This window comes from Pantoea sp. OVA07A (assembly GCF_019969975.1).
Lineage (GTDB): Bacteria > Pseudomonadota > Gammaproteobacteria > Enterobacterales > Enterobacteriaceae > Pantoea > Pantoea agglomerans.
The window spans coordinates 973035-1030705 of sequence record NZ_JAHXYM010000001.1; the positions used below are offsets into that span (position 1 = coordinate 973035).

A 57671-nucleotide genomic window follows, 5' to 3' on the forward strand; every position below is an offset into this window, starting at 1 on the left:
TCCGCACGATCGTAAGTCGTACAACCAGACAGTGCAGCCAGCGTCAGCGCCGCAGCGATACATCCCATCACTTTATTCATCTTGTTGTTCCTCATTTATTGTCCATGTGGAAACAAGCCTGGAACATAAATGCTGATTTATCAAGTTTATGACGAACAATTAGTGGCCTGTCAAATGTCAGGATTTCGTAAAGAAGGCTGTTTTGCTGTCAACGCAGACGTATACTGCCCGGCAAAACAGGTACCCGATAGCACCCCGTTTTCAGAGACCGCACCGTCATCCGCGCAGACGCAGATCGGCGTGAATGTCGCGTTACCGGACGCTGTTTTTCGCAGCCTTACCCGCTTTCTGTTTACCCCATCGCTGACAATCCCGAGGATAAATGACCCCTGTACACTCCAATCGCCTGGTTTATGCCATTACGCTGGGCCTGCTGGCCGCGCTGGGCCCGCTCTGCATCGACCTCTATCTGCCTGCACTACCACAAATGGCCCAGGACCTGCACACCGAAACCGCTACCGCGCAGCTGAGTCTGACCGCTGGCCTGTTAGGTCTCGGCTTTGGCCAGCTGCTCTTTGGCCCGATGAGCGATAAGTTCGGCCGCCTGCGCCCGCTGACCCTGTCACTGGTGTTGCTGTTTATCGCCTCGATGGGCTGTGCGCTGGCGCAGGATATTAACCAGCTGCTGCTGGCGCGGCTGTTCGAAGGGTTAGCAGGTGCGGGCGGTGCGGTGCTGTCACGGGCAATTGCACGCGATATGTACAGCGGCCACGAGCTGACGCGATTCTTCGCTCTGCTGATGCTGGTCAACGGTCTGGCACCGATCGGCGCACCGGTATTAGGCGGCGTGCTGATGACGATTTTAAACTGGCGCGGCATCTTCATGGTGCTGGGCGGCATTGCCATTCTGCTGATCCTGCTGGCGCGCTGGAAGCTGCATGAAACCCTGCCTGAGGCACGCCGCAGTAAAGGATCAATATTCTCCGCCTACGCGGCATTGGGTCAGGTGATTACCCATCGCCCCTTTATGGGCTTCTGCCTGACCCAGGGATTTATGATGTCCGGCATGTTCGCCTACATCGGTGCCTCGCCGTTCGTGCTGCAGCAACTCTATGGTCTTTCGCCCCAGGCCTTTAGCTTCTGCTTTGCGGCCAACGGGTTTGGCCTGGTGATTGCTTCACAGACCAGTGCCCGCCTCTGTCCATTGTGGGGCGAATATCGGGTGCTGAAAGGCGGACTGACGCTGGCCTTTGTCGCCTCCAGTCTGCTGCTGCTGGCCGCGTTGCTGCATGCTCCCTTAGCGCTGCTGCTGGTGGCACTGTTCTTTACCATTGCCAGCAACGGCGTTATCGCTACCACCGCCTCGTCCCTGGCGATGCAGAGTCAGGGCCATCGCGCTGGCAGCGCCTCCGCGGTGATAGGCGTTACGATGTTCACGCTGGGTGCGATTACCGTGCCGATTACCGGCATCGGCGGCACCTCGGTGCTGAGCATGTGCGCCACCATTTTTGGCTGTTTTATGACGGCGATTCTGATGTTTAGCGTGCTGGCGAAAAAACCGCTGCCGCAGGTAAAAACTCACTGATTTCGCAACGTTTCATGGTAATGAGTTACCGCTTTGGCTTGTTGTTTTCGCTAAGGCACGTTAGCTTTAATAAAACGTTCGCATCGAGCCGACAGGCCACTGACCTGAGGAGAAGTTCATGTCACTGCAGCAGGAAATTATTGAAGCCCTGGGTGTGAAGCCCACTATCGACGCCGACCAGGAAGTGCGCGTCAGCATCGATTTTCTCAAAGCCTACCTGAAACGCCACAGCGGCCTGAAAACGCTGGTGCTGGGGATCAGCGGCGGTCAGGATTCAACCCTGGCGGGCGCGCTGGCGCAGCGGGCGATCACCGAACTGCGTCAGGAGAGCGGTGATAACGACTACACCTTTATTGCCGTGCGTCTGCCTTATGGTGTGCAGGCGGATGAGCAGGATTGTCAGGACGCGCTGGCCTTTATCAAACCCGACCGTTCGCTGGTGGTAAACATCAAAGAGTCGGTGCTGGCCAGTGAGCGCGCGCTGAAAGAGGCGGGTATTACGCTTTCCGATTTTGTCCGCGGCAATGAAAAAGCCCGTGAGCGGATGAAAGCGCAATACAGCATCGCCGGCATGACCAAAGGCGTAGTGGTCGGCACCGATCACGCGGCTGAAGCCGTGACCGGTTTCTTCACCAAGTATGGCGATGGCGGCACTGACATCAATCCCCTGTTCCGCCTGAACAAGCGTCAGGGCAAGCAGTTGCTGAAACACCTTGGCTGCCCGGAGCATCTCTATCTGAAAAAACCGACTGCCGATCTGGAAGATGATCGTCCAGGCCTGCAGGATGAAGTGGCGCTGGGCGTCACCTATGAGATGATTGATGATTACCTGGAAGGCAAAAGCATCAATCCTGACAGCGCCCGCATCATCGAAGGCTGGTATCAGAAAACCGAGCACAAACGTCGTCCGCCGATCACGGTATTCGACGACTTCTGGAAGTAATCCTGCCCCTCCCTTGCCGCGGCAAGGGAGGCTTCTCTCACTGACTTTGTTGATCGCTGCATGCCTGCCACCGTTTCACGCGCGACCCTCATCGGGCTTGTCGCCATTCTGCTCTGGAGTACGACCGTTGGCCTGCTGCGCAGCGTCAGTGAAGCCTTTGGCGCCACCGGTGGTGCGGCGCTGATCTACACTACTACGGCGTGTCTCCTTTGCCTGAGCCGGGGCCTGCCCAGACCTGGCGCAATGCCCGCCATCTACCTGTGGCTGGGGGGCGTACTCTTTGTCGGCTATGAAATCTGTCTGGCGCTGGCCATCGGGCTGGCCAGCGATCGCAGCCAGTCGCTGGAACTGGGAATGATTAACTATCTCTGGCCCTGCCTGACCATCGTGCTGGCGATCCCGTTTAATCAGCAGCGTTTCCGTGTCTGGCTGTGGCCAGGACTGCTGCTGTCGCTGCTGGGGATCGTCTGGGTAATGAAAGGCAGCGGCAGCGGATCGCCGACGCTGTTGTGGCAGAATATGCTGCGCAACCCGGTCGCCTATGCATTGGCCTTTATCGCCGCCCTGACCTGGGCGCTCTACAATAATCTCACCCGCCGCTTTGCCCGTGGTTCTAATGGCGTCACGCTGTTTTTTATCCTGACTGCACTGGCGCTGTGGCTGAAATATGCCTTCAGCGATCACACTGTGCCGATGGCCTTTACGCTGGTGCCGCTGCTGGAGGTGCTGTTTGTCGGGCTCTCCACCGCCATCGCCTATTCCGCCTGGAATCACGGGATTCAGCAGGGCAATCTGACGCTGCTGGCCACCGCCTCCTACTTTACGCCGGTGCTGTCGGCCCTGATGGGATCACTGTGGCTCGGCCTGACGCCGCCGCTGGCCTTCTGGCAGGGCGTGGCGATGATCACGCTCGGCTCGCTGATCTGCTGGCGGGCAACACGGTCTCTGTAACCAGACGGCTGGCGATCATTTCACCTGCCTGTTATGCTGTATGGACAACCAGTAAATGGAGTCCATCTTGGTCAGACGTTCTGCCATACTTCGCCCCGAACCCGACGCGAATGCAATTTATCAATATCCCGAACACCTGCGTGAGTGGCTGGAAGGCCTGCCAAATCATCCTGGCGTCTATACCTTTCATGGCGAAAGTGAGTCGCTGCCGCTCTATATCGGTAAAAGTGTGAATCTGCGTTCGCGGGTGATGTCCCATTTCCGCACCCCGGATGAGGCGAAAATGCTGCGCCAGTCGCGGCGTGTAAGCTGGATCCCTACCGCGGGTGACCTTGGCGCGCTGCTGCTGGAAGCGCAGATGATCAAAACCCAGCAGCCGCTGTTCAATAAGCGATTGCGCAAAAACCGGCAGCTCTGTTCATTGCAGATTACCGACGGCAAACCGAATGTGGTCTATGCAAAAGACCTCGATTTCAGCCAGTCCCCCAACCTGTTTGGGCTCTATCGCAGTCGCTTCGCCGCGCTGGAACGGCTCAAGCAGCTCGCGGATGAGTATCAGCTCTGTCATGGCCTGCTGGGTCTGGAAGCGCTGAGTGCGGGGCGAGGCTGCTTCCGCTCGGCACTGCGCCGTTGCGCCGGGGCCTGCTGTGGAAAAGAGCCGGTCAGCGATCATCAGGATCGACTGCTGGAGGCGCTGGAAAACGTGCGGGTGTTCTGCTGGCCATGGCAGGGTGCCGTGGGGCTGGTGGAGGAAGGCAAAGAGATGACGCAGATCCACGTTATCGACCACTGGTTCTATCTCGGTTCGGTCAGCAGCATGGATGAGGCCAGAAAACTGCAGCGGCCCAAAGGCGGTTTTGATCACGACGGCTACAAAATCCTCTGCCGCCCGATTCTGTCAGGTGCCTACCCTATTCTGCCGCTATAAAAAAACCGCCGACGCTGCCCACTCACCTTCAGTGGACAGCGCCGGCGGTCTCAGACCGTTCGCTTAACGAGTCTTATTCAGCCGGTTCTGCTGGCGGTGCCATTTTGCCCTCGTGCGGGCCTTTCTCAGTCAGACGCTTTTCAAAGTTAGCGTTGTACTGTTTTTTCTGCTCCGGCGTCAGCACGTTATAGAGCTTGTTCTGGGTTTCCAGCATCTTCAGCGCATGCTCTTTGGCATTGGCGGACATCTTCTCTGCCTGTGCTTCTGCTTTGCTCTGGTCGAAGCTGTCAGAGGCAATAATGCTGTGGGCCGCACGACGCTCGTCCAGTGACGGGCGTTTCATATCTTTGTGGCTCTCTTTCATGATGTCGCGCATCTGAGTTTTCTGCGCGTCGGTCAGGTTCAGACCTTTAAACATCATCTCCATGCCGTGGCGCATTGGCGGCTTGTGCATCGCTTTTTCGCTGCCTGCTGGCGGTGGAGTCAGGTTGTCAGCGGCTGCATGGACGGCGCTGGCTGCACCAAACGCCAGCGAGGAAGCCAGTAAAAGGGAAGTCAGTTTGCGCATAATAGTGTCCTTATAATTCATGATAATGACGACAGCACTCTGTCGCGTCTTCGGAAACAAGCATACGACGCTGAACGTCAACTACTCAGAGCCTGAGTAAAGCCGTGAAAGCATAAAAGATAAAAATCGGGCAATCATGAAGAGAATAAGAAGAAAGGCGTGAGGAATTGAAAATGTTTATGAATTTAAAGCGAATTTGGCAGAAATCATGGAGGAGTGTAAGGGTTACGACAGGAAAGCGGAAGCCGATCTTCCACTTTTCCTGTCGGTTTTTTAGCGCCGATGGTCTGCGCTGTTAACAACCGCTATCAGACCGGCAGCGCCTGGGTCTGTTCGCTCTCTTCAATCAGCATCAGTCCGGCACGCAGCCCGGCGGCCACGTTGGGGTTAGGGAACAGCACATATTCCCGCGCCTGCTGCACGTAATAGCGGGTGCTACCATCTTCCGCCAGCAACGTCCCCTGAGGAAACGCGGTAAAGTTCAGCGTTTCCGGCGACATATGCAGCGTAAAGTGCTCACTCAGTCGGGTGATCTGCTGCGCGACCCGATAGTGACGCGGTCTAACCGCCGCCGCAGGCAGCGCTTCGCCATAGAGTAAAGACGCCAGCGCCTGCTGTGCCGCACTGAACTGACTGAGATCGTTTTCACCAAACGGCAGCGCTTTACCCAGCTCCAGGGTACAGCTGGCCGCACCGAAGTGCTCGCAGCTGAAGTGGGTAAAGGTGCCGCCCGGCGAGCGATGGAACACCAGCGCTTCCAGCCCGGCAGCGGCGAGCCAGTCAAGAAACGCGGGCGGCCAGGGGCGTTCATTGTGCGGCATTACGCCGAACTGAGGATGATAAGAGCCACGAATAGCCGTGTGCATGTCGAGATGCCAGCGCGTCTCATCGCACTCGCCCAGCTGCCAGAAGGTCTCCAGCGCCTGCTCCAGCCGCAGCACGCGGCGGGCCTCATCACCATCATCAATCTGCTGCCAGCGTCCGCCAAACAGCCGGTTAATGTCATAACGCACATAGCGCTTACCGGCGCGTAGCGCTGAGGGATTACCCAGAATCACCAGCATGCGCTGCTGTAACGGCTTTTCGCCCCGCAGCAGCGGATTAACCAGCTGGTTCACCATTTCTACCGGGGCTGTTTCATTGCCGTGGATCCCGGCAGAGAGCACCAGCGCCTGTTTAACCGGCACCGTCGGCTCCATCAACAGTATGCCGTGATACAACCATTGCCAGCGAAGATGCGCCGTTTCACCACTACGCTTACGCGGCACCTCGCCGGAGAGCGTTTGCTGTAAAAAGTCCTGCATCGTTCCTCCTTTTCGCCCTGAGCAGGCGGCAGCCTGTGCTGCCCCCTCCTTCACTGCTGAAATGCATATACATTTCCTAAGTCTAGCAGCTTCGTCAGTTCATCCAGCGCGTCGCGTCCCTCACGCAGCAATTGCGGGTCGACCAGATCGGCCTGGGTCAGGCGATCGCGGTAATGACGGTCAACCCAGTTATTCAGCGTGCTGAAGAGCCGATCGTTCATCAGCACCGCCGGATTCACTGCCTGCTGCTCCTGTGGTGTCAGCACCACCCGCAAACGCAGGCAGGCTGGACCACCCCCGTTATACATGCTTTCGCGCAGATCAAACACCTTCAGGGCTTTGAGTGGCGTGTCAGCCTCAACCTGTTCACACAGGTAGCGCCAGACACCCGCATGCTGACGTGACTCCTCCGGCAGCACCAGCATCATGGTGCCGTCGGGACGGCTCAGCAACTGACTGTTAAACAGATAGGTCTCTACCGCATCTTTCACTGACACCCGATTTTCCGGCACTTCCAGCGCAACAAAACCGGGAACGCGCGACCGAAGCTGCGCCAGCAGTTCAGGCTGATTAACAAAGGCGTGCTGGTGACAGAAGAGCATCTGCTGGTTACTCACCGCAATCACATCGTTATGGAACACGCCCTGATCGATCACCGCAGGATTCTGCTGCGCATACAGCACGCTTTCCGGTGAGAGCTGATGCAGACGGGCGACCGCCTCGCTGGCTTCCCGGGTCTGACGTGCCGGATAACGCTGCGGGGTTTTGCCCTCATGGCTGCTGTCGCGGCCATAGACAAACAGCTGCACGCCGCGCTCACCATAAGCGCCGCCCAGCCGGTTATGGTTCGCCGCACCTTCATCGCCAAACATCGCCACCTGCGGCAAAGCATCATGCACCGCAAAATGGCGATCGTCGCGGAAGATGGAACGCAGCAGCCAGGCCGTTTCCGGCACTTCTATCGCACGGTGGAATTTGTTGTTAAGGTTCGCCACCGTCAGGTGAACCCGGCCATCAAGGCTGTCCGCTGACGGCGAGACCGTGGCAGCATTGGCGACCCACATCGCCGAGGCTGAACTGACGGCGGAGAGTAATCCCGGCGCAGTTTTGCCGGCCGCAGCCAGCACCTGCTCATCGCTGCCACCAAAGCCGAGCTGGCGCAGCGCCGCAATATTGGGCCGCTCATGCGGCGGGATCACCCCCTGAACGTAGCCCATATCGGCCAGCGCTTTCATCTTGAGCAACCCCTGCTTTGCCGCCAGACGGGGATTCGACGGCTGCATCTGATTGCGGGTCGAGGCTTCGTTGCCAAACGATAGCCCGGCATAGTGGTGTGTTAACCCCACCAGCCCATCAAAGTTGGCCTCGGTTGCCTTCATGACGTCGTCTCCTGGGTGGAGAAATCGAGGCCCGGCGACAGCGTGGCGGGCAGCGTCAGGTCAGGCGTCTCCAGCGAGGCCATTGGCCAGGCGCAGTAATCCGCCGCATACCAGGCGCTGGCGCGATGGTTGCCCGAGGCACCAATGCCGCCAAACGGTGCGGTACTGGCTGCGCCGGTCAGCGGTTTGTTCCAGTTGACGATACCGGCACGCGCTTCAAGCAGCAACTGATCAAACTGCTGGCGTGAAGGCGAGATCAATCCGCACGACAGGCCATAACGGGTCTGGTTCGCCAGCGCTATCGCCTCTTCAAATGTCTCATAGCGGACTATGCCTAACAGCGGACCAAAGACCTCTTCATCCGGAATGCCCTGCACGCCGGTTAAATCGATAATACCTGGCGTCAGGATGGCACTGTGGCGATCCGGCCAGCGCATTGCCAGCAGCACCTCGCCGCCCGCCTCAACCCGCCGTTGCCACTCACCCATAATCTTCTCTGCTGCGCCGGTGGAGATCACGCTGCCCATAAACGGCTGCGGTTCAGTATTCCAGGCGGCGGGTTGCAGTCGCCCCGCCACCTCCACCAGCCTCTGCAGAAACGCATCCCCTGCATCGCCGCGTTTGACCAGCAGACGCCGCGCGCAGGTGCAGCGCTGACCGGCGGTTATAAAGGCTGACTGCAACGTGATGTTGACAGCCGCATCAGTGTCCGCCGGATCTTCAACAATCAGGGCATTGTTACCGCCCATCTCCAGCGCCAGCATCTTTTCAGGCTGACCGGCAAACTGGCGATGCAGCTGATAGCCGGTATGGGCGCTGCCGGTAAACAGCAGGCCATCAATCTGCTGACAGTTGGCCAGCGCCTGACCAGTCTCACGTCCGCCCTGTAACAGTGCCAGCACGCCGGCAGGCAGGCCCGCAGCCAGCCAGAGCTCAACGGTTTTTTCGGCGGTCAGCGGCGTCAGTTCGCTGGGTTTAAATACCACACAGTTGCCCGCCAGCAGCGCCGGAACAATATGGCCGTTTGGCAGATGTCCCGGGAAGTTATAGGGACCAAACACGGCCAGCACCCCATGCGGGCGGTGGCGCAGGGAGCTTTCGCCTTCATGCTGTTCACCGGTGCGGCTATGGTATGCCTTCACCGAAAAGCCGATTTTGTTGATCATCGCGCCCACTTCGGTCAGCGCTTCCCAGCGCGGCTTGCCGGTTTCACGGGCGATGGTTTCCGCCAGCGCCGTTTTATGCGCCTCAAGCCCGGCGGCAAATTTCTCAACGATCGCCTGCCGTTCCGCCAGCGGGCGTCTGGCCCAGGCTGGAAATGCGTCGCGCGCCGCCTCACAGGCTGCGGTGACCTGAGCGGCTGAGGCCGCGTGGCCCTGCCATAACGTCTCGCCGCTGACCGGATCCGCTTTCGTCAGAATCTCAGCGTCACCGTCCAGCCATTGTCCATTTATCAGATGTGTCATGCTGTTTTCTCCTCTTTGCAGAGCGTCACCACGCGCAGGCTGTCGCCCGGCTGGCAATGGAGCGCCTGCATCTGTTCATCCGTGAGTTGCACGCTGTCGCTGTCAGCCTTTGCCGGAATCAGCGCCACACGGAACTGGCGATAATCGCTATTGGCAACCAGACAGAGCGGGCCATCAGCCGGGTTTTCGCCCCGTTCTGCGCTGCGCAGACGGCTTTTACGCACCGCACGGATATGATCGATATCGCACTCCAGGGTCGGGCCGCCATCAAAAATGTCGACATAATTGAGGTAGCGGAAGCCCTCTGCTTCCAGTACCGCCCGCGCAGGCGCGGTTTGCGGATGGACCTGTCCAATCACCGCCTGCGCTTCCGGTGTCAGGTAGTCGATGTAGAGCGGATGTTTCGGCATCAGTTCAGCGATAAATGATTTCTGTCCGGTGCCACTAAGGAAGTCCGCTTTGCTGAATTCCATAGAGAAGAAGCGGCTGCCAACGCTCTCCCAGAACGGCGAATGGCCCTGCTCATCGCTGACGCCACGCATCTCGGCCACCACCCGGTTGGTGAAGCGTTCACGGAAACTGGCCATAAACAGGAAGCGTGACTTCGACAGCAGATAGCCGTTTTTGCCATCACGGTAATCGGGATCGAGAAACAGCGTGCAGAGCTCACTGCTGCCGGTATGGTCGTTACTCAGCGACAGGGTAGGCAGCGCGGCATAAACATTCAGCTCTTTTGAGGCGTGCACCTGGGTACCGACGCGAAAGTTGTACCAGGGATCCTGCAGACCCACCGCCACCTCAATGGCGCAGATACCGACGGCGCGGTTATCTTCACTGTCGGCCAGCACAAAGACATAGCCCTGTTCGGCACGTGGCAGGGAATCCTCCCAGGTCTGCAGCGATCGATCGATACGCGCCTGAAGCGTCGCGCTATCAACCGGCAACGAGGTCAGCCCGCCACCGGTTTTGCCCGCCAGCGCCATCAGCTGGCTTAAGTCATCGCGTTCAACCGGACGGATTACCATCATGATGTTGACCCTCGCACCAGGCTTTCACACACTTCGGCAAAGCGGGCCATGCCCAGCTTCACTTCCTGCTCGCTGATATTCAGCGCCGGGGCAAAACGCACCACATTGGCACCCGCAATCAGCACCATGACGCCCATTTCCGCGGCGGCAAGGTTGATCGCTTTGGCTTTACCAGCAAAATCGTCGCTGAGCACCGCGCCAATCAGCAGGCCAAGACCGCGCACTTCTTTGAACAGGTGCAGACGCTGGTTGATCTCATCCAGTGCCGCCACAATCCACTGGTGACGTTCTGTTACACCCGCCATCAGTTCAGGCTGATTGATCAGCTCCATGACTTTACCTGCCACTGCGCCCGCCAGCGGATTGCCGCCATAGGTGGTGCCGTGGGTGCCAACGCCCATCACCAGCGCCAGATCTTCGCGCGTCAGCATCGCACCAATCGGGAAGCCGCCGCCCAGCGCTTTGGCGCTGGTGAGCACATCCGGCGTGACGCCATAATGCATGTAGGCATAAAGCGAACCGGTACGGCCAACGCCACTCTGCACTTCATCAAAAATCAGCAAAGCCTGATGCTTATCACAGAGCTCACGCAATCCACGCAGAAACGCCGGATCGGCAGGCAGCACGCCACCTTCACCCTGAATCGGTTCAACAATGACTGCGCAGGTATGGTCATTAATCAGTTCAGCCGCCGCCGCCAGATCGTTAAACGGGGCATGCTGGATCTCTGGCGGCAGCGGCGCAAAATCTTTTGAGTAAGCGGGCTGACCACCGGCTGTTACCGTAAACAGGGTGCGGCCATGAAATGCATTCTTAAACGCCACGATGCCACTTTTATGCGGACCCACACGATCATGTGCCACCTTGCGCGCCAGTTTCAGCGCCGCTTCGTTCGCCTCCGCCCCGGAGTTACAGAAGAACACCCGGTCAGCGAAGGTGGCATCGATCAACTGCTTCGCCAGCCGCAGGATCGGTTCGTTGGTGTAGCCATTACCGGTATGCCATAAACGTGCGGCCTGTTCCTGCAGCGCCTGTTGTAATGCCGGATGCGCATGCCCTAACGCATTGACGGCGATGCCACCGGCGAAGTCGATATAATCTTTGCCGTTTTGATCCCAGACGGTGGAGCCTTCCGCGCGAACCGGTATAAAAGTCGCAGGCGCATAAACCGGCATCATCCATTGATCGAAATCGTGACGTGAAACGTGCAGTGCCATAACCCACTCTCCTGCTTTACTTTACCAGCCGGGTAAAGCTTATGTTTTAAAATTGTTAAAAGATGTTGTAGTGCAGCCCTACTGTAGAGTGCAGTTAACGTGCCAGCCAGAGAATTAATGCATAAAATGGTCTTCACGACGTAATATCAATGAGTTAGATGCTGACAATATTCACTTAATTTGCATATATAGTGAATAGTTGTCTGATTGCAGCGCCAGAACCGGGTTTTAAACAGCAGAATTATGCATTCACGGGATGAAATATCGCTTTTGTGATCGCTGATAAATTATCTCTCCAGAAAAGCCCCTCCACTGCCCTGTTTTAGCGCAGTTTGCCTCGCGCTGGTGCAGCGATTACGCGGGGAACTCGCCCGGAAATGTCAGAACACCCTGGCTTTATTTAACAAAAGTTTTTCATTTCCCCCTGCAGACACATTAATCCGCGTATCTTTCCAGGCTATTTTATAAACAGGCTGATCAATATTTAATCAGCAACTCTGACTATTATTCCGGAGGTGATTATCGGGCCAGAAAGAATATTCTATAAAGATGAACAAATATTAATACACAGACTAATGGTTAGGATAAAAGCCTTATAAGGCTATTCTTAGCGGATAATCACCCATAATTAAATCAGGGGTTATATTGATTTAAAAATGTACAAAAAAAACCATTCAAGACCACTATATATAAACATAAACCATTGATAAATAAAGATATAAAATCAGATAACTCATGATTACTTATTAGAAGAAAATCTTATTACTTTACAATTTAATCTTCTGTTCCTCGCTGTTATCCATCAGCTGAATATAGACATCACATTTTGTTACTTTTATTGCACTTTGTAGTTTTACCTTTTTGTGTCATTTTCTTTTCACCCCATACCAGGGGAATAATAATTAATGAATACAGGGTAATAATTAAATGATGAAGCGCACTTTACTGGCGGCTGTCATGCCGTTACTGATCGGTCTCTCCTCCGCGCAGGCCGCAGAAGTTTATAACAAGGATGGCAATAAGCTGGATCTGGTCGGCAAGATTAACGTGTCACACCTCTTTTCTGACGATAACAACAACGATGGTGATACCTCCTCTTATGCCCGCTTTGGCTTTAAAGGCGAGACAAAGATTACTGACCAGCTTACCGGCTACGGTTTCTGGCAGTATCAGTACAGTCTGCATAACTCCGAGGGCAGTGATGCCCAGGCCACCAATCGTACCCGTCTGGGCTATGCTGGCCTGAAGTTTGGCGAGGCGGGTTCGCTGGATTACGGACGTAACTACGGCCTGGTCTATGACGTGCTGAGTTATACCGATATGCTGCCGTTCTTCGGCGGCGACTCCGGTTATACCGACGCCTTTCTCTCTGGCCGCTCAACCGGTGTGCTGACCTGGCGTAACAGCAATTTCTTTGGTCTGGTCGACGGCTTAAACCTTGCCGCGCAGTATCAGGGCAAAAACGATCGCAGCAGTAACATTGACGGCGTGCGTCGTTCCAACGGCGACGGCTTCGCCCTCTCCGCTTCCTATGACTTCGATTTCGGCCTGAGCTTTGCCGGCGCGTTTGCCAGCCTGGATCGCACCACGGCGCAGAATGCTGCCGCACGCGGAGAAGGCGAAAAAGCCCAGCACTGGGCGACCTCGGTGAAATATGATGCGAACCAGGTCTATCTGGCTGCCATGTACGGTGAAACGCTGAACGCCACGCCAATTACTGGCGGTTTCGCTAACAAAGCGCAGAACTTTGAAGCCGTGGCGCAGTATCAGTTCCTGAACGGCTTCCGTCCGTCCGTGGGTTACGTCTCATCCAAAGGCAAGGAAATTGAGAATATCGGCGATGCCGACATCATTAAATACACCGCCGTGGGTGCCACTTACTACTTCAACAAGAACATGTCGGTCTATGGTGAATACCGCATCAACCTGTTGAAAGATAACAATCCGCTTCGCCTGCCGACCGACGACATCACAGCCCTCGGTCTGATTTACCAGTTCTGATGTGACAGCGGGCCCGGCTCTGACCGCCGGGCCCGTTTTTTGTTTTAAACACGACCACAGAGAGTGTTACGCGCTTTCAGCCCAGCGACCTGACTAAGCTAACGGCCATCGCCTCTTCCTGCATCAATTCCTCCACGTTAGCGGACGCCAGCAACGTGGTGGCCTGCCCGGCAGGAACCGGACGGCTGAAGAGATATCCCTGACCGTAATCACAGCCGCGCTTTCTCAGCCACCTCAGCGTGGCGACATCCTCAATGCCCTCTGCAGTAATGATCACATTAAGCCCCTGACAGAGTGCCAGCAGCGTTTCCACCACTTTTCGCTGCTCAGATCCGGTCACGATTCCGGCGATAAACGTCTGGTCAATTTTGATTTTGGTAATACCCAGCCCCAGCAAAACCGACAGGTTGGAGTAGCCGGTGCCAAAATCATCCAGCACCACTCCGATACCGGCCTCTTTCAGCAGACGGATCGCCTGGCGGGCATCGTCAGAAATGGCCATGACATTCTGTTCGGTGATTTCAAGTTCCAGCATTACCGGCCCGGCATGCTGCATAATGCTGGACAAACAGCTGGTCAGCGACGGTCTCAGCAACTGCTCCGGGGTAATGTTCAGCGACAGGCAGAGCCCGGCTGGCCATGCCCGGGTTGCACTGACAGCATCCTGCAGCAGCGCCACGGTCATGCTGTCCATCAACCCCAGCCGCTCCACCACTGGCAGAAACTCTGCAGGTGAAACCGTCTGACCGGACGCAGTGATCCAGCGCGCCAGTATCTCAAAGCCGGTAATGTTACCGGTGCGCAGTGAAACCAGCGGCTGCAGAAAGGGAACGATGGCGTGACCGCTTACAGCGGCAACAACCTCCTGCTCCAGCCTTTCCCGCTGGCGAAAGCGCAGCTCCATGTCCGGGGAGAATCGAGCCAGACAGGCGCACTTATCCTGCTTGGCCTCGTACAACGCCAGATCCGCCGCCCGCACGACATCAGCCTGACCCGTGCAGGCTGAGCTGGCAATGCCTGCTGAAAGGCTGAGGAAGGTGTGCGGACCGGTCCGGATGGATGCCGCATGCTGGCAGAAGCTTTCGGCGGCGGCCAGTGCCTGCTCTGCCTGTGAAGCCTGGGCAACAATGGCAAATTCATCCCCGCCGATGCGAAACACCTGACTCCCGGTACCCGCCGAGGTGGTCAACAGATTGGCCAGCGCGACCAGCGTGGCGTCGCCCTGACGATGACCGTTCAGGTCATTGATATTCTTAAAGTCATTGATGTCGAGCAGCGTCAGGGTGTAGGGCGTCCCGTCGGCATCAAGCGCAGCAATGTGTGCAGTGAACGATCGGCGGTTCATGACTCCCGTCAGCGCATCAGTTCCGGCCAGCCTGAGCGCATTTTTTTCCGCACGCAGCGTGTTGCGGATCAGACCCGCGATAAGCAGCGCCGGAATAATCATTGCCAGTCCGGCAAACGAGGTGGAGGTCAGGATAAACCGCAGCCGCTCGCTGGTTTCAAAATCGGGATAATAGCTCAGGCCCAGCAGGCTGGAGATCCACGCCTCGAGCCCGAATTCCCACAGCGTGGAGAGTAAAATGATGGTCGCAATATTCAGCATTGCGAGCCAGAAAAGTTTCAGGCGCATGCGTTAGTTCCCGGTGATGGAAAGTGTCAGAGTTTTGTTTTAATTTTCAGTAAAAAACCGGGGCGTACTTCTCATACAATGTCTGCTAAGCTGCCGACAATTATCACCCCTCCGCTATTTTTACTCATCGCATTCGCACGTTCTCACCCGCCTTACGGCAGTGAGGCAGACGTTCTGTGGAGCCCGATGCGTGTCGGTTACGTCATCAATGTCGAATAGTGTTCTATCGGCAGCAGCAGCCAGATTAACAGGCCCGTCCGGTTAAATTTGTGCACTCCGGTGTTTTTGACGGGTTATGACGCTGGCGTATCGCGCGGCTGCACCGCGCGAAAAGGCGCACACTCGCAAGGCGATAAAAAGCGATTTATCAGGATATTGGCCGGAATTTCGTTATCACTCCCATTACGATTTTTGCGGCATAACGGGGTGGGTATACGTGCAATTTTTAATTTCGTTAAATTAAATAGCGGACAATTTAGTTAAACGTAACTCTCCAGAAGTGCTCTCGCCTGCCGATACCGGTTTACCCAATGAACTCTTTCGGAACGAGAGATGAAAATTTCAACGCGCCTTAGCACAGGTTTTGGCTTGCTTATTCTGCTGTTTATTATCTGTACCGGCACCGCGATTCACGCGCTGGATAGCGCTCGCGATGGTATGGATGAGGTGGTTAATGTCCGTTTGAAAAAGTACCAGACGGTGCTGGATATGCGCGGTGGCGTGCGGGATATGGCAATCGCGGTGCGTAACCTTGCTCTGCTGACCGATCCTGTTGCTATGAAGCCAGAATGGGAACGTCTGCAAAAACAGCGCGCGCTTTATATCAGCAACCGCGAAGCACTCTCAGGCATGATGCAGACCGACCCCGGACAGGCAGGACGGGAGGCGATGAGCAGAATCGAGTCCACTGAAGAGGCCGCCCTCTCCACGCTGATGACCGCCGGAAAACTGGGGATGGAAAATCGTCAGCAGGAGGTCACCGACTATCTGTTAAAGGTGGCGCGTCCGGCTCAGCAGAGCCTGCTGAAGGCGATAAACGATCTGACCGAGCTTGAGATGCGCAGCAGCCGGGATGCGGTAGTGGATAACGGCATCGCTATCGCCCGCACCACCTGGATACTGATCATCCTGGCGGTGCTCTCCGTGCTGGCTGCCGTCGTCACCTGCGCGTTTATTGTGCGGATACTGATGCGCCAGCTGGGCGGCGAACCGGTGCAGGCTCAGACGCTGGCTGCTGCGATTGCCGCCGGTGATCTCACCTCGCCGGTCACGCTGCGACGTGGCGACAGCACCAGCCTGCTTGCGTCGCTCAGCGGCATGCAGACCAACCTGCGCGAACTGGTTACGCAGATCAAAGGGGCATCCGCCTCGGTGGCGCTGGCGGCCGATGAGATTTCGCAGGGCAATACCGAGCTTTCATCCCGTACCGAGCAGCAGGCTGCTGCGCTGCAGGAAACGGCCGCCAGCATGGAGCAGCTCACCGCCACGGTAAAAAGCAACGCCGCGGGCGCGCAGCAGACTGCCGGTTCAGCGCGCGAGGCCGCCACCCTGGCCCAGGCGGGCGAAGCAGATGTCCAGCGCCTGTCAGAAACCATGCATGACATTTCGCTGAGTGCCGTTCGGGTACGCGATATTACGTCGGTGATTGAAGGCATCGCTTTCCAGACCAATATTCTGGCGCTCAACGCCGCCGTAGAAGCCGCGCGCGCGGGTGAAGAGGGCCGCGGATTTGCCGTGGTTGCGGGTGAAGTCCGCTCACTGGCCCAGCGCAGCGCCACCGCAGCACGCGACATTAAGCAGCTGATTGAGCAGGCCGTGACGCAGGTCGAGGATGGCGTAACCGTAGCGGCCGGAACGGGTGAGCGCATCCTGAAGATTGTCAGCCGCGTCGGTGAACTGGCCGATGCTATGGACAACCTCTCCCTCTCCTCCGGTGAACAGATGCAGGGCATCTCCCAGGTCAGTATTGCGGTGAGTCAGATGGATGGCGTCACGCAGAATAACGCCGCGCTGGTGGAAGAGTCCTCTTCTGCATCGCAGTCACTGCTGGCCCAGGCGCGCGACCTGCGCGGCATGGTAGAGACCTTCACCGTATAAGCCGTATCGGCGGGCGGCTTCAGCCTGGGTTAAATGCTGAAATTGTCCTGCCGATCTTAGCTGCGTTGCACCCGGCGCACGTTGTGCGCAAGGGTTGCGACCGGTTATGTTGACTTCAATTTAATTTGACTCAATACTGTGCCGACTTTCAATCGGTGGCGCAGCTAAAGGCTTTTTCTCCCGCTGCGATAGCGCTTAAAAGTCTGGTGTCTTACACCAGAAAGAGATGCTGCCGAAATCAACATCTCCCCGAGATACTATTCGCGAGACTTCACGGCTGACCAACAGCCTGGGGTCTGGCTGTCCCACCCCGGACTCAGAATGAGTAAAGATATGAATGACGAACCCGCGGGGATCTCCGATACGCCTCCCGCCAGTGCAGCGCCTGAAACCATCGACCAGTTTCTCTGCTTTGCGCTCTATTCCGCCTCACTTGCCATGACAAAGCTCTATCAGTCGCGGTTAAAACCGCTGGGTCTGACCTATCCGCAATATCTGGTGCTGCTGGTGCTGTGGGAAAAAGATCGCCTGACCGTCTCTGATATTGGTGCACGCGTCCGGCTTGATTCCGGCACGCTCAGCCAGCTTCTGAAGCGGCTTGAAAGCGCGGGCATTATCTGCCGCCAGCGTGACACAGGCAATGATGAGCGCCGGGTGCTGATCTCTCTGACAGAACAGGGCCACCAGCTTAAAGTCGCGGCGGCTGACGTCCCGGCTGATATGATCTCGGTGATGGATACCGCCTGTAGTGAACTTGGTGAGCTGACAACCCAGGTGGCAACGCTGCGTGAAAAGCTGCTTAAGGCCCTGCCATGATGCTGGCTTATAAAAAACCTGTGACCAGGCTGATAAAGCTGAATCGCCTGAGTGTTGCCTCTTCAGGTGCTATTCAACAGAACGGTTGCGCTGGAGTTTCTATTGAGTACCGATAAACCGGCAGATATGGCTGACGTCCATGCCGTTGTAGGGCAGGCCGTGTCGAGCCTGCTGAAGTCAGGCAAGACGGCAGGCTTACAGGACATAATTGCATTCCTGCAGCATCAGCAGGCACGGTCGGTAAACGGTCAGCGAGAAGTCTATGCCAGAGCGGTGCGTATTGTGATGAGCATGGTTAACTGATAACCGGGCCGCTGCGCTAAACGGCGGCGCTGCCCGCGCCTTCTTAATATCAATACCCTGCCCGCAGCGCAGCGTCGTTCCTGCTTTCACCCAGTGGTTCCCGCTCTCATTTCAGGATCAATCGTGATGTCACTCTGCCGCGCCTTCGTCAACCCGACAACTTATCTCTGCCAGTAACCGCTGTCGGGCCTGCAGACGTTAACAACAGCGTCTGCACACCACCACCGCTATTCACTCCCCCCTATCCTTTCTGTGCAGTAAAGCATCCCAACTAAAGTGTGGTGCCGCCGGGTGCCATCAAATCATAACGATCGTTCTGCGGGGCCTCGTCCACGGTCATCGGTGGCTGAATTTTCAGGGTGATCCAGTTAGAGGTCACACGCTGCTGCTTGCTGTCCTCCAGCGTTACCGACAGGCGATATTCGTTGCTGGCGTCTGGCGACGGATCCCACTGCGGTAAGATCACACTCCAGCCCTGCGGATCGGCGTTATTGGCCGGAGGTGTCAGGCTCAGCGCCTGCGTATCACCCTGCCAGCTTACCGCCTTGATAGCATTGCTGGCGCGCACCTGCAGCTTCAGCGGCAGACTCTCGCCACTGCTTAACTGCCAGGGCGGGGTTGCCAGAAACACGGACAGCGTTTTGCGCTGACGGAAAGCGAGCACCGGCGTATCACTGCGGGTGACGGTATCGTAACGGCTGCCGCGCAGGGAGTGCGCCTCAGCGACGTTAGCGGCATCGAGCTGACGTCGTAGCGCCACGCCAAAGCGATAGTTGAGTTTCAGCCCCAGCTGATCCTGACTCTCACCGGCGCTGCTGGTTTTATGGGTAGCGGACAGCGTCACCAGCGGCACGGGAGTGTAAGAGAGGCCAAACGACATGGCGGAGGGATTGTGATAGCGGTTGCCGCTGTTAAACAGATCGACATTCTCACCCAGATATTGCTGATAGCTCACCGAAACGCCCAGCTGACGATAAAAGGGCAGATAGCTCTGGCTGGTAATATCGTAGCCGCGCGCCATGCGCTGCTGCTGCGAATCGCCCAGATTTTTCCAGCCGGAAAGCGGCTGATAGTAGTTGGCCGAGAAGCGCATTGAATCGCTCCACGCTTCCGTGCCCACAGAGGCGCGTTGCAGGCCGCTGCTGAACACGCGGTCAACAAAGCCGTTGTAACCCAGCAGCCAGTCACCGGCATCCCAGCGTTGCCCCAGTCCCGCATTGCCAACCAGGCCATCGCCGGTATCGTGCAGACCAAGCTGGCTGAAGGTGAGCCGGCTGTTTTCGTCGGCCAGTGCGCTGAAGAGATCGCCGCCGGTGCCGGTAAAGTTTCCGTTCATGTCGACTTTCAGATCCAGCTGCGCGGTGCCGTAAGGGGAAAGCAGTGACTGCCCTTCGCTCTCAACCCGATCGGCCACTTCATCGCGCAGATGATTGAACGCCCAGACGCCCGCCTGCTGACCAAACGTGACATTGCTGTCGCTGTTGTTACTCGCTTCACCGATACTTTTGGCCACGGCCGCCAGCTTTTTGCTCCACTCTTCATCCTGATCGCTGGCACCGCCGAGCGTCGGCAGCGACTGACTGTAGCGCGCAGGATCGTCGAATGGCGTCTCTGACACCGCTGTTTCAGTCTGGAAGGCGCGGGCGCTCTGCGTGGCAGTCAGCGACAGCGCAATCAAAGAGAGAACCCCTGTTTTCCGTATCATGTCACCCGGCACATTGATTAGTTTGTAGCTGCAATTAAACAAAAATCATCAGCTATTACCTTAACATATTGTGACGGCGATGCAGGACAGCAGCGGCGAATTGTGCATATAACAGAAAAGTCCGGGTCAGAAAAAGGCCTGCGTTTACAGCAGGCCTGCGATCTGTCACCGCATCAGGAGAAGATCAACCCGCCATCCACATTGATGGTCTGCCCGGTGATGTAGCGCGCATCCTCTGATGCCAGAAACGCCACCAGTCCGGCGACATCTTCCGGCTGACCGGCACGCTTCAGCGGAATGTTTTTCACCCACTCCGCCATCAGCTCCCCTTTACCGTAGGTTTTGTCCTCGCTGCTGAGGATCTCGCCCCAGACGCGATCGTTGTAATCCCACATCTCACTCTCAATGATGCCAGGACAAAAAGCGTTAACCGTAATGTTCCACGGCGCCAGCTCCAGCGCCAGACTCTGGGTAATGCCTATCACCCCCATTTTGCTGGCGGCGTAGTGCGGTGTGTAGATAAAGCCCTGTCGTCCCTGCCCCGATGAAGTGTTGATCAGGCTGCCACTGCGCTGCTGCACCATATATTTCGCCGCTTCACGACAGCAAAGCCAGACGCCGGTGGTGTTAACCGCCAGAATCCGCTCAAAGTCACTTTTCGGCATGGTGTCGAAGCGATCAATGGTGATCACGCCCGCATTCTGTATCGAGACGTCTATCTGACCAAAGCGTTCAAAGGCCTGCTGATAGAGCTGCTGCACCGCAGCTTCATCCGTGATATCGACCTGCAGCGCCAGAATCTCACTGCCATACTGCTGCTGAAGCTGTTCGGCTGTAGCGAACACCCGGTCAGCATTCGACACCATCACCAGCCTGGCTCCGTCGCGGGCGAAACGCGCCGCGATCCCGGCCCCGATGCCACGACAGGCACCGGTTATCACCACTGTTTTTCCACGTTGTTCGCGGCTCATAATCGCTCCTGTTAACTGTGACGAACATCAGTAAGGGGGGCTGCCTGCTGCTTTTTTTCATGGCGACGCAGCAGCACCACTTTGCTTTGCAGACGTTGCTGGAACTGGTCGATGACTACCGCAGTCACAATCACCAGACCTTTAATTACCATCTGCCAGAAATCGCTGACGCCCATCATCACCATGCCATCCGCCAGGAAGACGATAACGAAAGCGCCAATAATCGAGCCGGAAACCCGGCCACGTCCACCTGCCAGCGCCGTGCCGCCCAGCACGGTGGCACCAATCGCATCCATCTCAAACATGTTGCCGGTCATCGGGTGAGCAGTCTGCAACTGAGAGGCCACCACCAGCCCGACAAGCCCCGCGCAGAGGCCGGAAAAGGCGTAGACAAAGACTTTCACCTTGATAATCGGCACGCCCGCCAGTCGCGCGGCGGACTCATTGCCGCCAATGGCGTAGATGTAACGACCCAGCGGGGTTTTGCGCGTCAGGTAGAGGCCGAGCAGTAAAAAGCCGAGCATCAGCCAGATTGGCAGATAAACGCCCAGTACGGTGCCGGAGCCGAGCAGCGAAAAGCCGGTGTTGCCCAGCGCGGGCACTCCCACCAGGTTAGCGTAGGTGCCGCCGTCGTTGAACAGCAACGCCGCACCGCGCGCCACATACATCATGCCCAGGGTGCAGATAAAGGGTGCGACGCCCAGTCGGGTGATCACCGTGCCGTTAATCAACCCCACCAGCACGCCAAAGATGGCCACCACCAGAATCACTTCAGGCACGTTGAGAAACAGCGTATTGCCGCCCCACAACGGGATGCCATTGGTGAGCAGTGCGCCCGCCACCATACCGCAGATCCCGGCGACCGCGCCCACCGAGAGATCGATACCGCCGGTCAGGATCACCAGCGTCATACCAATGGCCAGCAGGCCGGTAATCGCCACGTGCTGCGTCATGATCAGCAGGTTAGAGGGGGTAAGAAAGTTCGGCACCATCACGCTGAAAAAGCCGACCACAATCAGCAACGCAATAAAGGTGCGGGCCTTGAGCAGGTACATATAGAGCAGATATTTTTGGTTCATGAAATTCTCCGGCCAGCTTAGAGCCTGGCCCGCCAGGCGTAATGGTTTCAGGCAGTCTGGACACGGACAGCGCGGAACAACCGGCACGTACACGCAGTACGTCAGGATTACTCGCTGTGCTCGCCCCTTCAGGGCCGCCCTGACGGGCGTTCAGGTTGCTAAAGCAGCCTGTGTGACCACTGCCCAGGTTCAGACGGACAAATAAAATAGCCTGATGGGTCAGGCTCTTAATCCTGCGGGGTTGATGCCGCAATCAGATGTTCTCGCGTCGCCGCTGCGCGCGGCAGATCGGCAGTAATCCGGCCATCGGCCATCACTAAAATGCGGTCCGCCAGCGCCATCACCTCATCCAGTTCAGACGAGGAGAACATCACTGCCAGCCCCTGCTGTGCCAGATTGCCAATCAGGTGATAGACGTCGGTTTTGGCACCCACGTCGATACCGCGCGTTGGCTCATCCAGCAGCACCACCTGCGGCCCGGTCATCAGCGCTTTACCCAGCACCACCTTCTGCTGATTACCGCCGCTCAGCGCCGTAACCGGCAGGTCGGGATCGCTGACTTTAATCGCCAGATGGCCGATCATCTCACTGACCCGCTGCTGCTCCCTGGCAGGATTTAACAGCCCCAGCGCACGTCGAAAACCGCGCAGGCTGAAGTCAGAGAGCGTCATGTTGGCGGTGACCGACATCAGTTCAATCACCCCTTCGCCTTTGCGATCTTCGGGCACCAGCGCTATGCCACTTTTCAGCCGCTGCTGGAAGCTGCGTTTCGCCAGATCCCTGCCCGCTAAACGTACCCGGCCCGACTGACAGGGCATCAGGCCAATCAGCCCCTTGAACAGCTCGGTGCGTCCGGCACCCAGCAGACCATAAATGCCGATCACCTCGCCTTTGCGCAGCGTAAAACTGACGTCATTCAGCTTGTAACCGCCGTTCTGATGCAGCGCAGTCAGGCCCTCTACCTCCAGCACCGTTTCCCCCTGTGGCGCAGGCTGATAGTCGAACTGCTTTTTCTTGTCACCCACCATCTGGGCGATAATCCACGGCACGCTGGCGTCCCGTACCTCGCGCTCACTGATAAAACGGCCATCGCGGAAAATGGTGATGTGATCGCCAATCTCCATCAGCTCTTCCAGCCGGTGAGAGATGTAGATAATGGTGACCCCACGCCGCTTAAGCTGATCGATGACGTTAAACAGCACTTTCACTTCAGACTGGCTCAGGGCGCTGGTCGGTTCATCCATGATCAGCACCCGGGTATCCTTCGACAGCGCCCGGGCAATCTCCACCAGCTGCTGATGACCAATACCCAACTCACCCAGCGGCGCGTAAGGATCGACATCCAGCTGCAGCCGCTCCAGCAGCGACTTTGCCAGCGCGTACTGATACTTTTCATTGATCACCCCGCGCTGGAAATACTCATTGGCGATAAAGATGTTGTCCATCACGTTCATGTTGGGAAACAGATTCAGCTCCTGAAAAATGATGCTGATCCCCTGCTTCTCCGCCTGATGCGTGGAGTTCAGAGACACCACCTTGCCATCCAGCAGAATCTCGCCCGACGACGGCGTCTCTACACCCGCCAGCATCTTCATCATGGTGGACTTACCGGCGCCGTTCTCACCGATCAGCACGTTAACTTTATTGCGGTAGACCCGATAACTGACCTGATCGAGCGCGGTCACGCCGGGATAAAGACGCGACACGTTGCGCGTTTCGATAATCACGTCGCCGGACTGTTGCGGTTGAGGATTTTGCATCTGCCGCTCCTTATTGCCGGGTGATCGCAGCCGGAGTGATATCCGGCAGCTGCTGCGGAATGTCCCAGCTGCTGAACACGCCGGAAACCCTCACTTTATCGCCCACCTTCGGCGCAAACTGCTGCATCAGAGTGGAGGCGTGCTGGTTAATCGCCTTGCCGTAATCACCAAACAGCACCTGGTCATTGAAGTCCTGATAGCTCACGCCTTTGTAGACATCCCGCAAAGCGGTGCCACGAATGATTGGCCCCACCTGAATTGTGACGCTGTCACCTGATTCATCTTTCACGGTCATCTTCCCGCTGCGTGACGTGGTATTTACGGCGGTCACCTCGCCGCTAACCGAGACGCTGAAGACACAGGGATTCTCAGCCTGACTGCGATAGCCGTAGCTCTGACAGGCACTGTCGAAGTCTTTAGCAGACTGCAGCGACTTCATCAGCGTCGCCAGCGGTTTAGCCTCTGCCTGAACCTGCGGCACCAGTTTCTGCTGCCAGAGCTGGTCGATGTTCGCCATTTTCGGATTGGGGGGATTTTTCAGGGCAGCCAGCTCCTGCTGCGACACAATTTTGCAGCCGCTTAACAGCAAGACCACCAGCGTCAGCCAGACTCTTCGGGACATCATCTTCTCCCTGGCGCCCGCTTTCGCAGGCGCGACAGCGTTTAATTACGACTTGTAGTTAAAGTCCTGTACACCTTTAGCGTTTTCCGGGGTAATCAGAATGCCGCGGAACATCACCCGCTGTTTTTCCGGCTTCACGCCCTTCTGAATGAAGTTATCGAGATCGGTCACCCCTTCAGCGGCAATCGCCTGCGCCTGCAACATGACCGTGGCTTTCAGCGTGCCCGCTTTCACTGCATCGCGTTCGTCGTTGCTGCCATCAATCCCCACCACGATGACATCGTTGCGACCGGCCGCCTTCAGCGCGGCAATGGCGCCCAGCGCCACCGGGCCGTTACCGCAGATCACCCCTTTCACATCCGGATGCGCCTGCAGGATGCTGTCCATAATGCGCTTGCCGTCGATCAGCGTGCCTTTGGCATCCTGACGCGCCACGCTCTGCATATCAGGATACTGATCCAGCACCTGATGGAACGATTTCGAGCGTGTCACGCAGTTGTTATCCGCCAGGTTACAGGCGAGTTCGGCGTATTTGCCCTTTTCGCCCATCTTTTCAACAAAGACGTTGGCAACGTCTGAACCCGCCTGGAAGTTGTTGTGGGTGATCTGCGCCAGCGCCACGTCATCCACCGGGATTTCGCGGTTGATCAGCACCACCGGGATCCCGGCATCTTTGGCTTTTTTAATCGCCGCCACGCTGGCGGTGGAGTCGGCGTTATCCAGCACGATACCCTGTACTTTTTTACCGATAGCGGCGTCGATCAGTTCGCTCTGCTTTTTCACATCTTCGCCGTGCGACAGTACCGTTGTTTTGTAACCCAGTTCCTGCGCTTTGAGATTGGCGCCTTTGGCTTCGGAGGCGTAGTAGGGATTATCGAGTGAGTTAACCAGAATCATAATGGTGCCCTTTTCGGCGGCAAACGCCGCCTGCGAAACCAGACAGGCAGCCACGGCAGTGCACAGCAAAGTACGGTTTTTCATGATGTTCTCTCTTATCGTTATGGCAGGGTATGAATTCCCGGGTGCTGGATTGGCCTTACCAGATGGTAAAACCCCCATCGATCATCAAATCGGCGCCGGTGATCATGTCGCTGCCGTTGCTGGCGAAAAACAGCACCGCAGCGGCGATCTCATCGGTATAGGCAAAGCGACCGAGCGGAATCAGCTTCTTCATCTGCTCGCCCTTCTCGCCGCGCCAGGCCTTTTCGCCCATCGGCGTCAGCACCACGGTGGGCGACAGGGTGTTAACGTTGATGCGATGCGGGGCAAACTCTTTGGCCATCACTTTGGTCATGCCCAGCAGGCCCGCTTTGGCTGAGGTGTAGGCGACATGGTTGTCGATAGCGATGGATGCCGCCTGGGAGGCGATATTAATAATTTTGCCGCCCGCACCGGCACGGATCATCAGCCGTGCGGCGGCCTGTGAGCAGAGAAAAGGCCCGGTGAGATTCACCGCAATTTGCTTCTGCCACTCGGCAAAATCGGTCTCGATCACCGGCTGCAGCATCACGTAGCCTGCGCAGTTCACCAGGATATCGATCCGGCCATAGTGGGAAACCACATCGTCAAAAGCCTGTTCAACCGACGCGGGATCGGTAACGTCACAGCAGACAAACTGCACCCGCTCGACGGGGAAATCTGCCCTCAGGCTGGCCACCTTCTCTGCTTCAAACGGCGGATAGAGTAGTGCCAGACTCGCGCCCTTCTCCAGCAACATGCCATTGGTCGCCATCGCGATACCGCCCAGCCCGCCGGTCACGACGGCCACTTTGCCGGCCAGATTCATTGCGGTATCCACGCCGTAGCGCAGGTTTACGTCATATTCACCACTCATCCCACTCTTCCCCTCAGATTTTTGCCGATGCCGTTGACTCACTCATTTTCGAACAAAAATATAAGCTATCGAAAAGAAATGTTGTGTGGAGCAGATCAAATTTCGACCATCTGCCCTGCAAAGCGGCTTATCTGATTGAAAAGACGTGATCTGGCTTCCAGTCCCGAAATAAAGGCAGCTGGTTGCAATCCGGAAAGCGTGAGAGATTCAATAACCTGCACATTTTATATTTTCGTTCGAAAACCAAAGGCAGATCAGGCTATCTCGCATTCATAAAAATGGCGCGTTAAACTCAGCCACAAAGACCTTGTTCGCCCGACTTCTCAGGTTATTGGAAAAGGGAGCATTTCGATTGAAAAGCAAAAGTGAGCAGTTCGCTGACATGCAGCAACGCCGCGAGAAAATTCTGGAGATGATCCGTGAGGATGGCACGGTCACGGTGAAAGCTTTGACGGAGACCTTTGGACTGACCGAAGCCACCTTACGCAGCGACCTTCGCATGCTGCAAAAACAGGGCTTTGTGCAGCGCTACCATGGTGGCGCGACGCTGATGACGGGCAAACAGAATACCGGGGCGATGCTGCTGGAGCGGCAGACGCATCTGGAAGAGAAAGAGGCGATTGGCCGGCTGGCGGCGCAGCATATCGAAAATGGCGACACGGTGATTTTCGATTCCGGCACCACAACCACTGCGATTACCGATGCCATCAGCCACATCCGCCGCCTGTCGGTCGTGACAACCGCGGTGAATATCGCCCTGAAACTGGGCGGCGAGCCGGGGATCAACATCCTGCTGACCGGCGGTACCTTTAAATTTCCGACGCTCTCTACCTCCGGCGAAAAGGCGGCCAGCTTCTTCGAAAACGTGCTGGCCGGTAAACTCTTCCTGGCGACCGCCTGCATCTCGCCGCGTCTGGGCCTGAGCTTCCCCAGTGAAACTGACATCAAGGTAAAGCTGGCGATGATCAAATCTGCCAGCACGGTTTACGTGGTCGCTGACTCCAGCAAAATCGACAAGGTTTCGATGTTCGCGCTGCCCTGTGACTGGAGCAATATTCACTACCTGATCACCGACAGCGGCATCAGCACTGCGCAGGTCAAAGCGTTTGAAGCGCTAGGCGTGAAAGTGCTGGTGGCCCCGCTGCCGCTGAAGCGGGCGATGTAATGCTTGTTGAAACAACATCGATTCAGCCACTCGCTGTCATCAGACAGCCACAGGATTAAGTTACGCTCCAGAGCGAATGCTAAGCAGGGATGTAACGGATGATAAAACGATGAAAAACGAGATTTTCGAGCGCAGGAAAGCGCGGGCTTTAGCCCTGATGGCAGCGAAGAAAATATGGCCGAGTAACTCTGCTCCGCCATTACATCGTTTGTTATGGAAAATGAATATCCATCTTCCACCCCCGAGTTTCACTCCTTTCTGGCTCAATCTTGTGGTGTTTGCCAGCATGTACACGCTTATGATGCCACTGCTGCTCTTATTGCCTTCTCTTCCGGGCGTGTCTGACGACAACTATTCGCTGATACCCAATCTGATCGCAGGTCTGTTCTTCGGTACGACAATGGCACTGTTTCACGCATATCGAAAAAAGGTTCACAACCTGCCTATGTGGGAGGAGCTTTAAAGCCAGCTAAAGCTCCATCGTCTTTTATACAGTGCACCTGCACGATGGTGCCTCCACTGTAAGCACGCACTATCGCTAATCGTGCAGGTAAGGCCTGCCTGAAGAGCAAAGTGTGCGAGCCAGGGATGGCGAGCCCAGTCCGCAGGGATGCGGGATCCCTTTGCGATCAGGCAGGCCTTTCCTGCACGACGCACCGTCTTACCAACCCTCACCTGCCTTCCCACACTGGACTGCTCTTTTCGTCCTGCTCGGGCACTTCCACTCTCATCAACCGCACTCAATCCAGATCTGATCCCAAAAAAAACCGCACCGCCGCCAGCCGTGCAGGAAGGGCCTGCCTGAAGAGCAAAGTGTGCGAGCCAGGGATGGCGAGCCCAGTCTGCAGGGATGCGTGATCCCTTTGCGATCAGGCAGGCCTTTCCTGCACGCCGCACCGTCTTGCCGCACCGTTCCGGCCTTACCACCAAGACATACGCCCACTCAATCCAGACCTGATCCCGCAAAACCCCGCACCAATGCCAACAGTGCAGGTAAGCCCTGCCTGAAGAGCAAAGTGTGCGAGCCAGGGATGGCGAGCCCAGTCCGCAGGGATGCGGGATCCCTTTGCGATCAGGCAGGTCTTTCCTGCACGACGCACCGGCTCACCGTCTCCCCACCCCGCACCTGCAAATCCGCCCGATAAAACCGCACCACCTCACCCACCATCAGCAACGACGGAGACACCGGCTTATCCCGCGCCACCGTCTCTGCTAATCCCCCCAGCGTGGTAATCAACACCCGCTGATCGGGCCGGGTTCCATTCTCAATAATCGCCACCGGCGTCTCCGCATCACGTCCCTGCGCCTGCAACTGCGCACTGATCGACGCACTCCAGCTCAACCCCATATAAAACACCAGCGTCTGATTCACCGCCGTCAGCGCAGCCGCCTCCAGCTGCGGCTCGCCGTTCCGCCCATGCCCGGTAATCAACCGCAAAGACTGCGCGCAATCCCGATGCGTCAACGGAATTCCGCTGGCTGCCGCACAGCCCACAGCCGCCGTAATCCCTGGCACGACCTCACAGCGAATCCCGGCCTGCTGCACGCTCACCATCTCCTCGCCTCCGCGACCAAAAACAAACGGATCGCCCCCCTTCAGCCGGATTACATTGCGTCCACTGCGCGCCAGTTCCACCAGCAACTTATTAATCTGCGCCTGCTTCAGACCATGCTGCCTCGGCTGCTTACCCACATCAATACACAACGCCTGCTCCGGCACCTCCGCCATCACCGCGTCACTCACCAGCCGGTCATATACCACCACCTCAGCACGCTGCAGCAACCGCAACGCCTTAACGGTCAGCAGTTCCACATCGCCAGGGCCCGCACCCACCAGCCACACCGCGCCCTGTTGCGACACGGCATCCACCGGGGCCAGTAACTTATCCAGAGAATCAATTGCTCGTGTCATCATTCCTCCGACATCACTTCGGACAGCAACAACTGCTTCAGCTCCGGAATACAGGAGCCGCACTGCGTGCCGCACTTTAGCTTTTCGCCCAACGCCTGAGTTGTACGACACCCCTGCGCCACCGCCTGTAAAATCGTCTGCTCACCCACCGCCATACAACTGCAAATAATCCGTCCCGTGGCCGCGCCCTGCGCGGGCTGTCCTGCCAGTACACTGTGCCGCCCTGCCGCATCCTGCGGCGCATGACTAAAGGCCTCGGCGACCCACGCACTATCAATCGACGGCAACACGGAGCCGGCATAAAACGCCAGCTGCAACTCGCCGTCACGCCATGCCAGCAACCGGTAATCATTGCCGCTGCCGGTCGCAACCTGCCTGTGACAGCCTGAAAGAACAACCTGCCCGTCCAGCCAGACCTGCGGCGAGCCCTCGCCCGCCACCGCATAACGCTGCACCGCCGGATAGGGGGTACGCGCCCAGTAACGCAACCCTGTGGGCTGCGCTATCTCGCGCTGCCATAGCCAGCCCTGCCAGCTCACCCTCAACGGCAGAATCCGCACCGACGTCTGCTTCAGCGCGGGCTGCCCCGAAAACGGACAGGCGCGGGCGGCCACCAGTAAATCGACGTGACTCTGCTGACTGAACTGCCGGTTCCAGTGCATCGGCACAAACAGCTCGCCGCGCCGCATCCCGGCATCGACACGCACCCGCACGCTAATCCAGCCCTGAACAGACTGCACCCGCGCCAGTCCGCCCGCCGTCACGCCATACGTTGCCGCATCCGCCGGATGCAGCGCGACAAACGGTTCATCGCAATGCTGCATCAGACGCGGCACCAGCCCGGTACGCGTCATGGTGTGCCACTGATCGCGCACCCGTCCGGTATTCATCAACAACGGATACGCCGGTTCGCGCGGGGCGACAACCGGCGTGGCCGGCACCCGCAACCGGGCCTTACCATCCGGATGAAAAAACCGACGATTGCCAAACAGCCGGGCGCAGCCCTGCGGACAGGCCGCGTTAACCGGCCACTGCACCGGACGCAGCGCATCCCAGTCAGCATTACTCAATTGCGCCAGGCCGCTGATATCAAACGCCCTGGCGCCCCGGTTCTCGAAACCTGACAACGCCGCATGCTCACGGAAAATCTCTGCCGGATGCTGCCAGTTAAAGCCTTCATCAAACCCTAAACGCCTGGCCACCTGCGACAGCAACCACCAGTCAGGCCGGGCGTCACCGGGTGCGGCGGCAAAAGCGCGCTGACGTGAAATACGCCGCTCGGAATTGGTCACCGTGCCGTTCTTCTCGCCCCACCCCTGGGCGGGCAGCAGAATATTGGCAAAGGCGCTGGTATCGGTCTGCGCCATCACATCTGATACAATCACCAGCGGACAGGCCGCCAGCGCCTGCGCGACGCGGTTGCCCTCAGGCATCGACACCGCCGGATTGGTGCCCATAATCCACACTGCTTTCACCGTGCCATCCGCCAGTGCCCGGAAAAGATCCAGTGCAGTCAGTCCCGGTTCCCGGGCAATGGCCGGACTGCGCCAGAAACGCTGCACCCGTTCGCAATCCGCTTCAGTAAAATTCATATGCGCCGCCAGCTGATTCGCCAGGCCACCCACCTCCCGTCCGCCCATGGCATTTGGCTGTCCGGTCAGCGAAAAAGGACCACAGCCCGCGCGGCCTATTTTGCCCGTCAGCAGATGCAGATTAAGAATCGCCTGGTTATTGTCGCTGCCGGTGGCGGACTGATTAATCCCCATGCACCATAGCGTCAGCACCCGATCGTGCTGGCTGAAAAGCTGGAAAAAGTGCGCGACCTGCTGCACGGTTAAGTCACATGCCTCTGCCACTCGCGCCACACCCCACTGCGCTGCGGCGGTCAGCGTCTCGTCCACACCATTCAGGTGCGGCAACATGCTGGCATCAATGCCATCCTGCTGCGCCAGCCAGTGCAGCAGACCGGAAAACAACGCCGTATCGCTGCCGGGCCGCAACGGCAGGTGGAGATCGGCCTGATCGCAACTCGCCGTACGCCGCGGATCGATAACGACAATACACATCGCCGGACGTTGCAGCTTCGCCTGCATCAGCCGCTGCCACACCACCGGATGCGCCCAGGCAGCATTAGACCCCACCAGCAGCACCAGGTCGGCCTGCTCCAGATCCTCATAGCAGCAGGGCACCGCATCGGCCCCCAGCGCCCGCTTATAACCGACCACCGCCGACGCCATGCAGAGCCGCGAATTCGTATCGATGTTGGCTGCACCGATGTAGCCCTTCATCAGCTTATTGGCGACGTAGTAATCCTCGGTCAACAGCTGGCCGGAGCCGTAAAACGCCACCGCCTGCGGGCCATACTGATCGATAACCGCCCGCAATCCCGCCGCCGCCGCATCCAGCGCAGCGTCCAGGCTGACGCGCTGCCCGTTAACCTCGGCGTTCAGCAAACGCCCTTGCGGCGTCAGGGTCTGGCCCAGCGCTGCGCCTTTTACGCACAACCGACCCGCGTTCGCGGGATGGTGCGGATCGCCGATCACGGTTGCCTGATGCGCCCCCTGCGGGGTGACGCAGACGCCACAGCCGACGCCGCAATAGGGACAGGTACTGTTCATGATGCCTGCGCCAGCTGACCCAGCGGACGATTTGCCAGCCAGATCTGACCCGCTTCCAGCTTCACCGGCCAGCAGCGCAGCTGATGCTGCGGGTTATCCAGGCTCTGTCCGTCACGCAACCGTATCCGCTGCTTATAGAGCGGGGAGATCACCACCGGCTCGCCGCCCACATCGCCAAGGATCCCACGTGACAGTACGCTGGCGTCGCTGCCGGGTTCGCGGTCTTCCAGCGCAAAAAGCGCATCGCCAAAGCGGAACAGCGCAACACGTTCGCTACCCAGTCGCGCCCCGATCCCCGCCTGCTGAGGAATCGCCTCCAGTGTACACACCGCGCTCCACGGCTCGGCTGGCGGCGGTAACAGCGGACGATCGGTAACGGCCTCCGGCTGACGCTGACCGCGCACCCGGCTGTAGTGCAGCGTCTCATCCGGGCGATCGCTGTTGACCGTAGGGGTAAACAGCGCAAGTCGTGAAGGATCCGCCAGCGTGGTCTGCCACTCGCACTGATACGCGTCCACCACCCGCTGCATCTCCTGCTCCAGCGTCTCGCCCAGACCGAGGCTATCCTCAATCACCACCTGACGCAGATAGTCCAGGCCGCCTTCCAGATTGTCCATCCAGACGCTGGTGCGCTGCAGCCTGTCTGCGGTGCGGATATAGAACATCAGCAGGCGGTCGACATAACGCAGCAGCGTGGCATCATCGAGATCGCTGGCGAACAGGTCGGCGTGGCGCGGCTTCATGCCGCCATTGCCACACACATAGAGATTCCAGCCCTTTTCCGTGGCGATCACCCCGATATCTTTGCTCTGCGCTTCCGCACATTCGCGGGTACAGCCCGATACCGCCATCTTGATCTTGTGTGGGGCGCGCAGCCCCTTGTAGCGGTTCTCCAGCGCAATGGCGAAAGCGGTTGAATCCTGCACGCCGTAGCGGCACCAGGTCGACCCCACACAGGACTTCACAGTGCGCAGCGACTTGCCGTAGGCGTGACCGGTTTCAAAACCCGCCACCAGTAGCGTCTGCCAGATATCAGGCAGTTGATCGAGCCGCGCGCCAAACAGGTCGATACGCTGACCGCCGGTGATTTTGGTGTAAAGATCGTAACGCGCCGCCACCTCGCCAATCGCGATCAACCCCTGCGGCGTGATTTCGCCCGCCGGGACGCGCGGCACCACCGAATAGGTGCCATCTTTCTGGATATTGGCGAAATAGCGGTCGTTGGTATCCTGCAACGGCAGATGCGCCGGTTTTAGCAGATAGTCGTTCCAGCATGAGGCGAGCAGTGACGCCACCAGCGGTTTGCACACTTCACAACCCTGCCCCCGACCATGTGACGTCAGCAGCGCATCAAAGGTTCTGAACTCACCGGCCCGCACCAGGTGATAAAGTTCCTGGCGCGAATAGCTGAAATGTTCACAGATATCTTTTTTTACCTCGACACCGAGGTTTTCCAGCTCAAACTCCATCACCTGTTTTACCAGTGCCGCACAGCCGCCGCAGCCCGTAGCCGCTTTGGTACAGCTTTTGATGCTGCTCATCTCACCGCATCCGCCTTTCACCGCCGCGCAGATTTCGCCCTTGCTGACGTTGTGACAGGAGCAGACCTGGGCGCTGTCAGGCAACGCCGCGACGCCTGGCGCTTTCGGCGCCCCCGACAGCGCAGGCAGGATAAGGCTTTCTGGCGCGGCAGGCAGCGGTAACTCATTGAGCATCATCTGCAGCAGCGTGGCGTAGTCGCTGCTGTCACCGACCAGCACGCCGCCCAGCAGCCGGGTGCTGTCGGCAGAAACCACGATTTTCTTGTAGATGCCTTTTGGCCCGTCGGTCCAGTGATAGTGCTGACTGCCCGGCGTGCGGCCATGCGCGTCACCAAACGACGCCACCTCCACCCCCAGCAGTTTCAGTCTGGTACTCATGTCCGCGCCGCTGAAGGCGGTGGATTCAGCCGCCAGATGCCCGGCCAGCACGCGTGCCATCTGATAGCCTGGCGCGACCAGACCGAAGATCTGACCGTTCCACAATGCGCATTCACCAATGGCAAACACCTCTTCATCGCTGGTCTGGCAGCGATCGTTGATCTCAATGCCGCCGCGCGGTCCCAGCGTCAGGCCCGCTTCACGTGCCAGCTCATCGCGCGGCCGGATACCGGCGGAGAACAGCACCAGATCGCCGGGTAAACTGCTGCCGTCAGCAAAGCGCAGCACCACGCTACCGTTGGTCTGACGCTCAATCAGTTCGGTCTGTTTTGAGGTGTGAACCGTGACGCCCAGCGCATCGATCTTCTGGCGCAGCATCAGCGCACCGCCCTCATCGAGCTGCACTGCCATCAGGCGTGGCGCAAACTCCACCACATGCGTTTCCAGCCCGAGCTGCCGCAGCGCATTTGCCGCCTCCAGACCCAGCAGGCCGCCGCCAATCACAATGCCGCGCTGGCTATTGCGGGCGCAGGCGGCAATGGCATCAAGGTCGTCCAGCGTGCGGTAGACAAAGCAGCGTTCGTCGTCGTGGCCCGGTACCGGCGGTACAAAAGCACGCGAGCCGGTGGCCAGCACCAGCTTATCCCACGCCAGCTCATTGCCCGCGCTGTCACGCAGACTGCGCTGCTGACGATCGATCGCTACGACTGCGCAGCCGCTGCGCAGTTCGATGCCGTGCAGGGTAAAAAAGTCCGCGCTGACCAGCGACAGATCGTCGGCCGTTTTGCCGTTGAAATAGTCCGACAGATGCACCCGATCGTAAGCCTGCTGACGCTCCTCGCCGTAAACCACGATGTGGTAGTGCTGATGCAGTTCGCGGGCAACCAGCTGTTCAAGAAAGTGGTGACTGACCATGCCGTGACCCACCACGGCTAATACCGGTTTACTCATCTCAGGACTCTCTGCAGCCTGCGGCTGCGGTTCAGGTTGACGGGAATCGAACAGGGCTTCGAGCGTGACAGCTTCGGTGTGCAGCAGACGCGCCAGCAGCGCGGGACCCTGCCGGGTGTCGCCAGAGAGCAATACGCCACAGAGGCGGCCCTGACGAAGAAACAGACGGCGGTAGTCGCCGGAGATCGGATCAAAACTGCTGATGGAGGGTGCCTCACTGACATCCCCGGCGCTGAACAGCGAAATGCCACTGACTTTGAGCCGCGTCGCCTGCGGCTGGCTGACAAAATCCGCCAGTGGCGACCCCGCCAGCTGTGCGGCCAGAATCTGCGCCTGCGTCAGGCAGGGTGCGACCAGGCCAAAGGTTTCGCCGGCAATTTCGCAGCACTCGCCTACGGCGTACACCGACGGGACCGCTGTGCGTAACTGCCCATCGACCAGAATGCCGCGCTGACACGGCAGACCCGCTGCCTGCGCCAGCGTTATCTCCGGCTGAACGCCGATGGCAATCACCACCTGCGTGGCGGCGCAGTGACGACCGCTGGTCAGCGTCACACCCGCCTCGTCAATCGCCGTGAGTCCGCTGTTCAGCACGCAGCGGATATCGCGCTGCTGGAGTGCCGTCAGCAACAGCTCGCCCGCCTTTGCATCCAGCTGGCGATCCAGCAGCCAGGGTTTGTGATGAACCAGCGTAACCTCACGCCCACGGGCACAGAGTGCCGCCGCCGCTTCAATGCCGAGAAAACCACCGCCCAACACCACCACCGGTCCCTGGCACGCCAGGAGTTGCCGGACGTCGGCGATACTGCGAAAACCCAGTACGCAATCCGCGTTGATGCCGGGAATGGCGGGCAAACGGGGCTGTGAACCGGTGGCAAACACCAGCCGATCCCAGCCCAGCTGGCGATAATCGGTCTGCACTGTACGTGCCGCCAGATCGACCTGCAGCACGGTTTCGCCGGATAGCAGCGTGACGCCGTGCCGCTCATACCAGTCGCGATCGTGGATCAGCGTTTCACTGAACGGCGTTTCACCCGCCAGCACCGGCGAGAGCAGCACACGGTTGTAATTGCCGTGCGGCTCGCGGCCAATGACCGTGATGGCGAAGCGCTGCGGTGCACGTTGCAGCAGGCTCTCCACCATCTGCATTCCCGCCATGCCATTACCTATCACCAGCAACCGTTGCTTCATGGTCTGTTCCTTACGCCGCAGTGGTCTGTTTTTCATAGAGGAAATGCAGCACTTTCTGTCGCAACTGGTGGTAGCGCGGCTCATCCGCCAGCGCCACCCGTGAACGCGGGCGTGGCAGATCGACAGTGAGGATCTCGCCAACCTGCGCCGCCGGGCCATTAGTCATCATCAGCACCCGGTCTGACAGCAGCACGGCTTCATCCACGTCATGGGTAATCAGCACGATGGTGGTGTTCAGCTCCTGCTGAATGCGCATCACGCTGTCCTGCAGATGAGCGCGGGTTAAGGCGTCCAGCGCGCCAAACGGCTCATCCAGCAGCAGCACGCGTGGCTTCATCGCCAGCGCCCGCGCAATACCGACGCGTTGCTTCATACCGCCGGATATTTCGCCGGGCCGCTTGTGCATGGCATGGCTCATCTGCACCCGGTTAAGGTTGTGCTCGATCCAGTCACGCATCTCCGCTTTGCTGAAGCGCCCTTTAAACACCTGTTGCACCGCCAGCTCGACATTCTGAAATGCCGTCAGCCACGGCAGCAGCGAATGGTTCTGAAACACCACCGCGCGCTCCGGACCGGGGCCAGTGATTTCGCGGTTATCACACAGCAGCACGCCGCTGCTGGGCCGGGTTAAACCGGCAATCAGGTTCAGCAGCGTCGATTTGCCGCAGCCGGAGTGGCCGATCAGGCTCAGGGTTTCCCCTTCGTGAATATCAAAACTGACATTGTCCAGCGCCAGAAACTCGCCGCTGGCGGTGGCAAAACGCTGGCTGACCTGCTGGACGCGAATGATCTGTTGCATCGTGCTCTCCTTATTTATCCCAGCTAAAACGACGGACCAGCAGCATCAGCCCCTGTTCCAGCAGCAGCCCGATTACGCCGATGACCAGAATGGCGACCAGAATATTTTCCACGTTGAGGTTGTTCCACTCATTCCAGATCCAGAAGCCGATGCCCAGTCCGCCGGTCAGCATTTCGGCGGCGACGATCACCAGCCAGGCGATGCCGATAGAGAGACGGACCCCGGTCAGCACCGCGGGCAGCACGGCGGGCAGCAGGATCCGGCGCATCACCGTCCACTCAGAAAGCTGTAACACCCGCGCCACGTTGAGGTAATCCTGCGGAATACGCTGTACCCCTTCGGCGGTGTTAATGATCATTGGCCAGATCGAACAGATAAAAATGGTCCAGCTGGCGGCAGGCTCGGCGCGCTGAAACAGCAGCAGGCCAATCGGCAGCCAGGCCAGCGGACTCACCGGCCGCAGCAGGGCGATGACGGGATTGAACATCTGCGCCATAAAGCTAAAGCGACCGATTAAAAAGCCCGCCGGAATGCCGACCAGCGCGGCCAGGCCGAATCCAATGCCGACGCGTTGCAGCGACGCCAGCACGTTCCAGCCGATGCCCTGATCGTTGGGGCCGTTGCTGTAGAACGGGTCAGCGAACAGGACCTGAGCGGCCTGCCAGGTGGCGTAAGGCGAAGGGAAACCCGGTTGCGACAGCGCCGCGATCTGCCACACCAGCAGCATTAATAACAGGCCACCGGTGGCGGGAATGGCGCGCTGCAACAGCGGACGCAGACGCGCCGGACGGGCTGCGGCTTTCGGGGTGACCTGTAACGGAATAACGGTGGCACTGTTGTGACTCTGCACCGGCTGCGCCAGGGCGCGCGCGTCAGTTTTCATAGCAACCTCTCTTAACGTTTGATAGCGAAACTGGCGGCATAGGCGGCAGGATCGCTGCCATCCCAGACCTTGCCGTCGATGAAGGTACTGCTGCGCATTTCACTGGCGGGCAGTGCAACCTGTCCGACTGCGCTGGCGGCCTGTTTGTAGATGTCGATGCGGTTGATCTGGCGCGCCACCGCGAGGTAGTCGGGATCGCTGGCAAGCAGGCCCCAGCGTTTCATCTGGGTCAGGAACCACATGCCGTCTGAGAGCCAGGGAAAACTGACGTTGCCGTTGTCAAAGAAGCGCATCGGGTGAGCGTCCTGCCACGACTGCCCCAGGCCGTTCTGATACTGACCGAGCATCCGACCCTGTAACGTCTCCACTTTGGTATTGATCCAGGCGCGGCCGGCTAACACCTGCGCGGTTTCGCGGCGGTTGTCGTCCGAGGCATCAATCCAGCGCGCGGCCTCCAGCACAGCGGCGGTGAGTGCACGGGCCGTGTTGGGGTTCTCTTTCACCCACTCTGCGCGGGTGCCGAGCACTTTTTCCGGATGCTCCGGCCAGATCTGCTGGCTGGTGGCGGCGGTAAAACCGATGTTGTCGCTGATGGCGCGCTGGTTCCACGGCTCACCAACGCAGAAGCCGCTCATGTTGCCAATTTTCATGTTCATCACCATCTGCGGCGGCGGCACGACCACGGTGCGCACGTCATCAAACGGGTGGATGCCCGCATTGGCGAGCCAGTAATAGAGCCACATGGCATGGGTGCTGGTCGGAAAGGTATGGGCGAAGGTAAAGCTGCCTTTGGCGCTGCCATCAATGGCCTTTTTCAGGCTGGCCGCATCGGTGACCCCACTGGCTTTCAGCTGGTTCGACAGGGTGATCGCCTGGCCGTTATGGTTGAGCGTCATCAGGTTCGCCATGTCGTGCTGCGGACCCGCTACGCCCAGTTGCAGGGCGTAGATCATGCCGTAGAGCACATGCGCCGCATCCAGCTCACCGGAGGTCAGTTTGTCGCGCACCGCCGCCCAGCTCGCCTCTTTGCTGACCTGCAATGTGAGACCATACTTTTTGTCGAAGCCTTTCACAGAGGCCATCACCACCGGCGCGCAGTCAGTGAGCGGGATAAATCCGACCCGCACCTGCGCTTTTTCTGGCGCATCTGATCCCGCTGCCCAGACCGCATTTCGTAATCCCGGAACGATCCAGGCCGCACCCAGCGCGGCGCCGGAGATCAGCGCCTGACGTCGTGTCAGTGAAAATGGCGTTTTGCTCATCTTGTTGCCCCTGAACAGAAATAAAAAAAGGCGTCCTCCGACAAGCCGAAGCCTGCGGATGGACGCCTTTATCCAAAGCACTGACCCCACCGCCATTGGCGGGAGCAATGCGTACTCTCTATAGGGATTAAGCAAAGGATGTGCCAGATCGCCGAAACAGCCTTAATGCCGATCTGCGGTGACGCACTGTTGAAAAATTAACCGTTTTTGCACGTTTCTGACGCAGATCACGCACAAAGGTTGTGCAGCTACCTCATCCGGGTTAGTTGCTCAGGGTCTTCGCTACCGCCAGTACCGCCTGCGCGATCTCCAGTACCCGCTTATTCTGATTCATCGCACTTTTGCGTAATGCCTGCCAGGCGGCCTCTTCTGTGAAACCCTGCTGCTGCATCAGCCAGTGTTTGGCCTGATCGATCACGCGCCGCTCGTCCAGTGAGGCGCGCATCGCCGCCAGTTCATCCGCCTGCTGCTGCAAACGCTGCGACTGTTCGCCAATCAGCGATAGGACCGAGCGCCCCAGCTGCGGGGCCAGACCGTCGCTGTCGAGCGCCGCCGCGCCAGGCAGCCAGTCCGCCCCGGAGACGTAAAGCGAAAAATTGCTGTCGCCCTGCACCACTGTTCCTGCCGCCTGCTGTTGTGCCTGATCAATGGCAGCCCGGCAGCGCTGCATCAATGTCGCCGTCAGGGCATCCTCCAGCATTTTCATCTGATCCAGCCGCTCAGAGAGCAGGGAAAACCAGTGCAGCGCGCCGGTCTCATCACAACGGCCGCCGGTGCAGGCGATGCGACGAAGGCGTTCGATGTCGCGGCTGGCCTGAGCCAGCGGCTGCCAGGATTCACACGCGGCGCTGTCAGCAAACTCCCGGAAGGTGATAAAGCTCTGCTCCTGTGCCGCAATCAGGGCGACCATCTGGCTGCGCTGGTCGGGGGTGAACTGACGCGCCGCAAAGCCGGCTGAGCCGATGGCCCGCTCCTGCCCGGCCAGTTCTTTGCCCTGCATAAAACTGAACAGGGCGATCAGTGCACGGGAGATGCCGGGATAGCTGGCGGTGTCGGCCGCCTCAAACACCAGATTGAGTAAAGTACGGATAACCTGGTTAAAGGCGGCCATCGCCGCGGCCTGATCAAGCTCACGCTGGCTGATTTGCTGGCGCAGCGCAGGCAGTCCGGCCAGCGCCTGCAGGGCAGCGGCAATCAGGTTGCAGAAGCGGCTGTAGCCGGGCTGCGCTATGGCGGCCGGCAGCGCCTGATAAAAATGCTCCAGGCCGGCGCTGACCTCCTGCTGGCGGGCATGACGTTCGGCGCTGAACAGCGCTCCGTCAGAGCAGATCCAGAGATTGTTTGCGCCACGTTCCCGCTGCAACCGATGGACCAGTTCACTGACGGCAGCCATCAGCTCGCCGGTTTCCAGAAGACGTTGCAGGCTGGCGATATCGCTCGCGCGTGATGCCTGCAGCCAGGTCAGGGCGTCCCTCATTGCTCACCTCAGTGCGGTTAAAACCTTTCAGAAGCAAAAGGCGTGCCGCTTTCCTGAAAAAAGAGGGTCTGAGCAGGGGCGTAAAATCTGATTTTGATAAGTTTCTTAACGCAAACTGATAAATTTTTTCGGCAACAAGTTATTAGTAAATCTTAATAGTTTCCAATCAAATCCATTGCATGTCAGAATGCGCGGCACTGTTCTCAACCAGTTTGTCTCTGCGATAATTCAGTTCGCTTTAACTATCACATTACCTGGCGCTTTTCTTATACCGAAACCCGCCCGTAAAGCGCCTGCTATCACGCATCGGCAGCGGGTGCAATGGTTTGAATTCTCAAAAGTCTTAGGTAAACTGAATGCGTTACTATCCCGATGTAATCTGACCCTTTTTTTAAAAACAGAATTTCGGCACGATGCGGCGCGATAAAGATCGCCTCCTGGCATCGGGCCTGGCAATATGCAGATACTTTGATGAGATCACGAGGAACATGGTGAAAAAGAGTCTTGCGTTAACACTGCTGGCGGTTCTTACCCTGGCAGGCTGTAAGGCCCCGCCGCCGCCCGTCACTGACGATACGCTGGTTACCAGCGAAATTAACGGCGTCAAACTGGTCCATCGACACGCTGTCGCGGCACCGACTGAATTTGAGCCGGTCAATCAGACCTGGCGGGCGCTTTATGGCGCATCCGTCATGACCTCGCCTGATTACGGCGGCAAAGTGGTTCGCTATCTCGAAACGGGTAAACCGTTCGAAGTATTAGGTAATGTGGAACACAGCTGGCTGGCGATTGCTGACCAGGCTGACGGCCCGCTGATCGGTTATGTGCCATTAAAAGCGGGTGTAGAGAGCAGCCGTTACGATGCCACCGTACAGAGCGATCGTCCCCGTCCCCGCAAAACGAAACAGGTCTGTGTGGCCGTCGGCGGCGCCAGCAAAGCCTGTCGGACTAACGATACCGCGACCTGGATCTTAGACTGAATATGAAATCCGGCGCATATTGCCCGCAGAACCGTCCCGGGCTGCGGGTACAGGGATTTGCCATTGGCTGGAAGATCACGAATTAATGACTGTGGAATCCCCTGCGCGTGAGGCGACCCCCTCAGGCAATGAGAATCTCTTACTTCAGGCTGCGGCGCCACTGCTGAACGCGGTGGTGCAAATTCGTCAGGCAGCCACCCATGATGACCCTGCGGGTCTGCGCCAGTCTCTGATCGATGAAATCCGCCAGTTTGAACAACGCTGTAAACAGGCAGGGCTGCCGTTTGAGATGATTATCGGCGCGCGTTACTGCATCTGCAGCGCGCTCGATGAAGCGGCGGCGCAAACCCCATGGGGCACGCGCGGCGTCTGGTCTGGCAACGGCATGCTGGTGACCTTCCATAATGAAAGCTGGGGCGGCGAAAAATTCTTTCAACTGCTGTCGCGCATTTCACAAAGTCCGCAACAACACCTCTGGCTGCTGGAAGTGGTGCAATACTGTCTGCTGCTGGGCTATGAAGGCCGCTATCGCGGCAGTGAAAATGGTCGCGCCCAGTGCGATGGTATCCGTAAACGCCTGAAAACTCTGATTGACGAAACGCGTGCCCAGCGCCAGACAGCGCAACCGCCACTGGTTGAAGTGCATCCGCTGGTGAGCACCCTCGCCCGCCCGATGGTGCCGCTCTGGGCCTGTGCCATGCTGGTCGCGCTGGTCGGCTGCCTGATCTACAGCGGCCTGAACTGGCGTCTCGGCAATGCCGCCGAACCGCTGCTGCGTACCATCTATCAGACGCCGCTGCCGCAGATTACCGCGGGCCGTCGTCCCTCTTCCCCGCAGGCGTTGCTCGATCTGCGTCAGCGCCTGAATGATGTGATTGCAGCCGGGCAGCTTGAGGTCAGCGATGGTGCCTTTGGCAGCAAAGTGATCATCCCCGCAGACAAACTGTTCGCCGAACAGGGCACGGTGATCAATCCGGTGGGGCGCGCCCTGCTGGCCCGCGTCTCAACCGCGATGAAAGATGTCAAAGGGACCATTCTGGTGTCGGTGTTTACCGATGATCATCCGGTGGATAACAGCCGCTTTGCCTCCAGCTATGAGTTCTCATTTGCCCGCGCCCGCGCCATCACCCAGTTGTTACAACTGCAACTGGCTGATGGTCATACGGTTCGCTCCGAAGGCCGCGGCGACAGCGACCCGCTGCTGCCCAACGACAGCAGTGAAAACCGGACCCGCAACCGCCGCGTTGAAATCACCCTGTTTGCCGCGCCTGAAACGCTCAGTAATCATCAAGGAGCACAATAATGCGCGCCTCCCTTCGCCTGCTGCTAACGCATCGCCTGCTGTGGAGCTTTATTGGCGTCACGGCGCTGAGCTGTCTGGTCTGGATGCTGGGGCCGTTCTGGTCATGGGGCGAATCGCGTCCACTGGAACCCGTACTGCCTCGCCAGCTCACCGTGAGCGCCCTCTATTTTCTCTGGATCCTGTTCCAGCTGATCCCGTCGCTCTATCGTGCCTGGTTCAACAGCCGCTTACTGACCCAGCTTCAGCTGTCGGGCAACGACGACCCGGCGGAACGTCAGATGACCGAAGAGCGGCTCAACCAGCGCTTCAGCGAAGCTGCGATGCAGCTGAAACGCACTCAGTTTGGCCGTCGTCACAGCGGGAACCTGCTCTCACGCTTTAACGCTAATTATCTCTATCAGCTGCCCTGGTACCTGGTCATGGGTGCGCCCGGCGCCGGTAAAACCACCGCGCTGTTTAATGCCGGCCTCGATTTCCCGCTGACCGATACGCTGGGCAAAAATGCGGTCCGCGGCGTCGGGGGAACCCGCAACTGTGACTGGTGGTTTACTGACAGCGCGGTGCTGATTGATACCGCCGGTCGTTATGCGTTGCAGGAGAGCCAGCGCGTGCGAGATGCCGCGGAATGGCACAGTTTTATCAATCTGCTGAAACGCTATCGCACCCGCCAGCCGATTAACGGTGTGATCATGACCATCAGCGTCGCCGATCTGCTGAGTGATTCAGCCGAAGCGCGTTTCGCCCAGGCCAGCGCGCTGCGAGAGCGCATGGCAGAACTGCATCAGCAGACCGGTATTCACTTCCCGGTTTATGTGATGGTCACCAAAACCGATCTGCTGAAAGGCTTTATGAGCTACTTCGGCACGATTGATAAAGCGCGGCGAGATGCTATCTGGGGCTTCACGTTTAACTGGGAGCTGGGCAAGCCGCACAAAGATGACTGGCATCGCCATTTTGGCCAGCAGTTTCAGCGGCTGGAACTGCAGCTCCAGCAACAACTGGCGGAGCAGATGACCCATGAGCGCGACCTGAACGAGCGCGCTGAGTGCTTCCTCTTTCCGCAGGAGTTCGCCTCGCTGCGTCCACTGCTGAACGAATATCTGGATATCGTTTTTTCTGATCACCAGGATGCGGTCGCCTGGAGCCCGCGCGGCCTCTTCTTCACCAGCGGAACGCAGGAAGGCCTGCCGTTTGATCGCGTAATGGGAGAACTGAGCCGCAAACTGCAGTTGCGTCAGGCGGGCGATCACTCGATCGCGGCCTGGGACAGCGTTAATCGCAACAGTCCGATTCCCGGCAACAAAGGCCAGAGCTTCTTTATTCGTGACCTGCTCAACGATCTGATATTCAAAGAGAGCGGCCTGGCCGGCAGTAATCGCCGCTGGGAGTACCGTAATCAGCTGTTCCACTGGATTGGCTACGGCGTGCTGGCAGGCGCTCTGCTGATCGCCTCCAGCCTGTGGGGCATCAGTTACTACCAGAATCAACAGTATCTGCAGCAGGTTGCCGCAAGAGTACCGCTTATCCGTGAGCAAAGTCAGCAGGTGATTCATCAGCCTGCTGATAATATTTTTGATCTGCTACCCTTTCTGAATAACCTGGTGAAGTTGCCGCTCTCGGCGCGCTTTTCCCTCGATAATCCGCCGCTTACTATGCGGGCGGGCTTATACCGGGGTAATCAGATCAGCGATGCCGCCTGGGTGCTTTATCAAAATGCGCTTAAGTCTTTGTTGCTGCCGCGTGTGGCGCAGCAGATCACGAATATCCTGCGCAACGACCCGGGTGATGATAACGCCTACAGCCGCAATGCGCTGCGCGCCTATCAGATGCTCTATCAACCGCGTAATTATGATGGCGAGTTTTTACGGGCCTGGCTGCTGCAAAATTTACAGCGCTCCCTGCCCGATACGGTAAGCGCCCGCGACCTGCAGCAGCTTGACTGGCACCTGAGCCAGTTGCTGGATCAGCAGATTCAGTCGTCGCCTTATGCACGTGATAATGCACTGATGATGCGCAAGCTTGCAGAGAATCTGAAAATTGCGGACCAGGCGGGCGGCATGCTGGCGGTAGCGCCGCGGCACCCGGCCCCGCAATCAAACTCGCATAGCGAGTAATGGTGAGGTGAACATGGCTGCTTACACGGCCCCCGGCTGGTATGGCAAGCTGCCGTCGACCGGTGACTTTCTGCACCATCGACTGAGCGAGCAACAGATTAGCCCGTGGAATCACTGGTTCCAGCAGGGATTAATGCACTGGCATCAGCAGGCGTATTCCTACAGCGCGGACTTTCTCCACGCGCCGGTGTGGAACTTTGTGCTGCCGGTTACCGCGACCCGACCGCAGATACAGATGGGCTGTCTGCTGCCCTCCTGTGACCGCGTCGGACGCGCCTGGCCTCTGCTGGCCCTGCACAGCTTCACGCTGGCTCAGTGGCATCCTGCTCAGCTGACCATTTCCGGCGACTGGTTTCAGGATCTGGGCGCGACACTGTTACGGGCGGTTCAGACACCGCTGAACGGCGAGCAGTTAGAGCAGCAGATACAGGCTTTGCCACCGCTGCTGGTGCCGGCCAGGAAGCCCTCTGAAATCATGGATGTGATCGGTTTTCAGGATCTGCCCTGCACGCTGAGCTGGCGTGAAGTGGCTGAACGTTTCGACCCTCAGCAGCATATGAGCTACTGGTGGAGTAATCGCAGTGATGGTTTTGCCCACGCGACCCACAAGCACAGCGGCAACCTCACCGCGCAACTGTTTTCGTTACTGTTTAACCCGGCGGCAGGTTCACAGCCGGGACGTAATGGCCTCTATCCTCCGATGTTCGAGTGAGGCCGGAAGCGTTTGCCGTTCAATCTGGGATAACTCATGCAATTTACCATTGTGCAATGCACTACGGATGTTCCGGTCAGAAGCGTCGCGTTTCAACCGCCTGGCGGCACCATTGGCCGCAGTCAGGACAACGATCTGGTGCTGCCAGATGAGACTCGGGCCATTTCGCGTCTGCAGGCGCTGGTTCACCTGTCGCATGACGGAGAGTGCCGTCTGACGAACCAGGGCAGCGTGACCCCGGTGGAGCATAACGGCATTACCCTGGGTCGCGGCATGCAGGTCGTGCTGAAGCATGGCGATGCGTTGCGCATCGGTGACTATGCGCTGGAAGTACGAGACCCCGCCTGCCACGACACGCAGAGCGATCCGCTGGCGCTGTTTGCTGGCGACAGCGCTCAGCCCGCAAATCCGCTGGGCATTCACGAACATCATGAGGTTGAGGACCGGCTGCTGGTCAGTGAGGCCACGCCCTCACGCCACGAGCGCCACAACGATGCGCGACTGGCTATCGACCCCCAGGCCAGCGAACCGCGTCGGGCGCTGACGGCGCAGCCGGTGGATCAGGATCGGCTGATCGCCGCACTGCTGGAGGGGATGGGGCTGAGCAACGGTCACGCCACGCCGGTGGATGAAGAGCAGATGCGCATTACTGGCCGGATGCTGAGCCTCTTTTCCCAGGGCACCGTCGCGCTGCTCTCTTCGCGATCCATTCTCAAGCGTGGTGTCAAAGCGGACATGACGATGATCCTGAATGAGGCCAACAATCCGTTCAAGATCCTGCCCTCTGGCAAAACCGTGCTGATGCAGATGTACCAGAGCCAGATGCCCGGGTTTATGCCGCCGGAACAGGCGGTACGCGATGCCCTGGTCGATTTGCAGGCCCACCAGCTGGGGATGATTGCCGGTATCCGCGCCATTATTGCGGCGATGCTGCAATCCTTTAATCCGCAGCGGCTGGAGGAGCAGGCGCGTGCCGATGGCGTGGTGTCAAAAATGCCCTTTTCCGCCATGAAGAAGGCGGCGCTGTGGGACTACTTCACCCGTAATTATCAGCGTACGGCCGGAGAGATCGAAGATGATTTCCATACGCTGTTTGGCGAGGCCTTTCTCCATGCCTATGACATGGAGGTGAATCAGTATAAGGACTCTCAGACGCGGGTAGATGAACCATGAAAATCGTTTTTGCCAGCCGCTGCCAGCAGGGGCTACGCGATGAGAATCAGGATCGCACCGGCGCAGAGCTGGATGAGCGTAAAGCCTGCTTTGTGGTCTGCGATGGCGTGGCCGGTCTGCCCGGCGGCGAGATGGCGGCACAGCTGGTGCGTGACACCCTGCTGAGCCAGTTACAGGCGCACGCCGACCTGACGCCGGAGATAACCCATCAGGCGATTGAACAGTGCCGCTTAGCGCTGCATGAGGCACAGGGTAAAAATCCGAAATATTCACGCATGAGCACCACGCTGGCGGCCCTGTTTATCGACCGCGAAAAACAGCGCGCATGGTGGGCGCATGCCGGTGACAGCCGGGTTTACCACTTCCGCCGCGGCGTGCTTCATGAGGTCACTCGCGATCACAGTCTGGCCCAGCAGCTGAAAGAAGCGGGCTATGAAAATACCGGCATTAACAGTAATTTACTCTATAATGCGCTCGGCGCTGAACCGCCTCGCTTAGTAAGCTTTTCGCAGGAGATTGCGCTGGAGGATGGCGACGCGTTTCTGGTCTGCACTGATGGCTTCTGGCTGAATCTGGCCAGTCATGAAATGGAACAGGCGCTGCGCATGGTGAATGCCTGCGAAGAATGGCTGGCTCTGATGGAACAGGCGGTGAGCCGCAACGTTAAGAAAGATAATCTCAGCGCACTGGCGGTCTGGATTGGTGAGCCGGAGGAGGCAACGCTGCTCTATTCACTGGCTGATTCGGCGCGCTTTCTGCCGCCTCGTTTTTGATTCCAAGGATCCTTATGAAACTGTGGTTGCCCGGCATCATCACCCTGCTGATTGCCTTTCACGCCCAGGCTGAAAATTATCGGGTTGTCTACTCCCCCAGCCTGGCGCTGGAGGTCTATATCGATAATGTGGTGAGTAAAGCGCCTGACGACTGGTGCAAAGAGACGCTGCCACTGCGCATCGTCTCCGGCAAAAGTAAGGATTCGGCGGTGCTGACCACCTTTTTACCGCGCGTCGGCACCCTGCTCGCTAATCAGTGCGGATTACTGGACGAGCTGCCCTGGCAGATGACCAGTAAAGAGGGTGGCGTACTGGCCAGCGGCAGCGCCAGTAAGCTGCAGAACTGGCGTCCTATCGTGATGGCAGATGCCACCGCCAGCGCCAGTGAGAGTAATGCTGCACCGCTTGACCTGTCTCGGCCCGCCAACAGCACGCCGCTGCAACATTTTGATCTCCCCAGCGGCTGCCATTTTCGCACCGCCTGGGATGAAAATGCCCAGACCCTGTTTATCCCGGATGTCAGCAAGCAGCAGTGCTCACCTGATGGCTGGGCAGAAGGCAAAAGTGAGCTGATGCTGGCGACCCCTGACTACCCAACGCCGGTGGCAGTCACCTTTTATCAGGGCTATCCCATCGCCAATCTGACGATCCCGGACAGCAAGCTGGAGGTTATCGCCGCGAACAATCAGCGCATGATTGTGACACGCCCGGATGCGAATGATAGCTGGCTGGTGCTGCCCTTTGATGCCAAACAACATGCCTGGCGCTTCAATGGTGCCCTGTTGATAAAGATGGATAAGAATGCTGCGCAGCAGGATGCTGACGCTGTGAAATCGCGAGTTGATACGTTGCGCAGCCACTGGGCGCCCTATTTCATGCCACAGCAAAAAGTGAATGTGTTACTCATCGACACCCTGCACGCGGATCTGGTTGATCCTGCCATTGGTGCCTGGCGTAACATCAATTAATTACCGCGCAGCCTGGCGAGCAGGCCGTGTACAGAGAGTTCACTATGTCGGCAAATGATAATCCGAAAACCGTTCCGAATGCCCTGCCTGACGGATACCGTTTCAATGAGTTTGAGATCAAGGAAGTGATCGGAGGCGGCGGCTTCGGCATCGTCTATCGCGCGTGGGATCACCAGCTTGAACGCACTATTGCAATCAAAGAGTACATGCCGGTGTCGCTGGCAGTCCGTGCCGCCGACTTAACGCTGGAGCTGCGCGGTGAGCGTTTCCAGAAGCTGTTTAATGCCGGGCTCACCAGCTTTATTCAGGAAGCGCGTCTGCTGGCCCGCTTTAACCATCCGGGACTGCTGCACGTGCTGCGCTTCTGGGAGCAGAACGGCACAGCCTATATGGGCACGCTCTACTACAGTGGTATGACGCTGAAAGAGTGGCAGGTAACCAGCCCGGCGTCGATCACTGAAGCCTGGATCCGCCGCCTGCTGCCGCCGCTGTTGGGTGCCATCAGCACCATCCATCAGGCCGGCTATCTGCATCGCGATATCTCGCTCGACAATATTCAGATTCAGGAGAACCAGCTGCCGGTTCTGCTCGATTTTGGCTCGGCGCGCAAGGAGATTGGCAACCTCTCTGACGAAACGGAAATCATGCTTAAACCTGGCTTTGCGCCGATTGAGCAGTACAGCGAAGAGGGTGAAGTTGAACAGGGGCCGTGGACCGATATCTACGCCCTGGGCGCGGTGCTGCATAACCTGATTACCGGTAATCCGCCGCCGGTCAGCGTGGTGCGCTGCATTGAAGATAATTATCAGCCGCTGGTGGAACGCCAGCCAGAAGGCTACTCACTGCCGCTGCTGCATGCCATTGACTGCGCGCTGGCAATGAAGCCAGGCGATCGCCCACAAACGATTGATGCCTTTGCCGCGTTGATTGATCTGCCGGTCAGTGATGTGGAAGCGGTGGTAAACAGCTTCCCGGTGCCGGGCGAGCCGCCTGCTCTGCCGGTCGAGGAGCCGGTTGAGGCTTCTGCGCCGGTGGTAATGGCGATGAATCATGCCGCCGCGTCCGCCGAGCCGGTGACGCCGCGCACGGTGCGTAAACTGTCGCCTGGATTGCTGGGCCTGGCTGCCGTGGCTATTCTGGCCGTGGTTGTCGCCATCTGGCTGGCGAATCGCCACAGTGCCACACCGGAAGTGGTTAACAATAGCTCAGCCATGACGCAGGCGCCCGCATCGATTCCGTCAGCCGCTGCCGTTCCGGCCGCGCTGGCGACCGTCTATCTTAAGCTGGAGAGCGGTGAAAGTGTGGTGCTTAACGGACAGCCGGTTGAGGTAAAACCGGGCAGCAGCGGATTTGCCGCACTGAATCTGGCGGCGGGACAGTACAAAATTGACGTTAAGAATGGCAGTGAGACGCACACACAATCCCTGACCATCGATAAACCCGGTACCTGGCTGATTAATCCGGGTAACTAAGCCCGGTAACCCGCAGCCGGATCGTAAAAGGGCGCGACACTGTCGCGCCCTTTTACTCTGCTTATGCCCCGGTTCAGGCCTGCTTCAGACAGGCTTGCTGAAGTGTTCGCACCTGATGGGCCAGCCGGCTCAGACTCTCCTCCTCCATGCCGCGCCGGGTCAGCTCCTCTTCCAGAGCAAACAGATATTGCGCATTCGAGCCCAGCGGGCCACTGGCCGCAGCAATCAATGGCGCAATCGCCTCCGGGCAGGAGTCCGATTCATACAGCGGATGACGCGGATCCATAATAAAGGTCAGCGCAGTGACGCTGCGACCATCCTCCAGCTGTAATTCACACCAGGTTGGAAGATAGCAGCCGGTGATCATCTCACGCTTCCACAGCAGCGCCAGCTCTTCATGCAGCCGCTCTTCCGGCAGACGAAACGCCAGACCCGTGGTTCTGCCGCCCTGCTTCAGCGCCAGCATGCGACCGGGATGCGTGGCGGTGCCACGTCCGGCAATCAGCCGCAGGCAGAAAGCACGGTGCCAGCCCTCCAGCGAACCGGACGCCACTTCATCCGCCTCAAAAATCGGGTTCCACATCAGCGAGCCGTAACCAAAGATCCATACCGGGCTGTGATCGGGACGACAGGCCAGCGTGGCTGCCAGCGAGGCCGCGCGCTGCTCGCAACTCCAGAGCAACGCCTCTTCGATATCCCCGAACGACGTTTTACAATCCGCTTTTAATAGAAATTCCCGGGTAAGCAATGCGACCTCCTCAACATCAACGGCGTCCTGCAGAATGGCTCCTGTAACATGATCTCCAAAACGGCGCTGCGTTTCGTTCATCAAATTGACATTAATCTATTTCCGCGCGGGGTTACAAGCGTGATTCCGGTCGCAGGTTAAAAAAAACCAGATAAACCTTATAGCGAAGATGAAAAAAAGGGCCAGATAATCCTGGCCCTTTGGCGTGAACAGGCTAGCGACGGCGTTAACGTTTAGGATGCCACTTATCGTCATCACCTTTCTCATACTCTTTTTTTACGGCTGCCCAGGCGACTTTGTGCGCCACCTCTTCCCGCGAATCAACGCCGCGTCGATCCTTAGCCTCTTTATATTCTTCCCACGCGCTGTTAAATGCCTGCTGATAGATATCCTGCGCATGCGCGGGAAGCACGTGTTTTACGTTGTCAGGTAAGTCGGTTCGTTTAGAGTAAGGCATAACAGCTCCTCAGTTTATGGATTCCTGTTAAGCCTGGCGCAACACAACAAAAATACAAACAGCCACTTATCTCCCCTTCAAATTAAAAATCAGAAACAGGCCACACAAGTTACAATGATAAGCAGATTTTCCGGCATTCTACGGTCAGATAGATGGGTAAAGAGAAATTGTTGTGGCCTGATTAATATTGCAATATTTGAGATAACTTCAGGTTAATACCGCTTCGACCATTTATTGCATTTAAGTAAAAAGCAGTAAATTTTTCCCGTTCGGACCGGTGAAAAGATAAACTGCGCCCTGCCCTAAAACTGATTATATTTCTAACAGCAGCACTCGCTGTGTCCGGATAATCATTAACCAGAGAGGATGGTGAATGCCTTCACATGAAAAAACACGTCACAAGGAATTCTCGCTGATACTTCCCCTTATCACGCTGGGTATACTCTATTTTTTTGGTGCAACCACATCATTTCCGATTGTAGTCGGTATCAACTTAGTGGCGCTGGTTGCCATTCTGAGCAGCGCCTTTAGCGTTGTACGGCATGCCGACGTGCTGGCGCACCGGCTGGGCGAGCCCTATGGCTCTCTGATCCTGAGTCTGTCCGTGGTGATTCTGGAGGTGAGCCTGATCTCGGCGCTGATGGCGACCGGCGATGCCGCACCCGGGCTGATGCGCGATACGCTCTATTCGATCGTAATGATTGTTACCGGTGGACTGGTTGGCTTTGCGCTGCTGCTGGGCGGTAATAAGTTTGCGACGCAATACGTGAATCTGGCGGGCGTGAAGCAATATTTAATCGCTATCTTTCCCCTGGCGATTCTGGTGCTGGTGTTTCCCAACGCCCTGCCGGGTGGAAATTTCTCTGTTACTCAGGCACTGCTGATCGCGGCGATTTCAGCGGCGATGTATGGCGTGTTCCTGCTGATTCAGACCAAAACCCACCAGAGCCTGTTTGTCTATGAGCATGAAGATGAGAGCGATGATGGCGACCCGCATCATGGTAAACCGTCTGCCCACAGCAGCTTCTGGCATACCAGCTGGCTGATCGTGCATCTGATTGCGGTCATTGCCGTGACCAAGATGAATGCTAATACGCTGGAAAGCCTGCTGACGGATCTGAATGCACCGGCACAGTTTACCGGTTTCCTGGTGGCCCTGCTGATCCTCTCACCGGAAGGCCTGGGGGCGATCAGGGCCGTGCTGATGAATCAGGTGCAGCGCGCCATGAACCTCTTCTTTGGTTCAGTGCTGGCGACCATCTCACTCACGGTACCGGCGGTAACCATTATCGCCACCCTGACCGGACAGGAGCTGATATTTGGTCTGGAGCCGCCACAGATGGTGATTATGATGGCGTCGCTGATTCTCTGTCAGCTCTCCTTCTCGACCGGACGCACAAATGTACTGAATGGAGCCGCGCATCTGGCGTTGTTTATCGGTTATCTGATGACCATCATGCTGTAACGTCACCCGTCTTCAGGCGAAAAAAAAGAGCGAATCATCGCTCTTTTTTTTGCAGCAAACTTATTTGCTGGTATCGAGTTCCGGGAAGCTTTTCACCAGATCGTCAATCGCTTTCATCTGCACCAGGAATGGCTCCAGCTTATCCAGCGGCAACGCGGACGGGCCGTCACACAGGGCGTGTTCAGGATCCGGGTGCGCTTCGATAAACAGACCGGCAATGCCGACCGCCATACCGGCACGCGCCAGCTCAGCCACCTGAGCACGACGACCGCCTGATGCTGCGCCAAACGGATCGCGCGTCTGCAGCGCATGGGTGACATCGAAAATCACCGGGCTGTTTTTGGTGACTTTCTTCATCACGTTAAAGCCGAGCATGTCGACAACCAGATTGTCGTAGCCGAAATTGCTGCCGCGATCGCACAGGATGACCTGCTCGTTGCCACCTTCAGCGAACTTATCAACGATGTTGCCCATCTGACCCGGGCTGACGAACTGGGGTTTCTTGACGTTGATCACCGCGCCGGTTTTCGCCATCGCTTCCACCAGGTCAGTCTGACGCGCCAGAAACGCGGGCAGCTGGATCACATCAACCACTTCAGAGACCGGCTGCGCCTGGGACGCTTCATGCACATCCGTGATAATTTTGACGCCGAAAGCCTGCTTCAGCTCCTGGAAAATCTTCATCCCCTCTTCCAGGCCTGGGCCACGATAGGAGTGAATAGAGGAGCGGTTCGCTTTATCAAATGACGCTTTGAATACGTAAGGAATACCAAGCTTACTGGTGACGGTAACGTAGTGTTCGCAGATGCGCATCGCCAGGTCGCGCGACTCCAGTACGTTCATCCCGCCAAACAGCACAAATGGCAGATCGTTTGCAACTTTGATATCGCCAATACTCACGACTTTCTGTGTCATGCCCTTTCCTTTTCAGTGGGTCCGCTTAGTGCAGCGTGACCTGTTTTTGTTCGATTGCGTGAATCTGAACTTTGATCATTTCGCTGACCGGGTCTTCAGGACACTGCTCAACGAAGTACGTTAAATCATTCAGGGCGATATGTTCGCACTCCAGCTGCGCGTAGATCAAACCGCGATCGCGGATTTCGTAGGGATCGTCAGGATCGATACGTAACAGCACCTGACTGACGTTCAGCGCCAACTCCATCTTCTTCTCTTCCATCAACGCCGCTTTCAGCGTGTCGAGCATCTTGCGCATCACGGTGACGGTTTTGGCTTCGTCGAGATCGTCGTCATACAGACGCGCTGTCGGGCTGATATTGCCTTTGAGCCACACTTCCAGCGTGTGCCGGTCAAGCGTTTCCCCATTAAACGGGTTGATCATCCACTTATCGCCATCAATCCAGTCGGCGCGCAGAATCAGCTGCGTCGGGAAGATCACCGGCATCAGCGGCAGTTCCAGCTCGGCGGCGATGTGCAGCAGGATAACGCCCAGTGACACCGCCGTGCCCCGACGGGTCTTCAGCACATTATCGATCCAGAGGGCATCAGAAAGATTGTAGACGCCACTGGCACCGCAAAATCCCCACTGACGATAGAACAGCTCCAGCAGCTTTTCGAGCTGCATGTCAGCATCTTCGGTATGGCTGACATAGTCACGTGCTTCAGCGACTAACGCCGCAAGTTGTGCTTCCACCGACAACGCCGGGAAATCGGCGCGGATGGCAAGCGTGGCACCAATCACCGCTTCACACAGCGGTGTCTGGCTGAAATCTAATTGTTCGGTCGAGGTCATGCTATCCCCATAACGGCATTTTGGTCAGCGCCAGCTTAATGATGGCCACCAGGGCGATTAACGCTACCAGAAAAGCGATCCAGCGGGTGCGATCAGTGCGTGGACGGCGACTCAATGCCACAAATCCTAAGGCGATGTAGATGATAACCGCTAAAAGCTTCTCCGTCAGCCAGCTTCCTTGCGGTGTGAAGGGATAGAAGTGGGTAATCATCACCAGCGAGACGCCGGTCAGCAGTAACAGGGTGTCGTTAGCATGCGGCAGGATGCGCACCCAGCGTTTCGTCATCATTGCCGATCCACGGCGCAGCCAGTAAAACCGCAACAGGAACAGCGTCACGGTAAGCACCACCGTTAAGATGTGCAGATTTTTAATCAGGGGATAAAAGGCGAACATCATGAATCCTTTTCAAAGCGCTTTTATGAAGGGAGCTGACCTAAGGTCACACGCGGATTGCCACCGTAATCATCGACGGTTTCCACGGCATGATAGCCTTTTTGCCGCATCAGCGTGGCCACCGCCTCGCCCTGCTGCCAGCCATGTTCCAGCAGCAGCCAGCCACCCGGCAGCAGCCACGTGGGTGCCTGCTCGATCAGCGTGCGCAGATCCGCCAGTCCCGCTTCATCCGCCACCAGCGCGCTGCGCGGTTCAAAACGCACATCGCCCTGCTCCAGATGAACATCGCTGGCATCTATATAGGGTGGGTTGCTGACAATGAGGGTAAAGCGCTGTGGCGTCAGCGCCTGGAACCAGTGACTGAGCAGAAAGGTGGTATTGGTGAGGCTGAGCTGCTGCGCATTACTGCTTGCCAGTTCAACGGCGGCTTCAATGCGATCCACGCCGGTGACCTGACAATCGGGACGCTCGCTGGCCAGCGCCAGCGCAATCGCTCCGGTGCCGGTGCCCATGTCCAGAATGGTTGCCGGTGTCGCAGGCAGATGTGCCAGCGCCTGTTCAACCAGCAGTTCGGTATCCGGGCGCGGGATCAGCGTGGCGTCATTGACGCGCAATGGCAGCGACCAGAACTCGCGCTCGCCCACCAGATGCGCCACCGGCTCACCGCGGGCGCGACGCGCCAGCAGGCTATCCAGCTGCGTCAGCTGTTCGTCGCTGAGCACCGTTTCATCAAAGGCGATTAACCAGCTACGTGATTTGCCGGTCACAAAACCTAACAGGATCTCTGCGTCACGCTTCGGACTGTCACCACCGCACAGCGTGGCGACCGCCTGTTTCAGCCAGTGACGAATATCCATTAATCCTGACCAGCCAGCGCCGCCAGCTGATCGGCCTGGTACTCCTGAACAATCGGCTCAATCAGGCTGTCGAGTTTTCCTTCCATCACTTCATCCAGACGGTAGATGGTCAGGTTGATCCGGTGATCGGTCACGCGGCCCTGCGGGAAGTTGTAGGTGCGGTTACGGTCAGAACGATCGCCGCTGCCCAGCAGGTTGCGTCGGGTACTGGCTTCGGCGGCGTGACGGCGGGCCATCTCTGCAGCATGAATACGCGAGCCCAGCACCGCCAGCGCTTTGGCTTTGTTTTTATGCTGTGAACGTTCGTCCTGACACTCCACCACGATACCGGTTGGCAGGTGGGTAATACGAATAGCAGAGTCGGTGGTGTTAACGTGCTGACCGCCTGCGCCGGATGAGCGGAAAGTATCGATCTTCAGATCGCCCGCATTGATTTCCGGCAGTTCCGCTTCCGGGATTTCCGGCATCACGGCAACGGTACAGGCTGAGGTATGAATGCGGCCCTGGGATTCGGTCTCCGGCACGCGCTGCACGCGATGGCCGCCTGACTCAAACTTCAGGCGTCCATAGGCACCTTCGCCGGTGACGCGGGCAATCACTTCTTTGTAACCGCCATGCTCGCCTTCGTTGGCGCTGATGATCTCCACGCGCCAGCGACGCGCTTCGGCATAGCGGCTGTACATGCGGAAGAGATCGCCGGCGAAAATCGCCGCTTCATCGCCGCCGGTTCCGGCGCGCACTTCGATAAAACAGGCGCGCTCATCATCCGGATCTTTCGGCAGCAACAGAACCTGCAACTGCTGCTCCAGCACGTCACTCTTCTCACGCGCTTCCTGTAACTCTTCCTGCGCCATGTCACGCATTTCAGGATCGTCGAGCATCTGCTGCGCGGTTTCGATATCTTCCTGCACCTGCTGCCAGTCGCGGAAGCAACGGGTCACATCGGTCAGCTGAGCATATTCGCGTGACAGCGCACGGAAACGCTCCTGATCGGCGATCACGCCTGCATCGCCCAGCATCGCTTCCACTTCTTCGTGGCGCTCCTGCAGGGCTTCCAGTTTGGCAACTATAGAGGTTTTCATTTAAATGTGGGATTCCCGTAACAGGTGGCGACAGCGGTGTGCCTAATCGAGACCCAGGCTGTCGCGTAAAATCTGCAGGCGTTCATTATCGCCGTCGCGGGCGGCCTGCTGAAGTGATTTGGTTGGAGCGTGTATTAAACGGTTGGTCAGCTTGTGCGCCAGTTCCTGCATGACTTTCTGCGGATCGGCACCCTGCTGCAGCGCCTGCAGCGCACGGCCTTCCAGCTCAGCGCGGATCTCTTCCGCCTGAGAACGATATTCACGGATCGTATTCACCGCGCCCTGTGAGCGCAGCCACGCCATGAATTCGCTGCTTTCCTGAACCACGATGCTTTCGGCCTGAACCGCGGCCGCTTTGCGCTGCGCCAGGTTCTGCTCGATGATCGCCTGCAGGTCATCCACGCTGTAGAGATAGGCGTTAGGCAGGTCGCCCACTTCCGGCTCTACGTCGCGCGGAACTGCAATGTCGACCAGCAGCATTGGCTTGTTACGTCGCGCTTTCAGCGCGCGCTCCATCATCCCCTTACCGATAATCGGTAGCGGACTGGAGGTTGACGAGATAATAATGTCGGCTTCTGCCAGACGGGCGTCGATCTCCGCCAGGGTAATCACCTCTGCACCCACTTCCGACGCCAGCGTTTCGGCGCGTTCGCGGGTACGGTTGGCGATGATCAGATTTTTGACCTGATGTTCACGCAGATGACGCGCCACCAGCTCAATGGTCTCACCTGCGCCAACCAGCAAGACATTGACGGAGGAGAGCGATTCGAAGATCTGACGGGCCAGCGTACAGGCGGCAAACGCCACCGACACCGCGTTGGCACCGATATCGGTTTCCGTACGCACGCGTTTGGCAACCGAGAAGGTTTTCTGGAACATGCGTTCCAGTTCACTGCTCAGCGCCTGACCGCGTGAGGAGTCGGCAAAGGCTTTTTTCACCTGACCGAGGATTTGCGGTTCGCCCAGCACCAGTGAGTCGAGTCCGCTGGCGACGCGCATCAGGTGGCTGACCGCCTCGTTATCCTGATGCCAGTAGAGGCTGTTTCGCACATCCTC

49 protein-coding genes (2 of these 49 cut by a window edge) are annotated in these 57671 nt (G+C 57.9%); 19 read left to right on the forward strand and 30 right to left on the reverse strand.

Features of this window, described 5'->3' with window-relative positions:
* A protein-coding gene (gene osmE, locus LC417_RS04665; protein WP_010245718.1) for an osmotically-inducible lipoprotein OsmE crosses the window boundary here: on the reverse strand, positions 1-80 show its 5' end (the start). 256 nt of this gene lie to the left of the window's left edge; the window shows 80 of its 336 coding nt (coding positions 1-80); its start codon is at positions 78-80; its stop codon lies off the left edge, out of view.
* A 302-nt stretch (positions 81-382) separates the two neighbouring features.
* Between osmE and LC417_RS04670 the strand changes: the two genes are divergently transcribed.
* From LC417_RS04670 to cho, 4 genes are all read left to right on the forward strand, one after another.
* The gene (locus LC417_RS04670) at positions 383-1585 is read left to right on the forward strand and encodes a multidrug effflux MFS transporter (RefSeq protein ID WP_022625759.1); all 1203 of its coding nucleotides are present in this window, start codon (positions 383-385) and stop codon (positions 1583-1585) included.
* A 118-nt stretch (positions 1586-1703) separates the two neighbouring features.
* The gene (gene nadE, locus LC417_RS04675) at positions 1704-2528 is read left to right on the forward strand and encodes an ammonia-dependent NAD(+) synthetase (RefSeq protein ID WP_010670018.1); all 825 of its coding nucleotides are present in this window, start codon (positions 1704-1706) and stop codon (positions 2526-2528) included.
* A gap of 60 nt (positions 2529-2588) precedes the next feature.
* On the forward strand, positions 2589-3479 hold the full coding sequence (gene yddG / locus LC417_RS04680) for an aromatic amino acid DMT transporter YddG (protein WP_223565540.1): 891 nt from the start codon (positions 2589-2591) through the stop codon (positions 3477-3479).
* Between the two features lie 67 nt (positions 3480-3546).
* The gene (gene cho / locus LC417_RS04685; protein ID WP_010245728.1) at positions 3547-4407 is read left to right on the forward strand and encodes an excinuclease Cho; all 861 of its coding nucleotides are present in this window, start codon (positions 3547-3549) and stop codon (positions 4405-4407) included.
* 73 nt (positions 4408-4480) lie between these two features.
* Here cho and spy read toward each other — a convergent pair whose 3' ends face one another.
* From spy to LC417_RS04715, 6 genes are all read right to left on the reverse strand, one after another.
* Positions 4481-4975 (reverse strand): ATP-independent periplasmic protein-refolding chaperone Spy, encoded by a 495-nt coding sequence (gene spy, locus LC417_RS04690; RefSeq protein ID WP_010245731.1) that lies wholly within the window; start codon positions 4973-4975, stop codon positions 4481-4483.
* A gap of 308 nt (positions 4976-5283) precedes the next feature.
* Positions 5284-6279, reverse strand: coding sequence for a succinylglutamate desuccinylase (gene astE, locus LC417_RS04695; protein ID WP_022625762.1), 996 nt, complete (start codon positions 6277-6279; stop codon positions 5284-5286).
* Between the two features lie 50 nt (positions 6280-6329).
* Positions 6330-7658, reverse strand: a complete 1329-nt coding sequence (astB, locus tag LC417_RS04700; RefSeq protein WP_223565541.1) for an N-succinylarginine dihydrolase — start codon at positions 7656-7658, stop codon at positions 6330-6332.
* On the reverse strand, positions 7655-9124 hold the full coding sequence (gene astD / locus LC417_RS04705) for a succinylglutamate-semialdehyde dehydrogenase (RefSeq protein WP_061901494.1): 1470 nt from the start codon (positions 9122-9124) through the stop codon (positions 7655-7657). Before astD ends, astB begins: the two co-directional genes overlap by 4 nt.
* Positions 9121-10152: an arginine N-succinyltransferase gene (gene astA / locus LC417_RS04710; RefSeq protein ID WP_033757454.1), complete on the reverse strand. Its 1032-nt coding sequence runs from the start codon at positions 10150-10152 to the stop codon at positions 9121-9123. Before astA ends, astD begins: the two co-directional genes overlap by 4 nt.
* A complete protein-coding gene (locus LC417_RS04715) occupies positions 10149-11369 on the reverse strand; it encodes an aspartate aminotransferase family protein (protein WP_010245746.1) in 1221 nt (406 codons plus the stop codon). Before LC417_RS04715 ends, astA begins: the two co-directional genes overlap by 4 nt.
* Before the next feature lie 927 nt (positions 11370-12296).
* On the opposite strand from LC417_RS04715, the gene LC417_RS04720 reads away from it, so the two are divergent.
* A complete protein-coding gene (locus LC417_RS04720; protein ID WP_010245750.1) occupies positions 12297-13370 on the forward strand; it encodes a porin in 1074 nt (357 codons plus the stop codon).
* A 76-nt stretch (positions 13371-13446) separates the two neighbouring features.
* On the opposite strand, the gene LC417_RS04725 is transcribed toward LC417_RS04720, so the two are convergent.
* Positions 13447-15003, reverse strand: a complete 1557-nt coding sequence (locus LC417_RS04725; protein ID WP_223565542.1) for a bifunctional diguanylate cyclase/phosphodiesterase — start codon at positions 15001-15003, stop codon at positions 13447-13449.
* A gap of 552 nt (positions 15004-15555) precedes the next feature.
* On the opposite strand from LC417_RS04725, the gene LC417_RS04730 reads away from it, so the two are divergent.
* From LC417_RS04730 to LC417_RS04740, 3 genes are all read left to right on the forward strand, one after another.
* Entirely contained in the window at positions 15556-17100 is a 1545-nt protein-coding gene (locus LC417_RS04730; RefSeq protein WP_223565543.1) for a methyl-accepting chemotaxis protein, read from the forward strand.
* Between the two features lie 321 nt (positions 17101-17421).
* Complete coding sequence (locus LC417_RS04735; protein ID WP_062757513.1) at positions 17422-17916, forward strand: MarR family winged helix-turn-helix transcriptional regulator; 495 nt, start codon at positions 17422-17424, stop codon at positions 17914-17916.
* 102 nt (positions 17917-18018) lie between these two features.
* Complete coding sequence (locus LC417_RS04740; protein WP_194709459.1) at positions 18019-18219, forward strand: hypothetical protein; 201 nt, start codon at positions 18019-18021, stop codon at positions 18217-18219.
* 271 nt (positions 18220-18490) lie between these two features.
* Here the strand turns inward: LC417_RS04740 and LC417_RS04745 are convergent, their stop codons facing one another.
* The 7 genes from LC417_RS04745 to LC417_RS04775 all read right to left on the reverse strand — a co-directional run bounded on the left by LC417_RS04745 (position 18491) and on the right by LC417_RS04775 (position 26190).
* Complete coding sequence (locus LC417_RS04745; protein ID WP_223565544.1) at positions 18491-19924, reverse strand: YchO/YchP family invasin; 1434 nt, start codon at positions 19922-19924, stop codon at positions 18491-18493.
* Between the two features lie 173 nt (positions 19925-20097).
* Positions 20098-20895, reverse strand: coding sequence for an SDR family oxidoreductase (locus LC417_RS04750; RefSeq protein ID WP_223565545.1), 798 nt, complete (start codon positions 20893-20895; stop codon positions 20098-20100).
* A gap of 11 nt (positions 20896-20906) precedes the next feature.
* Positions 20907-21974: an ABC transporter permease gene (locus LC417_RS04755; RefSeq protein ID WP_010245772.1), complete on the reverse strand. Its 1068-nt coding sequence runs from the start codon at positions 21972-21974 to the stop codon at positions 20907-20909.
* 227 nt (positions 21975-22201) lie between these two features.
* Positions 22202-23734: a sugar ABC transporter ATP-binding protein gene (locus LC417_RS04760; protein ID WP_137241389.1), complete on the reverse strand. Its 1533-nt coding sequence runs from the start codon at positions 23732-23734 to the stop codon at positions 22202-22204.
* 10 nt (positions 23735-23744) lie between these two features.
* The gene (locus LC417_RS04765; protein WP_010245779.1) at positions 23745-24356 is read right to left on the reverse strand and encodes a DUF2291 family protein; all 612 of its coding nucleotides are present in this window, start codon (positions 24354-24356) and stop codon (positions 23745-23747) included.
* 45 nt (positions 24357-24401) lie between these two features.
* Positions 24402-25337, reverse strand: a complete 936-nt coding sequence (locus LC417_RS04770) for a D-ribose ABC transporter substrate-binding protein (RefSeq protein ID WP_010670004.1) — start codon at positions 25335-25337, stop codon at positions 24402-24404.
* A 55-nt stretch (positions 25338-25392) separates the two neighbouring features.
* Positions 25393-26190 (reverse strand): GolD/DthD family dehydrogenase, encoded by a 798-nt coding sequence (locus LC417_RS04775; RefSeq protein ID WP_010245786.1) that lies wholly within the window; start codon positions 26188-26190, stop codon positions 25393-25395.
* Positions 26191-26542: 352 nt separating this feature from the next.
* On the opposite strand from LC417_RS04775, the gene LC417_RS04780 reads away from it, so the two are divergent.
* Together LC417_RS04780 and LC417_RS04785 are read left to right on the forward strand one after the other, a co-directional pair.
* Positions 26543-27355, forward strand: a complete 813-nt coding sequence (locus LC417_RS04780; protein ID WP_010245789.1) for a DeoR/GlpR family DNA-binding transcription regulator — start codon at positions 26543-26545, stop codon at positions 27353-27355.
* 109 nt (positions 27356-27464) lie between these two features.
* Complete coding sequence (locus LC417_RS04785) at positions 27465-27818, forward strand: DUF6404 family protein (RefSeq protein WP_223565546.1); 354 nt, start codon at positions 27465-27467, stop codon at positions 27816-27818.
* A 609-nt stretch (positions 27819-28427) separates the two neighbouring features.
* Here LC417_RS04785 and cobA read toward each other — a convergent pair.
* The 7 genes from cobA to LC417_RS04820 form a co-directional block, all read right to left on the reverse strand.
* Positions 28428-29267: a uroporphyrinogen-III C-methyltransferase gene (cobA, locus tag LC417_RS04790; protein WP_223565723.1), complete on the reverse strand. Its 840-nt coding sequence runs from the start codon at positions 29265-29267 to the stop codon at positions 28428-28430.
* On the reverse strand, positions 29267-31885 hold the full coding sequence (locus tag LC417_RS04795) for a nitrate reductase (protein ID WP_010245802.1): 2619 nt from the start codon (positions 31883-31885) through the stop codon (positions 29267-29269). The genes cobA and LC417_RS04795 overlap by 1 nt, the downstream gene beginning before the upstream one ends.
* Positions 31882-35946, reverse strand: a complete 4065-nt coding sequence (gene nirB, locus LC417_RS04800; RefSeq protein ID WP_223565547.1) for a nitrite reductase large subunit NirB — start codon at positions 35944-35946, stop codon at positions 31882-31884. The genes LC417_RS04795 and nirB overlap by 4 nt, the downstream gene beginning before the upstream one ends.
* Positions 35947-35956: 10 nt before the next feature.
* Positions 35957-36745 carry an ABC transporter ATP-binding protein gene (locus LC417_RS04805; RefSeq protein WP_010245808.1) on the reverse strand — a complete coding sequence of 263 codons (789 nt, stop codon included), beginning with the start codon at positions 36743-36745 and terminating at the stop codon, positions 35957-35959.
* A 10-nt stretch (positions 36746-36755) separates the two neighbouring features.
* A complete protein-coding gene (gene ntrB, locus LC417_RS04810; protein WP_010245811.1) occupies positions 36756-37628 on the reverse strand; it encodes a nitrate ABC transporter permease in 873 nt (290 codons plus the stop codon).
* An 11-nt stretch (positions 37629-37639) separates the two neighbouring features.
* A complete protein-coding gene (locus LC417_RS04815; RefSeq protein ID WP_010245814.1) occupies positions 37640-38890 on the reverse strand; it encodes a CmpA/NrtA family ABC transporter substrate-binding protein in 1251 nt (416 codons plus the stop codon).
* A 262-nt stretch (positions 38891-39152) separates the two neighbouring features.
* Positions 39153-40367 (reverse strand): nitrate regulatory protein, encoded by a 1215-nt coding sequence (locus LC417_RS04820; protein ID WP_010245817.1) that lies wholly within the window; start codon positions 40365-40367, stop codon positions 39153-39155.
* Between the two features lie 488 nt (positions 40368-40855).
* On the opposite strand from LC417_RS04820, the gene LC417_RS04825 reads away from it, so the two are divergent.
* From LC417_RS04825 to LC417_RS04860, 8 genes are all read left to right on the forward strand, one after another.
* A complete protein-coding gene (locus tag LC417_RS04825; protein ID WP_010245819.1) occupies positions 40856-41347 on the forward strand; it encodes a hypothetical protein in 492 nt (163 codons plus the stop codon).
* 85 nt (positions 41348-41432) lie between these two features.
* Entirely contained in the window at positions 41433-42650 is a 1218-nt protein-coding gene (icmH, locus tag LC417_RS04830) for a type IVB secretion system protein IcmH/DotU (protein ID WP_033757432.1), read from the forward strand.
* On the forward strand, positions 42650-44764 hold the full coding sequence (gene tssM / locus LC417_RS04835) for a type VI secretion system membrane subunit TssM (protein WP_223565548.1): 2115 nt from the start codon (positions 42650-42652) through the stop codon (positions 44762-44764). Before icmH ends, tssM begins: the two co-directional genes overlap by 1 nt.
* A gap of 13 nt (positions 44765-44777) precedes the next feature.
* Positions 44778-45476: a type VI secretion system-associated protein TagF gene (tagF, locus tag LC417_RS04840; RefSeq protein ID WP_010245828.1), complete on the forward strand. Its 699-nt coding sequence runs from the start codon at positions 44778-44780 to the stop codon at positions 45474-45476.
* Positions 45477-45512: 36 nt separating this feature from the next.
* Complete coding sequence (gene tagH, locus LC417_RS04845; RefSeq protein WP_010669995.1) at positions 45513-46649, forward strand: type VI secretion system-associated FHA domain protein TagH; 1137 nt, start codon at positions 45513-45515, stop codon at positions 46647-46649.
* Positions 46646-47422, forward strand: a complete 777-nt coding sequence (locus LC417_RS04850; RefSeq protein ID WP_010669994.1) for a PP2C family serine/threonine-protein phosphatase — start codon at positions 46646-46648, stop codon at positions 47420-47422. The genes tagH and LC417_RS04850 overlap by 4 nt, the downstream gene beginning before the upstream one ends.
* Before the next feature lie 14 nt (positions 47423-47436).
* Entirely contained in the window at positions 47437-48390 is a 954-nt protein-coding gene (locus tag LC417_RS04855) for a hypothetical protein (protein WP_223565549.1), read from the forward strand.
* A gap of 44 nt (positions 48391-48434) precedes the next feature.
* Entirely contained in the window at positions 48435-49862 is a 1428-nt protein-coding gene (locus LC417_RS04860) for a serine/threonine-protein kinase (protein ID WP_052271723.1), read from the forward strand.
* Positions 49863-49935: 73 nt separating this feature from the next.
* Here LC417_RS04860 and LC417_RS04865 read toward each other — a convergent pair whose 3' ends face one another.
* Positions 49936-50610 (reverse strand): gamma-glutamylcyclotransferase, encoded by a 675-nt coding sequence (locus LC417_RS04865; protein WP_164480396.1) that lies wholly within the window; start codon positions 50608-50610, stop codon positions 49936-49938.
* A 226-nt stretch (positions 50611-50836) separates the two neighbouring features.
* A complete protein-coding gene (chaB, locus tag LC417_RS04870; RefSeq protein WP_223565550.1) occupies positions 50837-51067 on the reverse strand; it encodes a putative cation transport regulator ChaB in 231 nt (76 codons plus the stop codon).
* A gap of 373 nt (positions 51068-51440) precedes the next feature.
* Between chaB and chaA the strand changes: the two genes are divergently transcribed.
* Positions 51441-52532, forward strand: coding sequence for a sodium-potassium/proton antiporter ChaA (chaA, locus tag LC417_RS04875; protein WP_010669990.1), 1092 nt, complete (start codon positions 51441-51443; stop codon positions 52530-52532).
* A gap of 60 nt (positions 52533-52592) precedes the next feature.
* Here chaA and kdsA read toward each other — a convergent pair whose 3' ends face one another.
* The 6 genes in view from kdsA to hemA are tightly spaced (at most 42 nt apart) and all read right to left on the reverse strand, a layout consistent with a single transcriptional unit that may run on beyond the window.
* The gene (kdsA, locus tag LC417_RS04880; protein ID WP_010669989.1) at positions 52593-53447 is read right to left on the reverse strand and encodes a 3-deoxy-8-phosphooctulonate synthase; all 855 of its coding nucleotides are present in this window, start codon (positions 53445-53447) and stop codon (positions 52593-52595) included.
* 25 nt (positions 53448-53472) lie between these two features.
* Entirely contained in the window at positions 53473-54282 is an 810-nt protein-coding gene (sirB1, locus tag LC417_RS04885) for an invasion regulator SirB1 (RefSeq protein WP_010669988.1), read from the reverse strand.
* Position 54283: 1 nt separating this feature from the next.
* On the reverse strand, positions 54284-54676 hold the full coding sequence (locus LC417_RS04890) for a SirB2 family protein (RefSeq protein ID WP_061901503.1): 393 nt from the start codon (positions 54674-54676) through the stop codon (positions 54284-54286).
* A 23-nt stretch (positions 54677-54699) separates the two neighbouring features.
* Positions 54700-55533 (reverse strand): peptide chain release factor N(5)-glutamine methyltransferase, encoded by an 834-nt coding sequence (gene prmC / locus LC417_RS04895; protein ID WP_223565551.1) that lies wholly within the window; start codon positions 55531-55533, stop codon positions 54700-54702.
* Positions 55533-56615, reverse strand: a complete 1083-nt coding sequence (gene prfA, locus LC417_RS04900) for a peptide chain release factor 1 (RefSeq protein ID WP_010245863.1) — start codon at positions 56613-56615, stop codon at positions 55533-55535. Before prfA ends, prmC begins: the two co-directional genes overlap by 1 nt.
* A 42-nt stretch (positions 56616-56657) precedes the next feature.
* On the reverse strand, positions 56658-57671 hold the 3' portion of the coding sequence (gene hemA, locus LC417_RS04905) for a glutamyl-tRNA reductase (protein ID WP_010669985.1). It continues 243 nt past the right edge of the window; the window shows 1014 of its 1257 coding nt (coding positions 244-1257); the start codon falls outside the window, past its right edge — the gene reads right to left on this strand; it ends in the stop codon at positions 56658-56660.

Excerpts from the sequence above, each read along its gene's own strand:
- LC417_RS04770 (WP_010670004.1), bottom strand. The coding sequence starts at position 25,337 with ATGAAAAACCGTACTTTGCTGTGCACTGCCGTGGCTGCCTGTCTGGTT.
- LC417_RS04730 (WP_223565543.1), top strand. The coding sequence starts at position 15,556 with ATGAAAATTTCAACGCGCCTTAGCACAGGTTTTGGCTTGCTTATTCTG.
- LC417_RS04715 (WP_010245746.1), bottom strand. The coding sequence starts at position 11,369 with ATGGCACTGCACGTTTCACGTCACGATTTCGATCAATGGATGATGCCG.
- LC417_RS04750 (WP_223565545.1), bottom strand. The coding sequence starts at position 20,895 with ATGAGCCGCGAACAACGTGGAAAAACAGTGGTGATAACCGGTGCCTGT.
- spy (WP_010245731.1), bottom strand. The coding sequence starts at position 4,975 with ATGCGCAAACTGACTTCCCTTTTACTGGCTTCCTCGCTGGCGTTTGGT.
- yddG (WP_223565540.1), top strand. The coding sequence starts at position 2,589 with ATGCCTGCCACCGTTTCACGCGCGACCCTCATCGGGCTTGTCGCCATT.
- chaA (WP_010669990.1), top strand. The coding sequence starts at position 51,441 with ATGCCTTCACATGAAAAAACACGTCACAAGGAATTCTCGCTGATACTT.
- nadE (WP_010670018.1), top strand. The coding sequence starts at position 1,704 with ATGTCACTGCAGCAGGAAATTATTGAAGCCCTGGGTGTGAAGCCCACT.
- tagH (WP_010669995.1), top strand. The coding sequence starts at position 45,513 with ATGCAATTTACCATTGTGCAATGCACTACGGATGTTCCGGTCAGAAGC.
- LC417_RS04805 (WP_010245808.1), bottom strand. The coding sequence starts at position 36,745 with ATGCAACAGATCATTCGCGTCCAGCAGGTCAGCCAGCGTTTTGCCACC.
- LC417_RS04720 (WP_010245750.1), top strand. The coding sequence starts at position 12,297 with ATGATGAAGCGCACTTTACTGGCGGCTGTCATGCCGTTACTGATCGGT.
- astD (WP_061901494.1), bottom strand. The coding sequence starts at position 9,124 with ATGACACATCTGATAAATGGACAATGGCTGGACGGTGACGCTGAGATT.
- astB (WP_223565541.1), bottom strand. The coding sequence starts at position 7,658 with ATGAAGGCAACCGAGGCCAACTTTGATGGGCTGGTGGGGTTAACACAC.
- ntrB (WP_010245811.1), bottom strand. The coding sequence starts at position 37,628 with ATGAAAACTGACGCGCGCGCCCTGGCGCAGCCGGTGCAGAGTCACAAC.
- LC417_RS04850 (WP_010669994.1), top strand. The coding sequence starts at position 46,646 with ATGAAAATCGTTTTTGCCAGCCGCTGCCAGCAGGGGCTACGCGATGAG.
- LC417_RS04860 (WP_052271723.1), top strand. The coding sequence starts at position 48,435 with ATGTCGGCAAATGATAATCCGAAAACCGTTCCGAATGCCCTGCCTGAC.
- cobA (WP_223565723.1), bottom strand. The coding sequence starts at position 29,267 with ATGACACGAGCAATTGATTCTCTGGATAAGTTACTGGCCCCGGTGGAT.
- chaB (WP_223565550.1), bottom strand. The coding sequence starts at position 51,067 with ATGCCTTACTCTAAACGAACCGACTTACCTGACAACGTAAAACACGTG.
- icmH (WP_033757432.1), top strand. The coding sequence starts at position 41,433 with ATGACTGTGGAATCCCCTGCGCGTGAGGCGACCCCCTCAGGCAATGAG.
- LC417_RS04745 (WP_223565544.1), bottom strand. The coding sequence starts at position 19,924 with ATGATACGGAAAACAGGGGTTCTCTCTTTGATTGCGCTGTCGCTGACT.
- LC417_RS04795 (WP_010245802.1), bottom strand. The coding sequence starts at position 31,885 with ATGAACAGTACCTGTCCCTATTGCGGCGTCGGCTGTGGCGTCTGCGTC.
- LC417_RS04890 (WP_061901503.1), bottom strand. The coding sequence starts at position 54,676 with ATGTTCGCCTTTTATCCCCTGATTAAAAATCTGCACATCTTAACGGTG.
- LC417_RS04755 (WP_010245772.1), bottom strand. The coding sequence starts at position 21,974 with ATGAACCAAAAATATCTGCTCTATATGTACCTGCTCAAGGCCCGCACC.
- kdsA (WP_010669989.1), bottom strand. The coding sequence starts at position 53,447 with ATGACACAGAAAGTCGTGAGTATTGGCGATATCAAAGTTGCAAACGAT.
- LC417_RS04785 (WP_223565546.1), top strand. The coding sequence starts at position 27,465 with ATGAAAAACGAGATTTTCGAGCGCAGGAAAGCGCGGGCTTTAGCCCTG.
- LC417_RS04815 (WP_010245814.1), bottom strand. The coding sequence starts at position 38,890 with ATGAGCAAAACGCCATTTTCACTGACACGACGTCAGGCGCTGATCTCC.
- LC417_RS04725 (WP_223565542.1), bottom strand. The coding sequence starts at position 15,003 with ATGCGCCTGAAACTTTTCTGGCTCGCAATGCTGAATATTGCGACCATC.
- astA (WP_033757454.1), bottom strand. The coding sequence starts at position 10,152 with ATGATGGTAATCCGTCCGGTTGAACGCGATGACTTAAGCCAGCTGATG.
- LC417_RS04765 (WP_010245779.1), bottom strand. The coding sequence starts at position 24,356 with ATGTCCCGAAGAGTCTGGCTGACGCTGGTGGTCTTGCTGTTAAGCGGC.
- prmC (WP_223565551.1), bottom strand. The coding sequence starts at position 55,533 with ATGGATATTCGTCACTGGCTGAAACAGGCGGTCGCCACGCTGTGCGGT.
- astE (WP_022625762.1), bottom strand. The coding sequence starts at position 6,279 with ATGCAGGACTTTTTACAGCAAACGCTCTCCGGCGAGGTGCCGCGTAAG.
- LC417_RS04775 (WP_010245786.1), bottom strand. The coding sequence starts at position 26,190 with ATGAGTGGTGAATATGACGTAAACCTGCGCTACGGCGTGGATACCGCA.
- sirB1 (WP_010669988.1), bottom strand. The coding sequence starts at position 54,282 with ATGACCTCGACCGAACAATTAGATTTCAGCCAGACACCGCTGTGTGAA.
- tssM (WP_223565548.1), top strand. The coding sequence starts at position 42,650 with ATGCGCGCCTCCCTTCGCCTGCTGCTAACGCATCGCCTGCTGTGGAGC.
- prfA (WP_010245863.1), bottom strand. The coding sequence starts at position 56,615 with ATGAAAACCTCTATAGTTGCCAAACTGGAAGCCCTGCAGGAGCGCCAC.
- LC417_RS04820 (WP_010245817.1), bottom strand. The coding sequence starts at position 40,367 with ATGAGGGACGCCCTGACCTGGCTGCAGGCATCACGCGCGAGCGATATC.
- LC417_RS04760 (WP_137241389.1), bottom strand. The coding sequence starts at position 23,734 with ATGCAAAATCCTCAACCGCAACAGTCCGGCGACGTGATTATCGAAACG.
- tagF (WP_010245828.1), top strand. The coding sequence starts at position 44,778 with ATGGCTGCTTACACGGCCCCCGGCTGGTATGGCAAGCTGCCGTCGACC.
- LC417_RS04670 (WP_022625759.1), top strand. The coding sequence starts at position 383 with ATGACCCCTGTACACTCCAATCGCCTGGTTTATGCCATTACGCTGGGC.
- LC417_RS04855 (WP_223565549.1), top strand. The coding sequence starts at position 47,437 with ATGAAACTGTGGTTGCCCGGCATCATCACCCTGCTGATTGCCTTTCAC.
- nirB (WP_223565547.1), bottom strand. The coding sequence starts at position 35,946 with ATGAAGCAACGGTTGCTGGTGATAGGTAATGGCATGGCGGGAATGCAG.
- LC417_RS04735 (WP_062757513.1), top strand. The coding sequence starts at position 17,422 with ATGAGTAAAGATATGAATGACGAACCCGCGGGGATCTCCGATACGCCT.
- LC417_RS04825 (WP_010245819.1), top strand. The coding sequence starts at position 40,856 with ATGGTGAAAAAGAGTCTTGCGTTAACACTGCTGGCGGTTCTTACCCTG.